A 45,064-nucleotide genomic window follows, 5' to 3' on the forward strand; every position below is an offset into this window, starting at 1 on the left:
ATTACCTTTAGCTGTAACAAACACATCTCTTAGCCTGCCTGTTGCTTCTGGAAATACATGTGACTGGGTGTATTTACCATTCACTAAATTAACACTGTAGAGCTTTTTATCGACCAGTGTAGTAATAAGTACGTGACGTTGCAGTGAAGGGAAGGCTGCATGCTTAGAGCCATAATACGCCATGCCTGATGGGGCGATTGATGGCGTCCAATCTACGCTTGGTTTAGCCATTCCGGGGTAGTCTCTAAACGGGGAAATACGTGCTTGTGAGTAATCGTCACCGTTTGTAATTACCGGCCACCCATAATTAGTTCCAGCTGTTAAATAGTTCAGCTCGTCACCGCCTGCGGGACCGTGTTCATGACTGACAATTTGCTGTGCATCGTAATCATACACTAAACCTTGTAAGTTCCGATGGCCGAGTGAATAAATGGCATGCGCGGTAGAGTTTTCATGTTTGATAAACGGATTATCGGTTGGAATAGTACCATTTAAATTAATTCGTAGCACTTTACCTAACTGGCTGGTTATAACTTGTGCTTGCTCGCGGTAGTCAAAACCGTCGCCACTTGAAAAAAGTAAAGTGCTATCGGGGAGAAAGAGGGCGCGGCCAGAGTAATGCTGAGGTGTACCCTTATCGGTGGCGACTTTATAAATAACTTTTGGTACCGAAAAGCGTGTACCATCAAACCTAGCTTTGGCAATAACGAGCCTGTTTGCTTCAAGACTGCCTTGGGCATACGTAAATATAAGCTCCTTGGATTCAGCAAAATTAGGCGTGAGTACTATGTCGAGTAAACCACCTTGGCCTGCAACATATAACCCTTCAAGAGGTAATTTTACTTTGCTTTGTTGGTTGTTTTTAATGATCACTACATGGCCATCACGCTCGGTTACTAACCACGTGCCATTTGGTAGTTGCACCATGCTCCACGGTGAGTTTAGCTGTGTAGCTAATGTTTGCGTTTTATATTGTTTTTGAGGTAATTCATTGTTTGCATTAACGTTAAACGCAAAGAGCACGCATAGTATAAAAAGTGAGATAGATTGTTTAAGGTGCAAGCCTTTGCTACTGTAAGAAAAATTATTTTGTTTAAGTTGAGATAACCATGTTGTTTTTAACACGTATACTCCCTTCATTTTTAGTTGCTTGGTTACTTACGTTTACGCTTGCTAGCTTGTTTCATAGCCAATACGTTGTCAATCAATTAGTTAATGTAGGTGTAGTGGTGGGGTTTGCCGATCGTGTTAATTTAACATTCGACGATTGGTTAGGTTTACTTCCTACGTACGGCGCTATTATTGCTGTTGCACTTATTGTTGCTTTTTTTGTAACCTGGTTTATTAATAAAAAATTAAAAGGTCATTATGCCGGGCTTTTTGTTATAGCGGGTATAGCTGCTTTTGCGACCGCGCTCATTGCTATTGAATCAATTATGAATATAACCATAATTGCTGGCGCGAGAGGTTGGGGATTTTACTTACAGTTGCTTGCTGGTGCGGTTGGAGGCTATACGTTTGCACAGCTGATAAAAGATGCTAAAAGTACTAAAAAAAATTAACTGTTTTGTTAATAAGCAACAGCCGCTATTTTTAGTAAACAGCGGCTTTTAAATATGATTTTTTGGCATTTAGTTAAAAATTAAACCGATAAGTTTGTAGCTACTTAAGCCAAAAATAAGTATTAAAACAGGAAGAGTAATCAAATTTAAAAAAATGGAGTTTGTAAATTGCCCCATCACTGATTTTTGATTCACCAACCACACTAAGTAAATAGTAATAACAGGCAGTAATAAACCGTTAGCTGCTTGCGCGAATATTATAACCGCGACAGGGTCTAGCCCAAGCGATGCTACGCCTGCACCAAACAATAAAATAATAATCGCCACGCTTTTAAAGTGAGTACTAGCCATGTTGTTTGACCAACCTAACATACCACATACCGCATAAGCGCCAGCAAGGGGCGCTGTAATGGCGCTTGTTAACCCTGCTGCAAACAAGCCAATAGCAAAAAAGTAATGGGCTGCATCACCTAACAGGGGCTCTAGTTGTACAGCCATGTTTGCTGCGCTGATTTGCCCTGCCTCTGTGCCATAAAATGCGACCGATGCGGTAGACAAAATAGCTAATGTGATCACACCGCCTAAGGTAATTGATAATCCGGTATCAACATTGGTTTGCTTTATTACTTTTTGTAAATCGCTTTTACTATCGTGCTTGGCTGCTAAAACGCCAGAGTGTAAAAATAAGTTATAAGGTACTATGGTGGTGCCAACGAGTGCTAGTACCGTTGTTATTGAACCTTCGGGCAAGCTAGGCATAAAGCCTGAAAATACATCATTTAGCGAAGGGGCAGCCATAATCAGTGTAGATATAAACACTAAGCTCATTAAAATCACTAATACTATTAATGCGTTTTCTATTACTTTGTGTTTGCCGCTATAAAGTAATACTGCACTTAAAAAAGCGATTAGAGGGGTCCATATTTGCGGGTTAACGTTTGGAAATATACCTATTAACCCCATACTCGCGCCGCTTAAATTGCCCGCTTCGTATGCTGCACTGCCAACACCAATAGCGCTGATAACCAAAAATATAGCTAACAATTTAAATAACGGTGTTTGAATATTAGCTCTCAGTGCCTGCGCTAAATCTTGCCCTGTGGCAACACCCAGTCGTGCAGCCATAGATTGCAGTAATATAGTAGCAATAACTGAAAATAGTAATGTCCATATAAGGGCAAAACCAAAATTGGCGCCTGCCACACTGGCAGTGGTGATTGTGCCTGGCCCAATAAAGGCTGCAGTGACGAGTAATCCTGGACCTAATCGCATAGTTTGACCTTAATAGTACTTTTGTATATTGCTATTTAAAGTTACACATAACGTTTTTAACGTGATGCATGTAATATTGCTGCCACTTATAGTAAGTGCCTTGTAGCGTTAGCCGCCCCTTGGCTATGCCTTTGTTTGATAACCATATGTTAAAAAAGGTCGCGTAGCATACCAACTTATATATAAATTTAAAGAGGTGATGGTGCGTTTTTACAAAAAAATTAACACATATGCATTAAAGCTTATTTATCTGTAAGCGCTGCCTACTTAGATTCTTATATAATACTTAATTTAAAAATTTTGCTTAAAAACATCTTTTATCTCGCTCGAAATACTCATAATTTTAACAAACTTCCGTATCGCTAGATTCTCATTCGTAACAAGATAATGTGTTGGTTTATTTTTGTACTGTTGAATTCGCAAAATGCAATAGTTGAATTGCATTTTGCAAATCAATTGAATAAAAAATAAAATTACCGAAATAGAATGTTTTTAACTTATTGTAATTTAATAGTTTGATTTTTAACCAGGTTGGCACTAATACTGCTCTTAAAGAATAAACCTAAAGTAAAACTTACGAAAAACACTGAGGTGGATTATGAAAAAATTAAATTTAGCAATCATTACATTAGCAGCTTCAACAATCAGCATTAGTTCTTCTTTTGCCAACGAGATTCGTGGCGATGTTGATGTTTCACTAATCATAGGTCAAGGCTGCGCTATAAATGGAGCTGCAGACACAGGCGCTGGGATTAATAAATTTGCATCTGTAGATTTTGGAGAGCAAAGCAACCTTGATTTATTTATTGATACTGAGTCAACAGGGGCTGCAGGTGCAGGCAGTATAGAGCTGACCTGTAATGCTGACCTTTCATATAGTGTGTCACTAGATGATGGTTCAAACCCTTTGACTGGTCAACGTCGTGTTGAATCTGGTGGAGCATTTGTTGATTATGAGCTCTATCAAGATGCTGCTCGGTCAGTACGTTGGGGTGAAGGCGCTGAATCACTAGCGCTATCCGGAACGGGGACTTCACAACCTCTTACCATTTATGGTCGTGTACTAGCAGGTCAAACCACACCAGCCGCAGGTACTTACTTAGATACCGTGCGTATGACTATTGCGTGGTAATTCAAAACTGCGCCACACAGCTCTGAAATATGTCGCAAAATTTCATCACTGTGAGGATAGAAGTATGACTACAAACATACTGCTCGTGCTGCTTGCTATCACACCAATGACCTTACTGGCGGCTCAATCTGAAGATACTAGCGAGATTAGTATTCAAATTGAGCAAGGATGTGTGTTGGACAATGGCAGTGGTGCAACTTCATTTGGAGTTATAAGTTTTGGCGAATACAGTAGCTTAGCTTACGGTGCACAAGCTACATCTAATGAAGGTAGTGGTTCTATTGGCTTTCGTTGTTCACCAAATCTAAGTTATCGAATCGAGCTAGGTAACGGATTAAATGCTACAGACAGTAGCAACAGAAAATTATTGAATAGTTCTACTGGGGAGTTAATCCCTTATCAACTTTATCAAGACGCTGGGCGGTCTCAAATTTGGGACGATGCAAATGCTGTTAGCGGAAATGCAAGTGGCTTATTTGAATGGTTACCTATCTTCGCATCAATATCGCCTCAACCAGTTACCCCTTCAGCGGGAATTTACAATGATAATATCGAAGTTGTACTCATTTTCTAAGGAGAAGCATCATGAAGAGCATTAGCCTAATTTTTTTACTCGGTGTAATTTTGTTGTTTAAACCTATAACGCTTCATGCGGGAGAGTTATTAATTTCACCTGTCAACATCGATATTCCTCCAGGCGAGAGAGCTGCCTTGTTAAAATTACAAAATAATAGCAATTCCCCTATGAAAATCCAAATTAGAGTACGCAATTGGGATAACGACAAAACAAAGCCAAAGCCTAAAGTTATTGTTAGCCCTGCATCTGTTAATATTTTTCCAGGAAAGCAACAAGTTGTGCGGATAGTAAATACAGGCCCGGTGAGTAATATAGATAAAGAACGTTTGTACCGTGTGTTTTTAGATGAAATTCCAGATGCCAGTAGCGCATCAGATCAGGGTCTGTTACTTCAATTACGCTACGCTTTACCGCTCTTTATAGGTGGACCTGATCTATCAGTATCTCGCACTAACAACCTTATTCAATTGAAAAGCATATGGAACCGCGCATTAAGTTATTCACACAATAGCCTTACTAATCAAATAACTTTTAAAAACCAAACTAATGGACATGCCAGAATCTCAAAATTACGCTTTGCTGACGAAAATGGTAAAGAAACATTTATTTTCAGTGGTTTACTTGGTTATACCCCTGCAAATAGTCAACATAGCTTCGACATCCCATCGGTTGCGCTAGCTAACACTTCAATTTTGTCTGCAGAAATAAATGGTGTTGATGTGGAGATTGAAGCATTTAGGAAATAGCCATGTATATATTAGTAAAATTAATGCTTGGTGTCGGCGCTTTCTACTCCTCAACCTCATCTGCTGAAACGCTATTTTTAGACGTGTATCTAAATGGTAAACCAGTGAGTGAGTTAGTACAGTTTGAAAACAAAAATAATCATTTTTGGAGTACTGATGATGTACTTGGGGATTCACTGCTTGCTGATTATGCGAGTGAATTGAAGGGTAAAGTCGATTATTGTGGTTTACAATCTATAAGCTGTAAATACAGTTATGAAAAACAACGATTATACCTCACGGCTGACGCAGATTTGTTTCCAGATCAAGTTATCACAAGCAAAAGAAAAAACACGCTTGCGATCACTAAATCTCGCGGAGCATTATTAAATTACGATATATATTATCGAAACTATGAATCAGGTTCTGCGACCACTGATATTTTGCAGCAATGGCGAGCATTTTCTGAATTGGGTATTTTCGAAACTACGGCAAATTTGCGTAAAGAGTGGAATAGTTCTAGTAACACCTCTGTTTCAGAGGGGATGACCCGTTACGATAGTTTTTGGCAATATAATGACGAAGAAAAAATGCGTTTTTGGCGAGTCGGAGACCTTCTTACGAGCGGTAGCCCTTTGGCCAGGCAGGTTCGAATGGGGGGATTAAAGTTATCTCGCCGGTTTGAGCTAAATCCACAATTTGTTAGTTACCCATACCCTGAGTTTGTTGGCAGTGCCGTATTACCCTCTGATGTTGAAGTTTTCGTCAATAACTACAAAATGTTTAGCGGTAATGTAGATCCTGGGAACTTCATTCTCGACAGCGAGCCTAGGGTAAATGGCTTTGCTAGTGCAAGTATTGTTACCACCGACATCAATGGCCAAGCAGTAACTCGCGACCTGCAATTTTACGTTGCCCCTGAACTATTGAAAAAAGGGATTTACGATTACGATTTAAACTTAGGTATGCTGAGAAAGAACTTCGGTATAAAGTCGTTTGATTACGATACAAATCTTACAGGTATAGCTGATATTCGCTATGGCTTAACAAACAATCTTACCATTTTCAGTCATACTGAACTTAATAAATATGTTTATAACTTAGGTATAGGCACTGACTTCACTTATGGTAATGCAGGGGTATTTTCATTTGCTCTAGCCCATGGTAAAGGTAAGGACAATAGCGGTTGGTTAGGCTCTGCAGGATATCGCTTTCAGGCAGATAACTGGGGGCTTTCGGCTAAAGTAAAGCAGCAGCAAGCAGGTTATAGCGATATTGGTACCAGCCAAGCTATCTCACCAATCAAGCGAGAAGCGCAAGTCAATACGGCATATTCATTCGCTAATGGAGTATCGTTGGGGATTGGTTATTTTGATATTGAAAAGTTTGATAATGAAAACCGACAACTACTGTCAGGTTTTTACAACCAGTCAATAGGAGAATCATCTCTGTCGGCCAATGTTAATTTGGACCTTAATACAAAAGATCTCAGTGTAGGTTTAAACCTATCCATTCCTTTTGGCCAACGTTTAAGAGCCAGTATCAATCACGTACAAAATAGACGGACTAAAAACCGAACCGTGGCTTCAGCTTCAATGTCACGTGTTGGGAATCGTGGTTTTAAAGGTGCTGTGAGTAATGTTATTGGTTCAAGTGATCTATCTGCAAATGGCAGTTGGCGTACCGATAAAGTAGAGCTGAGTTCAGGCTATTACAACCGTGGAGGATCAAGTGGTTATTGGGGGCAGTTGTCTGGTTCATTGGTGCTCTCTAAAAACCGCTTATTAATGGGGAATCGTGTTGCTGATACTTTTGCTGTTGTTTCAACTGGTGGAATTAAAGATGTACCGGTACTGGTAGAGAATCAGGTAGTAGGAAAGTCTGATGAAGAAGGGGTTTTGCTTGTGACAGGGCTTGCATCATATAACCCAGTCAATGTCAGTATCAGCACTAAAACTTTACCAATAGATACCAATGTAGTTAACGATAGAGTACAAATTATGGCAGCTGAAAATCATGGTATTGACATAGATTTTCAGCTTTATCAAACTAAAGCAGCTATTATTATCCTCAACGATGAGAGCGGTCGACCGATCCCGGTTGGCGCAACTGCTAGCTTAAATGAAGAGCAGGGCGATAACTTCGTAGGATGGGACGGCGAGCTGTATTTAGAAAAGCTCCAAGACAACAATACATTAATACTTACGTGGGATGATAAACAGTGTGTTTTAGAGTTCCCTTATATTAAGGAGAGTGAAGACGTGCCAGTTATTGGCCCTCTCACTTGCTCAGCTGAAGCATCGGACGCCATAGTACTACTTATTGATGCTAACGAGTTACCAATCCCTGCTGGCAGTTTAGCGATTATTAATGATCAAGCTGCTCCCTTTGTGGTCGGGCTTAATGGAGAACTTACCCTCAGTGGATTATTAGCACAAAATATAGTAACAGTTAACTGGGCGGGCCAAGAATGTTCAGCAGAGTTTAGTTATTACAAACAAAGTACCGATATTCCCGTTATTGGGCCAGTCAAATGTGAGAAAAAGACATTTATGGCGACTGTGATTGTAAAGGATAGTCGAGGTCAACCAATCCCTGCAGGAGCGAATGCAGTAATAAATGCGGAGCAATCGCATACCGTATCGCACAATGGAGAAATTTATCCACAAGCGCTACAAGACACAAACCAAATGGTATTAACGTGGAGCAACAAGCAATGTACTGTGTCCTTTAGTTATGACCAAGTCAATCATCAAAAAGCGATTATTGGGCCGCTGCAGTGCAAAGAAAGCTTATTACCAACAGCTGTGCAGCAGTCTGAAGCTATTGGGGACAAAGAAGCACGTAAAGCACCAAAAACTGAAACTAAGCGCAGTGTGGCTGAGCCTGTAGAGTTAGAAACAGAGGAATATACTGATGACTTGCCTTTAAAAGATACGCCTTTGAAGGACACATTATCAGTTAAAAAATCAATTACACCTTTACAAGGTAGTAATGATTTTAATAACTCTACAGAGCTAAAAAATAAGCAGCACAAAGATGACTTTTATTTAGACGAGCACTTTTCAAATAATGCTAAACCGTCGTTGACAACACAAGGTGATGGAACATCAAATATTTGTGCTGGTTTAATTGTTAAAAAACATTTTACCTCATCATATCTAGCTCAAAAGCCAACGACGGTGATGCCTAATCTGCAAAATGTTCAATCAATAAGCAAACAAACCATATCAATGGCATATCAAGAGTGTGAACATCATCGCAATAAGGTAACAGTTATTTGTCAGGTCAATAAGCAACTTAAGCAACAAAGCTTAGATGTAACAAATAAATCGAATAGATTAGTACGTATTTCGACCCGAGGAGAATCAGTATGAATACCATATCTAAACTTTGCTGTGGCGCTATAATGGTCATGACCTGTGAAACGGCATTAGCGGATTGCGTTGTTGGGGGAAATAGCAACCAAAACTTGGGTACCTTTAATTCAAACTCAATATCGACTGGGGTAGTTGAAACATCATTTAGTTCTGACTTTGCTTGTTCGGGTTTTGTTAACCTATTAGACTTTAGTGAAATTGATGCCACATTAGTTGCTGCTGATTTCCAACTAACTGCAACTAATGGCGATGCGATCCCTTACACCCTCTATACAGCAGCAGAGCGAACAGATCCATTTACCCTGAACGAAACCGTTAGCTTTGGTTCGTTTAACTTATTAGACTTGCTTGGTTTGTTTGGAGACGATGGTACGATTCCAATCTATTTATCAACAGGGACTTCGAATGTCGGTGTTGGGTCGTATAGCGATTCAATTACAATATTTTGGCAGTGGGATTATTGCTCTGGAATTGGTTTATCGGGTATATGTCTTGGAAGAGATGAAGGGTCTGCTAGTGTAGTTGTTAATGTTCAACTCGATGTTACTGCTAGTTGTAGCGTACAAACATCGGATGTTTCATTAGGCACCGTATCTTATTTAGGTGATTTACATAGTGCTATTTTGCCTTTTGATGTCAACTGTACAAAACAATTAAGTTATCAGTACTTTGTTGACGGTGGTGATAACTTTACTAATGGCAACCGTAATATGGTATTTGGCGGTGAAAGCATTGCTTATAAAATCTCTGCGACCGATGGTAATACTGCTATTGGTCCTGATGTAGGCGCCAGTGTAGCAGGGGTAGGCATTGGCAATAACCAAGCTTATCAATTTTTAGTTGAAACATTGGTAGAAGATAGGTTCCCATCACCTGGTTTATATGCTGATCGCGTGAGAGTTATTGTAGAGTTTTGATAAAAGGATAGCAGGTATAAATTACTAACTGATTGCAATGAATACGCAAACCATTTATAAATAAAAATTTCGCTAGGTTTGTATTGAGTTGCGATCTTTTTTATTATCTACTGACAAATAATCTTACTCCGCTGCCCTTACAAAGATATAAATTGATTGCTCTGAGTTACTAGTAATAAAAATACAGGCAGTGCGACAATTATAACGGAAAATATATAGACGACTGATAATTTGAAGGAATATTCAATTAATAATCAAGAAGTAAAAATAACAACCTTTAATTTATTTAACTACCTTGAGCCACCTAACGCCTATTATGAATTTGAACGCATATACACCGCTGAGCAATGGGTAAGAAAACAACGATGGATAACTGAATACATAAAGGAGCAGCAGCCCGATGTAATTGGTTTTCAGGAAATATTTAGCATTGAGTCGCTTAAAGAATTAATGCTAAACCAAGGTTACGAGCACTTTGCTGTAGTTGATAAACCCCATGTTATAGATGATTTTATTTTTAAGCACCCAGTCGTCGGCATCGCCTCTAAATACCCGATTGTTGATGTTATAGCTGTAGAGCATGATAAAGAACTTGCATGCTCACTTGGTTTAACAGAAGCATTTTTATTTAGCCGAAAGGTACTAAGAGCCACAATTACTTTACCGCATTTAGGGAACACTGATTGTTATGTTGTGCACTTTAAATCTAAGCGAGGCATGATTGAGACTGATGAGCACACTAAAGCACTTACGCCCGAGCAAAACATAATCGAAATATTAAAAGCGAATGTAGCAGGTGGCTGGGGCTCTACTATACAGCGCGGCAGCGAAGCGACTTTACTTATGATACAAATGATCACCCGACGAGAAGCAACTCAATACCCTATGGTATTAATGGGGGATTTTAACAACGACCTAACCGATGGTGTGCTTAGCCATTTACTGACAAATACACTCAGGTTTGCGCCCGCACTGGATGCCAAAGCCTACCTTGCTAAATATTGTTTGTATGACTCGTGGGCGTTATTTGAAAAATTAGCTATTTCGATAGATGATGCTGAACTAGCCAATACTAATATCAATACTAATACCAATAGTGATAATAATATTGCCAAACAAGCGCCTTTAACGCGTAAGCCAACGCATTACTTTGGTACAAGCAGCTCAGTGCTCGATTATATTTTGCTGTCTTGTGAGTTTGATTCAAGTTACGACGATAGTTTTTTTGAGGTCAGCGACCATACTACCTACGACAGGCATTTAATTAACCCAGAATACGAGCGAGATGACTTAACGACCGATCATGGTGTTGTGTGTATTACTTTAAGCCTCAGAACTTAAAAAACCGTTGTAAAAAGGCACATAATAATATGTATTTATTACAAAAGTGATTTTTAATTTATTACAAGGTGCTGAATAAATTGAATTTATATTTGGTATTCATTTTGCAAAAAGTATTGCAGCTTTAATTACTTAGTTTTAATAATAAAGGATTTAACAATGACGGAAGTTTCTTTATCTGCTTATTTAGGGTTTTATTTTTACTTAATTATGCTGGTGGTGCAGTGGGGGGTAGCAACATTTAGTAAAGCTAAAGAACCCGGTGCAGTGCCGGGTAAAATTAGTGACGATTTATCGCACGGTAGCTTTATATTTAGAGCGCATCGTACCTTTCAAAATACATTAGAAAACAGCGCTTTGTTTATTGGTACGGTGTTATTTGCATTTGTAATTAACTACCAAAGTGCTGCTTTTGCACTGTGTGTATGGGTGTATGTTGTTGCTCGTATAGTTCATATGGTGCTTTATTACGTTATAGCAACAGAGAAAAATCCAAGCCCACGTACTTATTTCTTTTTAATCAGTTTTATTGCCAACATTGTCATGTTGGTATTAATAGGTTTACGGTTAATTGCTTAATAAGTAAACCACGACGTTATAGCTAAAGTGCTATAACGTCGTGTTATATTTACAGCTACTCCACCCCAATAAACCCGCCGGTTTGATGTGCCCAAAGGCCTGCATATATTCCACCTTGAGCAATCAGTTCATCGTGCGAGCCTTGCTCAACTACGCCACCATTATCCAACACGATGAGTCTATCCATTTGAGCAATGGTAGACAGCCTGTGCGCAATAGCAATTACCGTTTTGCCTGTCATTAAATCATCCAGACTTGCTTGAATAGCCGCTTCAACTTCTGAGTCAAGTGCACTGGTTGCTTCGTCTAAAATAAGAATAGGGGCATTTTTAAGTAACACACGTGCAATGGCAATACGTTGGCGTTGACCGCCCGATAGCGTGACACCACGTTCTCCTACTTGTGCATTAAACCCTTTGTTGCCTTTTGAATCTTCTAAGTCATTAATAAACTCTAGGGCTTTAGCTTGCTTTGCTGCGTTTAACATTTCGGCTTCGGTGGCATCGGGGCGGCCATATAAAATATTGTCTTTTACTGAGCGGTGAAGTAGTGAGGTGTCTTGAGTTACCATAGCAATGTAACGACGAAGGCTTTCTTGACTTACGTCAGTAATATTTTGCCCATCAATTTTTATGCATCCAGAGTCGGTATCGTAAAAGCGAAGTAGTAGATTAACAAGCGTTGATTTACCCGCGCCAGAACGTCCAACTAACCCTATTTTTTCACCTGGTTTTATGTTGAGATTTAACCCGTTCATTACCGGTCCGCGGTGGGTTTCGTTAGCGGCTTTGCCATAATTAAAGTGGATATTTTGAAACTCAATGCTTCCTTGTGTTACTTCAAGGGTGTTTGCATTAGGTTTATCGTCTACTTTTATTGGGTTTGAAAGCGTTTTCATACCATCGGTGGCGGTGCCAATGTTTTCAAATAGGCTACTTATTTCCCACATGATCCATTGCGCCATGCCATTTAATCTAAGCGATAAACTCACTGCAACAGCTATGGCGCCAGTGCTAATTGCACTTAATGACCATAAATAAAGTGATAATGCGGCAACACTAAACACCAATAAGTAGTTTAGCGTATTAATTGCAAAGTTAAGGCTGGTTACTAAACGCATTTGTTTGTACACAGGTTGTAAAAATACATCCATGCTTTGTTTAGCATATTGCTCTTCCCGCTGGGTGTACGAAAAAAGTTTAATAGTTGAAATGTTTGTATAGCTATCAACAATACGGCCCGTCATTTCTGAGCGGGCGTCGGCTTGTGAACTGGCTATTTTTTTAAGTTTAGGAACAAAGTAAACCTGTATTGAAGCATACAACGCAAGCCATACAAGCAATGGGATCATTAAGCGCCAGTCAGCTTCAGCCACTAAAAACACCATTGCGCCAAAGTAAACCACTATGTACATAAGTACATCAAGCAACTTCATTACTGCTTCGCGAACCGCTAAAGACGTTTGCATGACTTTGGTGGCTATTCGTCCAGCAAATTCATTTTGGTAAAAACTCACACTTTGGCGAAGTAAATATCGATGCGCCGACCAACGAATTGACATAGGGTAATTGCCCAGTAAGGCCTGATGCAAGATGGCTGCATGAAAAAAAACCACTATGGGCAAAACGACTAACAGCATAATAGCCATTTTGATAAGTTCAGACTTTTGTTCTACAAACAGGGTTTGAGGTGTATGCGTACTTAGCCAATCTACTAATTGGCCCATATAACTAAATAACGAAACTTCTAAAATAGCCAAGAGCGCCGCACTTATCGACATAAGTACTAGTGAGAGTTCCATGCCCTTGGTGTAATGGCGGCAAAACGCAAATAAAGTAGAAGGCGGCTGAGTGGGTTTTTCCTCAGGAAATGCGTTGGTCATTCTTTCAAATAATCGATACATTTTAAAAACTTAAATAGCAAATAATATGGGGTATCATACCATTTAAGTATTTTTAAATGCAGTTTTGTGTTCACTAACCTGAACTCAGGTTAATCATTACTTAGGTAGGCTATTTTACCTAACAGGGTTCGAAAGGTTTATGCCTCGGCTCATATATAAGTCGTCGTATTTTAACCCACCGTTGCCATAGGGCTTTTTAGCCGGTCCGGTGTTTGCGTTTGCTAAAAAGTAAATAAGTGGTTGTTCGCGTTTCATTCTAAATTTTGCATTTTTATATACCAGTGTTTGAGTTGTAAACTCCCCACCTTGAACATACACATTATATTGTTGGCCTTGCATTTTTGTAGGCGCGTTATTAACCACATACCAAATGCTGTACCATTGATTTGTATTGAGTGGCTGTGCTGATTGAGCGGCTTTGTAGTTTTGTATATTGCTGTAGCCATTGTCTGTTTTAACCATTAACGTACCGTTGTTTTTAAACCCATTCGACTCGGCTTTATCTGTTACACGCAACGTGGGTTCAAACGCGTTGTAACCCTGCTTTTTTATTTCATTTGGTTGCAGATTACTTAATCCAAAAGCATGGTTATTAGGAAATGTTTCTACATTTATACGTGTAAAAAACGTGTAAGTTTCACCAACTTCTACTACTTTTGGCAGTTTGGTAAAGCTGAGTGCTTTTCGGTTGCCAAAAATACCTTCGGCGGCTGGTTTTTTTAACAAATAATGATTTGAGGATTCAGCCTCTTGCGATATTTTTGTCACTTGTGGGTAGGGTACGTATGGATTGGTTTGATTGTCTGTATCAGCTTTTTGCCATGTTAACGTTTGCGTTTCAAAATTATCGATCAACAACCATTGAGACGTGGAAGAGTGTTGGTGATTTTGACTACATGCCACTAACGAGGTTAACCCCATTAGTAGAAGACCGTTTTTATAGCGCATTGTTTGCTCTTTATGTAATTGGTATTGACAGCATAAACAGAAGTAAATTTATATTGGTAATAAGATTTAGTTGGGTGGTTTTAATTTGTTATTACCAAATTGCATTTACTTTATAACCAATAATAACCTAATTGTAAATCAAAATAATTTGACAGGATTAAATATAGGTAAAAATAATATAAGATTTGACGTGTTCGCAGTAAATTACTGAAACTTATTCATATTAAATAACTTTATAGTTAACATGCGTATGTATTTATTTTTAAGAAATTAATAAGGAAATATTATGTATTCAGGCGCTTGTTTGTGTGGAAAAGTAAACGTAAAAATTACAGGTAATATTACCAGTATTATTCACTGCCACTGCTCTTTGTGTAGAAAAAACAGCGGGACGGCATTTGCTACAAATGGTTTTGTAAATGCAGATGAGTTTTTAATTACTCAAGGGCAAGACTCATTAAGTGGTTATTCGTTTAAACCTGGTAGAACACGGTATTTTTGCACCTGCTGCGGTTCGCCTATTTATAGCGCAAACAGCAGTGATATTAGCCGTATTCGTATTCGGTTAGGTTTACTGGATACAGATATTACAGAAAAACCGTTATCTCATAATTTTGTTACTTCAAAAGCGAATTGGGAGCAGTTAGAAACCAGTTTGCCTTGCTATGAAAAGCATGAGCCAGGTCGCTAATTACTGCGATTCAATGTGATAAATATGGTTAATATCTTTATATAAATTGGGTGCAAGGTGCTCAAAAACTGCAGAATTTTGAATTTCATCAACGCTAATGTGTTTTAACGAACTGGGGCTTAAAACAATAACTATATTTTTATACTCATTAAATTCAACAAGCGCGATTGCTTTAAAGTACTTTCTTAACATGGCCAGTAACAGGTGTAACTCTTGAGCTGTTTTAGGGTTTATGTTGAGTGTTATTTGGCTATTTGAATGACAACAGTGCGTCATATTTTGCCAAAAAAGAGCATTATTTAAAAAGGGCTGGTGATGCTCTCCACTGAATATGTCGATGGTGATCACATCGTATTTAATTTCACATTGCTGAATAAATTGCTCAGCTGATTGTATAAATACAGAGTGTGTTTTTGGCAATTTAAAATGTGTATGTGCAATTTCAACCACATCAGGGTTAATTTCAATGGTATTAAAAGTATGTAGATTTTTTATAAGTTGTTTTTTATTAAGCAAGTAGTATATAGCGCGCTCTACTCCCGCCGTTCCCAGTCCTAAATTTAGCATTTTGAGATTGGTTACTGACTTTAATAAAAAAAGTAGCATGCTTTGATTAACAGGTACTAAGACGCGCTCTGGACTACTTTGGCTCATTACACCCTGAATAACAGCATCTTGCTCACGTTTTTCATCAAGTGTTAACCAACGGTATTGCGAGTTTTCATAAACATAGATAGGACCTAGCGCCGTTTGCTTAAACTGCACAAGGTTACATTTTAGCGTTTCATTTTTTAACTGGCGCATACTTTTACTATTTTAAATGATGACTAAATTGGAATTCTGATTAAGTGATTTACTAACTTATCAAATCATGATGATAATTAAACTTTCCAAGCCTAGGACCTTTAATAAAAACAAGGCGAACTTACAGGCAATAGTTGCTCGAAATTGATTTATTATCCAGAGTCTTCGTTTATTAGTTTGGCACGAAAATAAAAAGTTTACTTAAGTTATTCGGTTTTAAGTTTATTGATTTGCTTAACCGTGTAGTATTTTGGTTTAAATTAAATCATTTAATACATTCAAGGAAAGAAAAATGGGATTAATTTTAGGCCCTGTATTGGTAGTTTGGCTCGCTATTTTTATTTATTCAACTCGACTTGGTTATTTGCTTATTCACAAAAATATGGCTTTAGAGGTCACGCTCATTACTTTGACAGTGGCTTTAGTTGGTGCTATTGCCTTTGTATTTTATGGTTACAAACAATTTATAAATGAAACGTCATTATGGGCATTTGAGATACCTAGCTACTTTGTTTTCAACAAATTTGCAATATTTAGTGTTGGTTTGGCTTTATGTATAAAATTTTTTATTACTAGCTCACAAAATAGCGTAGGGCTGGCCTGTGTTGTTTTTGTAATTTTGTTTGTGTTTTCAGCTTCGGTATTATTAAGTGTGGGTTTGCATGACCGTTTTATAAGTTATAACAATATCCAACTTACTCATTAATTCAAGGATAGAAGATGAGATCGTTTATTTGCGCTGTACATTTTGTGTGTGCTCAGTGGCTGAAAAAAGTGGATCCAAAAAACACGCATACGGGTTACAAAGCGAGTGTACTCATCGGTATGGTCTTATCTGTTTATATAGGGATATTTGCTCTTATTTTTTGTTTTGACTATGCAAAAATACTGACAGATTCATTAAGACATAATTTAATAGTATCTAGTGCACTTTATTTAGCGCTTATTATAGGGGGGATGAATTTAGTAATTGGTAACGCCTCTGATTATAAAGTCAGAGTTCGCAAAAGGGTGAACAAAAAAGTTATTAAACATTATACCTTAGGGCTAAAGCTGTGGATATTTGGTTTGATCCCTTACTTTATAATCATGGCAACTATTTTTATATTGAACTCGAATTAGAACCCTTCTTTACTGCGCTTTAGCGTACTTATTTTCGTATTTACCTCAAATCAATTGCGATATACAAATACATAGGTAATTGTGAACCAATAACAATAAGGAGCGACATATATGCTTAAACCATCAATAAAATTATTAAAGGTAAGCGCGCTTGCGCTTGCTTGCTCAGTATCGAGCGGAGCTAGTGCGGCTGAGGTGCAATACAAAGACCAACAGAAATTACATGATATTGCTGCAAACGTATCAGCTGAGCGAATTGGTAGTGATATTCAAACGCTGGTGGACTTTGGTACACGTCATACACTTTCAGAAACTAAATCTGACACGCGAGGTATTGGCGCCGCACGACGTTGGATTAAAGCCGAGTTTGAAAAAATATCAGCGCAATGTGGTGGTTGCCTAGAAATTATTGAGGTATCGGACACTATATCTGGTGAAAAACGTATCCCTAACCCAGTTGAGGTAGTCAATATTGTTGCTATTCAACGTGGAAGCACAGAGCCAAATCGTATGGTGATGATGTCGGGTGATATAGATTCACGTGTCAGCGATGTCATGGACTTTACTAGTGACTCACCGGGTGCAAATGATAATGCATCTGGGGTCGCTGGAGTTATTGAAGCAGCTCGGGTATTGAGTAAATATAAATTTAATGGCTCTGTAGTTTACGCCGCGTTATCGGGAGAAGAGCAGGGGTTATTTGGTGGTAAAATTTTAACAGCGTACGCTCAAAAGAATAACTGGCAAGTACATGGTGTTTTAAATAATGACATGATAGGCAATATTACGGGCATAAACGGTGTGACCGATAATACGACTGCACGTATTTTTTCAGAAGGTACACGTGTTGTTGAAACAAAAGCGCAAGCTCGTACTCGCCGGTTTACAGGTGGTGAGGTTGATTCTGCGAGTAGAAATCTAGCGCGTTATATTGATACCGTTGCAGATAGATATATACCCAACCTAGACACAATGCTTGTTTACAGATTAGACAGGTTTGCACGAGGCGGACACCATAGACCATTTAATGATGCCGGGTTTGCAGCGGTGCGTATAATGGAAACCAATGAGCATTATGATCGCCAACACCAAGACTTACGCACAGAAAATGGCATTACATACGGAGATACAATTGACGGTGTTGATTTTGATTATGCAGCAAAATTAACATCACTTAACGCAGTGACTATGGCATCTATGGCATGGGCTCCATCCCCTCCAAAAGACGTTAAAATTACAGGCGCGGTTAAAGCCAGTACTTCCTTTTCGTGGCGAAAAAGTAATGATGATACCGTTGCCGGTTACAAAATATACTGGCGTTACACAAGCGAACCGCAATGGCAGTTTAGTAAATACGTGGGTAATGTTTCTGATTTCACACTTGAAAACGTTGTAATAGATAATTACTACTTTGGCGTATCATCAGTAAGTCATGATGGTTTTGAGTCGCCAGTCGTATTTCCAGGTGATGTTGGTTCGTTTGACCATAATATAAAATAGCAATTTGTATAAAAACAAAGCAGTCAGAGTTTTTAAAGTGCAAGCAGCCTGTTTTATGCTTGCACCTTATTTACTAAGACCTTACAGTGTTTAAAAAGAAGTAATAAGGTCATTACAATGGAACAACAACAAAAACAATTAACACCTGAAGAGCAAGCTTTAGCCGAACAACAACGTGTTGCATGGCAACGTGGATGTTTTCAAACAGCACAAAAATATTTAGCAGAAAAAGGCATTATGCCTAAGTCGGTAGTTGAGCAAGACAGCCGTTTTTTAGCGCCTATTTGCGCTATGTGGAAATTTAAAGCGCAAAATGGAAAAACCTATTGGGTTGTTACAGGCCAATTACCAACAGATCATGCTGAAGTGGGGGCGGCATCAGATGCACGTGATGCTATGCGTTATTTTTCGCTGCAATGGCAGCTAAAAGCAGACCAGATAATGAGTACGGGCGCACGTGATAAAACACAGGCAGATTTTGCTAACTTATTAGTGAAAAGAGCGCATGGTCTATACGAGTTATACGATAACGATAAGCTTTGGGCTCACGAACCAAAATAATCAAAAAAGGGTAATCGATTGTCGATTACCCTTACAATTCAATTAATGAACTAACGTAAAAGGTGTTGTATCTGCACACCTAACTGGGCATTTAAGCCTTTGCCTAGGTATACCCGCTTCCATAAATACGTTGCCTTGCTTTATAAATCCATTACGTATAAAGCGTTCAACTTCGTGTAATACACAGTTAACGCTAATAGACTCAATGCCTTGCTCTGTAGCCAAATCAAAAATGTAATTGAGTAATGAGCAATATACCTTTCGGTTTCTGTGATCAGGCAGTACAGCTAAGCGACTAATTAAGCCGTCATCACATAATCGTGCAGTAGCTACAGGACAACGGGTATCGTCTGTTACAAGTACATGCAAAGCTAATTTATCGTAGTTATCAAATTCAACGCGTTTAGGTATGTGCAGCTCATAAACAAAAACGCGCTCCCTTATTTGTTGTAACTGATCTTTTTGTCGATCCCATTCAACTTTAGTTACTCGATAACCCACAATGGCCTCCTACTTGTTACTCTTGGTTTGTGTTAAACCAAATACCTTCATTAACAAGTGTAGTAAACATTTGAACAAAAACTAGGCTGTTTTTTGTTTTAACCATTTCGTTAGTCTTAAACTCAGTCTCGTCGGTCAGTAATTTTACTGCTGCTAAGTCCTCGAGAGGCAGTGTAAAATTTTCACCATTCACACTGACAAGAAGTTCATTATCACACAGCTGATAAATTGCACGTGTGCCACCTACTCGTTCAAAAATAGTTTCTGGCTCTGCCAATTCTTTTAGTATTTGCTCTTGGGTAAAAGCAGGCTCTACTGGTGCTAAGTCCATTTCATGCTTTGGTTGGCTTAAGGTTTTGCCAAGCCACTGCTTAAATAAATCGTTATTTTCTAGCATTGACGCCATAAGGTGTTTAACTTTTTCTACTTCAGCGTTGTTAAGTTCACCTTTAGAGGCTCTGCTTACTAAATTATGATCGGTGTAGCGCGTTTGACCACTTTCAGTATCAATAATATGATCGGCAAAGCTTGAAAGTAAATCTTGCTCATTTGGTGCTCTAAATCCCACAGAGTAATTAAGTGCATTTTCAACTGCGTAGCCTTCATGCGGGCAGCCTGGCGGTATATACAAAATATCACCGGTCTCTAAAATACAGTCTATGACTGCTTCAAAGGCTTCAACTTGTAATAGTTTTTTATTTTGAGCAAATTGCTTAAGCGTTGGGTCGGGTAGGCCTACTCGCCAATGACGTTTTCCTTCACCTTGAATAATGAAAACATCGTATTGATCTAAATGCGGGCCAACACCCCCATTAGGGGTAGAAAAGCTGATCATTAAATCATCAATGCGCCAGTTAGGAATAAATCTAAAGGGCTCTAGCAGCAAAGCTGCATCAGAATGCCAGTGATCAACTGCTTGTACTAATAACGTTGAATTTTGCTCTGTAAGGACTTCAAAGTCTTCAAAAGGTCCTTGATGAGTTTGCCAATCGTTGTTGTGATTAGTAACAATACGCGACTCAATAGAGTCTTCCATGGCTAAGCCAGCAAGTTCGTTTGCATCAAGTGGATCTTCAAAGTGACTAAACCCTTGTTTGATCAAAAGCGGCTTTTTTTGCCAAAAATGGGTTAAAAATTCTTGTTCAGATAAATCGTTTATTTTTAATTGATACATGCGTTTGCCTGCTAGAAATTGCTTTGTTTTTTATACAAAAAAAGCGAAAGGATAAACCTTTCGCTTTTTAATAGTCGCGTTTAATTATTAAACTAAATCGTCAATAAATTCAACCGCGCGGCCAATGTAATTAGCCGGTGTTAGTTTTTTCATTTCTACTTTGGCATCTTCTGGCAGGTCTAAGCCATCGATGAAGTCAGCCATTATTTCTTGATTTACGCGTTTACCACGGGTTAAATCTTTAAGTTTTTCGTATGGCTTTTCAATACCGTATTTGCGCATAACAGTTTGAATAGGCTCAGCAAGTAATTCCCAGTTTTGATCTAGCTCTTCAAGCAGACGTTGTTCGTTAACTTCAAGTTTACTAACACCTTTAAGGGTTGATTGATATGCAATAAGCGCATAACCCATACCCACACCAAGGTTACGTAACACAGTTGAATCTGTAAGGTCACGCTGCCAGCGAGAAACAGGCAGTTTTTGTGCAAGGTGTGCAAAAATTGCATTAGCTAAACCCAAGTTACCTTCTGAGTTTTCAAAATCAATAGGGTTAACTTTATGCGGCATTGTTGATGAGCCAATTTCGCCTGCAATTGTTTTTTGCTTAAAGTGGTTAAGGGCAATGTAACCCCAAACGTCACGATCAAAATCAAGCAAAATAGTATTAAAACGTGCAATTGCATCAAATAATTCTGCAATGTAATCATGCGGTTCAATTTGTGTAGTAAATGGGTTTAATGTTAAACCTAAGCTTGATACAAACTTATCTGCATGTGTATGCCAGTCGTAATCTGGGTATGCACTTAGGTGAGCATTGTAGTTACCTACAGCACCATTTACTTTACCTAGCATTTCAACTTGCGCAATTTGGTCGCGTTGACGCTTTAAACGCATGTATACGTTTGCAAACTCTTTACCCATAGTTGATGGTGTAGCAGGTTGTCCGTGTGTACGAGTCATCATTGGCACTGATTTATACTCAATCGCTTTTTCTTTAATGGCGTTAAGTAATTGGTCACAATATGGTAGCAATACGTTGTCACGGGCTTCAGTTAACATTAAACCATGTGATAGGTTATTAATATCTTCAGAGGTACATGCAAAGTGAATAAATTCGTTGATAGCATGAAGCTCTGCGTTATCAGCCACTTTTTCTTTTAGAAGGTATTCAACGGCTTTAACGTCGTGGTTAGTTGTACGTTCAATGTCTTTAACGCGCTGAGCGTCGGCTTCACTGAAGTTATCAACAATAGCGTTTAAAAGTGCATTTGCTTGTTCGCTAAATGCCGGTACTTCTTTAATGTCGCTTGCTGCAGCTAGCGCTTGCAACCAACGCACTTCAACAATTACGCGGTATTTAATTAAGCCAAATTCGCTGAAAATACTGCGTAGTTCAGTGGTTTTGCTGCCGTAGCGACCATCAACTGGCGAGATAGCCGTTAACGCTGAAAGCTCCATAATAACTCCTAAATATTTGTTTGAACGATAATTAAATTTTTGCTTTAGCAATGGCGATTATTTTTCTTTTTGCAAAGAAAAAGTGACGGCGTTTACCGCCCATTTGTCGCCACAATACTGCACTTCTGATCCCGGCAAGTAGTAATGCGCGGATTTTATTTTGAGTGAGTTGCTGTTTTAATAACTCGGGTTTACCATAAACCTGTATTCGGTGCCCAAGGGGGCTTAGCACCGACGAGTATATATCTGCCAAACCGGCAACAACGGTGTCATCGGTTATGGCAAAATGGTCTAAACGACGATGAATATCATCAATACGTTTACCTAATTCGTTTAAGCTTTTGTCGTTTGCGCTAAGTGCTCGCTCAAGCTGCATTAAGCCACCAACATATTTTACAATCTCAACATCTTTCTGAGCGCCCGCAGAGAGTTGTTCCATCAAGGTTTTGTAGCCATCTCGTAAATTATGAGTACCTTGGTATACATCTTCTGGTGATGCTGGTGATGTTTGAACAATACTAGAAAGCAGTATGTCTAAATCGTGCTCATTATTACTGCCATATTGCGCGATTTTTTGTACTTGTTTAGCGGCTTGGCACATAGCGGCAAGCGCCATAACTTGGTGTTCATTCATTACTTGATCACCGAGTCAATAATACCGCCGCCTAAGCAAACTTCTTGCGCATAAAATACCGCAGACTGACCTGGTGTAACCGCTTTTTGAGGTTCATCAAATAACACACGGGCCATACCGTCATCCCCAACAAGCAAAGTACAGTTTATATCTTCTTGGCGGTAACGTGTTTTAACGGTGCAACGTGTCGTTCCTTTTGGACCTGTACGGTCTACCCAGTGGAGTTGGTTAGCATTTAAACCATTACTATATAGGCGTGGGTGGTCTTTACCCTGACCCACAATAAGTACGTTACGCTCAACATCTTTGTCTACAACGTACCAAGGCTCGCCAGAACCTTCTTTCATACCACCAATTAGCAAGCCCTTTCGTTGGCCAAGTGTGTGGTACATTAAGCCTTCGTGCTCGCCGACGTTATTACCTTCTGTGTCTTCAATAACACCTGGTTGAGCAGGTAAAAACTTTTGTAAAAAGTCTTTAAATTTACGTTCGCCAATAAAACAAATACCGGTGCTGTCTTTTTTATCATGAGTAATTAAATCTTGCTCTTCAGCAATACGGCGAACTTCTGGCTTGGCGATATCGCCCACAGGGAAAAGTGTTTGAGCGATGTGTTCGTGACTTAAGGTGTACAAAAAGTAGCTTTGATCTTTGTTGTTATCTAAACCACGACACATTACATATTTGTCGTCCCGAAGCTCACGACGCACATAATGGCCTGTTGCAATAAAGTCCGCACCCAGTGCTTGTGCAGCAAATTCTAAGAAGGCTTTAAATTTGATTTCTTTGTTACACATTATATCGGGGTTAGGAGTACGGCCTGCTTTGTATTCTTCTAAAAAGTATTCAAATACGTTATCCCAATATTCAGCTGCAAAGTTTACTGTATGTAGCTCAATGCCTAGCTTGTCGCATACAGCTTGTGCATCTTTTAAGTCTTCTGCAGCGGCACAGTACTCGTCATTGTCGTCTTCTTCCCAGTTCTTCATAAACAGGCCTTCTACTTGGTAGCCCTGTTGTTGTAACAAATATGCAGATACAGAAGAATCAACACCGCCGGACATGCCAACGATGACTTTAATGTGACTATTTTCGCTCATGAATAATTTCGCTTATACAGATTACTGTTAACTTGGAAAGGTGGCGATTATAGCATGTATTTTGTTTCTGCTTAAAGAGACTAACAAGGCAAACCTAACAATTAGTGGGTATTTTATTAATATAATAAATAGCTAAGTTACCTAAGGCGCTAACACAATATTTTTTTGAGCAAATTTGATTCCAATTCAATGGTTAAAAACAAAATAAAATATGAGTCTCTTATTAAAATTTAATAATAAGTTCTTTTAAAGTGATTAGAGTATAGATACACTCATTAGTAATAAGGTTGGATGGGTGAACCCAATCAATGAGCTGTAAAATATAATCAATGGAATGAGTATATGAATCACGCATACAAAATTAATAAAATTAGATCGTTCGTAGAACAAAACAAACATCAAGTAAATCTCATTTCTAATAAGCTTTTAATCATAAATTTGTTAGATTTAAAAAAGTCAGCCTATAACCTTTTTTATGAATTAATAAAACTCAAACACGCCCAATCCCATCATCAAATTAGTGATTTGTTTAATTTAATTAAGCACACTACAGAAGTGCATAGTCTGGAAATGCAGCTTTTGGATAAATTAGAACATTGGTGGCTAGAATGGGATTTTGCTATACAAATGCACGAACAATTAAGTGCTGAAAGCAAAGAAATGCCGATGAGCTTTTTATCCCGCAGTACCTTAAACCCAATGCGAAAGCATGAGATAAGTCATTATGCTAAGTTATTTTCAGTGCTCCCTATGCCGGTGTGTAACGTGTGTAGTAAAACTGGTGATATCCTCAGAGTAAACCAACGGTTTGTAGATGTGTTTGGTTATACTGTTGAGGATGTGCCTAACCTTCATGCATGGTGGAAAAAGGCCTACCCAGATCCTCAATATAGGTTACAAGCTCAAAATCTATGGTCTGAAGCTTTGAAAAAAGCGAAGAGTAATAATGACGATATACCAGCCAATAACTACACTGTTGCACGAAGTGATGGCACACAAGTGGTTATGGAGGTGTCGGGGATAAATATTGGCGAAGAATTTTTAGCCGTATTTAAAGATGCAACCGAACGAATAGAGGCTGAGGATATTTTAAGGGATATGGCGTTTTTGGATTCATTAACCAAAATTGCTAATAGGCGTCGATTTGATGAAAAACTTGCCCATGAATTTGATAAAGCCAAGGAATGCGAAGGGGCAATATCCTTAATAATTATTGATGTTGATTTTTTTAAACAGTTTAACGACCGCTACGGTCATTTAGCAGGTGACTCTTGTTTATACGAAGTGGCTCAAACTATTGCATCGACTGTAAACCGTCCTGAGGATTTTGTTGCCAGATACGGTGGTGAAGAGTTTGTTGTGTTACTTCCTGATACGGATAGGGAAGGTGCACTATTTATTGCTGAGCAAATACAGAAGGCTGTTGAAAGCTTGGCAATTGTGCATGAAGAAACTTATAGCGGTTTATTGTCTGTCAGTATGGGTGTTAACTCAACAGCTAATTACGAAAACGATAAAGTAAGCTTTGTTAAAGGAGCCGATAGCGCACTGTATTATGCAAAAGACCAAGGCAGAAACTGTATTGCACTACACTCTCAAAGTTAAATTAATTATTTGTTGCCTACATGGGGTAGGCAAGGGCTTAGGCTGAACGCAGAAATTTTTGCTTTTTTTACTTATCCGTACATGGTTGCAACTCACAAAAATAACACAAGAGCAATTACATACCCCACGTCACTATGTAGGCTCTCTAGTCAGAGCAAACTTTAAAACACACCATCAACATGCCTTAATTTTTGATTAGTTATAAATAGTATCTAGGCTTAATGGCGGACGCGTTATCGCGTCATCAATGCATTTTTGAACGAGCGGGCTTCGTAGTGCTAAAGACTTAATCTGTTCAAGGTTGAACCAGTGGGCACTTATAATATCTTTATCAATTGGATTGAGTTGTTGGCTGGTGCCAGTCGCATCAAATAAAAAACAAAATCTTAAGTAATGAACACCGTTATCAGCGTATAAGTTATAAATGCCTAAAAGGCCTGTAGGGGTGAGTGACAAACCTGTCTCTTCATATAATTCGCGGCTTGCTGCTTGGGCTAGCGTTTCATTCTTTTCTAAATGGCCTGCTGGTTGATTGTAGCAAATGCGGCTAGTAAATTTATCGCGCTCTTTTACTAATAAGTATTCGTTATGTTTTTTTACGATGGCGGCTACTGTTACATTTGGCTTATGCATTAACGCTACCTTTAATGATTTTATATTCACCATTATTAATATCGTCTAAAGTGTAATTACCTATGCTGTAACGGATGAGCCTAAGAGTTGGGTGGCCAATATGAGCAGTCATTCGGCGAACTTGTCTATTTTTTCCTTCATTAATGGTAATACTGAGCCATGTGGTAGGAATAGACTTTCGTTCACGAACCGGCGGGGTACGTTGCCAAATATCAGGTTCATTAATTATTTTTACATTAGCAGGCAGTGTGAGCCCGTCTTTAAGTTCAACACCTTTACATAAAGCTTGTATTGATTGTGTAGAAGGTTCGCCTTCTACTTGGACCCAGTACGTTTTATTGGTTTTTTTATTAGGTGCTGTTAATGTATTTTGTAGTTTACCGCAGTTTGTTAGCAGTAATAGCCCCTCACTATCGCGGTCTAATCGTCCTGCAGCGTATACATCTTTAATAGGAATAAATTCAGCTAGCGTTTTTCTGTCTGCATCGTCGGTAAACTGGCAAAGTACATCGAAAGGCTTGTTAAAAAGTACAATTTTTTTGTCTTTAGCGTCTATTTGAGGTTTTATTTCTCTTTTGTTTGTAGGCTTTTTAATTGCACTTCTAGAATAGGTACGACCCGTATTGCGCTTATTTAAGGAGGCGGGTGTTTGCTTGTTACTTGATTTACTTCTCATTAAATACACCTAGCTGGTTTTGGTAATCCAGCAATTTTTGTCGCTTGTTTAGCCGGGCCCTTTGGGAACAACTTATAAAGATAAATACTATTGCCTTTATCTTCTCCGAGTGCTTTAGCCATTGCCTTTACAAGCATGCGGATGGCTGGGCTTGTGTTGTATTCAACATAAAATTCGCGGACGAAGTTAATCACCTCCCAGTGTTGTTCGCTAAGCGATATATTTTCTTGCTCTGCAATAAGGGGGGCTAGTTGCTTAGACCATTGTGTATGGTCAAGTAAGTAACCTTGCTTATCGGTTTCGATTATTTGTTCGTTAAATTCAAGCATGGATTACCAAGTAATTAATTGCGTAGAGGTTAAAGTAAGCGCTACAAACTCGTCGTAGCTAATGGGAGTTTCGTTGTGTGATAACTTAATTGCGCGAACGTGTGCGTCCTCTTCAAGTACTAAGAGAGCGTCTGAAAACTGTTTAAATTGTTTACTAGCAAAGCACGCGTCACCTAAAAGTAATACCCGGTCATCAAGGCTAATTAAGTTCTCTAATTGATTAGCTGAGTAATAATTTAAAGGTTTTGAAAAAATATGTAGCGTGCTCATAAGGTCACCACATGATGTTGTTTTTTAATAAGTGTTTGTTGTTCACTAAATGTCATTGTATGTGCGTCTATGAGTAAATCAGTTTTGCTTAAACCATAATCAAGAAGCGACTTTTCGCAAACATAGATGTTCTCTACGTCATAAATTTCAAGCGTTTTTATGTTTTTAAAAAAATCTTTTATACCTACTGTAGAAGGAGTTTGATGTTTTTTTAAAGCTAAAACAGCGGGGCCGCTAAACAACCAACTGATATTTTGATCGACAGCTGCAAAAATCAGCGTCATATCGAGCGCGTCGCGCAGGTTTAGATCATCAAATGGACTGCTTTGACTCATTACTAATACATTAATCATTTAAATTGCACCCATTTATCAGCGTCGCTTACTAGCATTGCAAACTCCGCTAAACCTGCCACAGAAAACACGCCTGTATTTGACGTATCTAGGCCTCTTTTTTCTGCAGCGGTTACACACAGCATAAGATTAATATTTTGACTTGATAGCTTCTGCCATAATGCGCCAATTTGAAGCTCATCAGAGGCTAAGTCAAAATGGGTTGATGCATGATAAACGCCTTGCTGGTACAAAAATATTGCGTCTATGGTGTGCCCTTGAGATAAACACGCATTAGCAAACTTAATTATACGTTGGCTGGTGTCGTGATCTGATGGTGGTGTGTGTAATGAAAGAACAAATCGTGCCAAAACAATTCCAATAAAAAAGCCCCAATAAAGGGGCTATTTTAACAGAACTATTTAATTAGTCATCACTTGCGCCAAGTAGGTGCAGTAATGAAGTAAATAGATTGTACACATTCAGATATAAAGATACTGTAGCGCGAATGTAGTTAGTTTCTCCGCCGTTAATAATGCGGCTTGTATCAAATAAAATTAAGCCAGACATAATTAATACAACAGCAGCGTTAAGCACCATAAACATTAAAGAGCTGCCGATGAATATGTTAACAATGCTCGCAACAATAACAACAATTAGGCCAACGGTTAAAAAGCCGCCCATAAAAGAGAAGTCTTTTTTGGTGTTAAGCGCATATGCAGATAGACCAAAGAAAATAAGTGCCGTCGAACCAAGTGCTTGCATAATCAGCATTGGGCCATTAGGCATGGCAGCGTAATGGTTTAACATTGGACCTAAACCGGCTCCCATTAAACCAGTGAAAGCAAATACCCAAAATACACCAGATGCGGTGTCAGCTTTTTTGTTTACAACAAATAGTAAACCAAACGAAACCAGTGTGAACACAATTCCCATAAAGTAAGGTAATTGTAGTGCCATTGAGATACCAGCCGTTACTGCACTAAATGCCAGTGTCATCGCTAGTAAAAAGTAGGTGTTTTTAAGTACCTTGTTTGTTTCAATGGTAGACATTACCGGTTTAGCGGTATTGTACGATTGATTAAACGCCATTGTAGAGCTCCTTTAAGTGAAACGTGTGTTTCGATAATTTAACTAAAATTAGATTACCAACTCTTATATGTTTGGGCAAACCTTTGTGGATCAATAGACATTAATTTTTTAATTAAAGTTCATTTAAGCACCAAAAAGAAAGTTTTTGTTTTATCTTTGAACAAATCAATTGTTTTTTAAGCACTTAAACAATTTTTTTTAAAAAAAGCTTCACAAAGCTAACGGGTTTCCCTATTATGCAGGCCGTGCGGAGAGATGGCAGAGTGGTCGAATGCACCGGTCTTGAAAACCGGCATAGGTTTGTAGCCTATCTAGGGTTCAAATCCCTATCTCTCCACCATTTATTACAATAATTATGAGTACACTCTTACTTGTAATTTATAGCACCTTTGGAGAGATGGCAGAGTGGTCGAATGCACCGGTCTTGAAAACCGGCATAGGTTTGTAGCCTATCTAGGGTTCAAATCCCTATCTCTCCACCATTATATTAAAGCCCGCTAAACAGCGGGCTTTTTTGTTTTTTTAGATTTAACTATTAATTGAAATCAGCATTCTTGTTTAATTAATTTTAAAATTAAACATAGAACTTATGTCATCAAATAATTCTTCTGTTTAACATCTGCAGATTGAATCACCTGTCTTGTTATTTAAAAGCAATAACTTTACCTTTATTAAAATTACCTCCCGAGAACGATAGTTCGTTCGTCGTTTAATGTGTTTTATTTTTGAGCGTAATTTACGACCATAGTCTCTGTTTCTAACTTTGGGTTCTTGGTGCATGCTTATTAGTAAAGTATATGTGTAATTAAGGACTATTAAATGAAACACCAATTAGCAAAAAGCGTTGCGCTTTCATTACTTTCTCCTGTTATTGTGGGTAGCTTATTAGGGGTCTACTATTCGGTAACCTTACAAGGTGAATTTGTCTCAATATTTTTCTCTTTATTAATGACGGCTATTTCTAATGCACATATTGTTGGGTTAACAATGGCTGCATTTGTTGTCCCTGGCTATTTATTAATGTTTAAGTATTCAAAAGTAAACTACTCAGGTGTTTTAACGCTTGGTTTAGTTGGTGGGGCTATTTTTAGTTTTCTACTGAGTGCCTCTACAGGCGAAATATTTTTAATTAATAGTGTTATGTCGGCAATAGCGGCAGGGCTGTTTTTATTTGGTCTTCGTAAAACTTCAAAATCATAATCGCGTCTTTATTAACCAAGGACGCTTTTAAACTACGGAAATTCCTTTTTTTTACCTGCAAAAGGTTCCAATTTTTCACCACAAAGAGTACCTTTAGCTACTGTATGTTTAATAAGAAGTAGTTTGGTATGCAAAAGCACGATTTTTACCAGTCATTAGTTAAACAAACTGAATCGCTGATTGCCGGTGAGTCGAATGTAATTGCTAATATGGCAAATATAAGCGCGCTGTTATTTACCTCTTTAGATGATGTAAATTGGGCGGGCTTTTACTTTATTGATTCGCCGTCAGAATTAGTGCTAGGCCCATTTCAGGGTAACCCAGCATGTATCCGTATTCCAGTTGGAAAGGGTGTATGTGGAACGGCTGCAGCTACGTTGCAAACACAACTAATTGAAGATGTTCATGCCTTCGATGGGCATATTGCCTGTGATGCAGCATCGAACTCTGAGATTGTTGTACCTATCATGAAACATGGTAAAATATTTGCAGTGCTAGATATTGATAGCCCTAGTATTTCTCGGTTTGATACTGATGACAAAGCGGGATTAGAAGCATTGGTTAAATGCTTTGAGGCTAGCTTGTAATGAAAGATTTGCTAAATGTTCAAGACTACCTATTTGCTTTACAAGATGTAGGCGACTGGGAAGGCGAAGAAGAACATGTAGCGGAAACGCTCAATGATTTGATTCACATTGCTTGGGACAAACTCCCAGACGATTTAGATTGTGAATCAATCGATGAAATAATAAATGGTATTTGGGAACACCTTCGAGGTGATATGGCTGTACTAGAAGCCGACTTCGAAGAACTGGTCGACTGGGTAATACACTATGTTGATTCGTCCCTTGATGAAAAGATGTGAAAAATAGGTTCTAAAATGGAAACCACAAACAAGCTAAAAGATATTAATGAAGTATTGGAATTCTTGTACCAAGAATTTTCACAATGTTTTAAACAAAAAGACGGTATCAAACCGCTTAAAGTCGGTATTTTTAAAGATATTGCTGAGCGTATTGAAGGGTCTGAAAAAGTAAGCAAGACTCAAGTTCGTCAAGCACTAAGAAAATACACGTCTAACTGGCGTTATTTAGAAGCTGTGACAAAGTCGGAGTTTCGTATTGACCTTGATGGTAATCAAGGTGAAAAAGTTGAGCAAGAGCATATTGACCATGCTCAAAAAGCATTAGAAGAAAGTCGTGCAAAAATGGCTAAGCGCAAAAAACAACAGCGTCCACGTCAAGACTCAGATTCTAAAAACTTTAAGAAAAAACCAGCACATGCAAGTAAAGGTGCAGATAAAAACGCATCGGCTAACAAAACAGCTAAAGCTGCATCTGCTAAACGTTCAGGTAAAATTGAACCTTTACCAGCGATAGAGGTCAAGGTTAATAACAAGGTTAAGGTTAAACTAGGCCAAGCACTTGTAAATGCAGTAATCACTGAGGTAAACAAAGACGACGTTCATGTTGAATTAGTGACTGGTATGCAAGTTAAAACCAAAGCAGACAGCTTATATACTATATAAGTTGTACATAAATTAAGGAGTTTGTATGAGTAAAAAGTTTACGCTCATTCCGGTAGTTGCAGCCCTGTTCTCAGGTTCATTATTTGCTGCTGTAGAGCCTGTCACAATTGATGATTTACCTCTACTCAAGCAAGAAAGTCAACATGGTACTGCCAGTAAACGCGTGGCAAGCTTATTTACTCGTTCACACTATATCCCGGTTCGATTTAACGATGAGCTCTCAAGTAGAGTGTATGATCGTTACATCGAATCCCTTGATTTTAATAAAAGCGTTTTTTTAGCCAGTGATATTGCATCGTTTGAGCAATATCGCGATAGCTTTGACAACGCTTTAACAACCGGCAAACTAGGCTTTACGTTTGATATATTTAATTTAAGCCTAAAGCGCCGTTTTGAACGTTACGAATATTCACTTTCTTTGCTAGAAAATGAAATGACGTTTGAGAAACCAGATGAATATTTTTTTGATCGTGAAGATGCAGCCTGGCCAACATCGCAAGCTGAGCTAGATGAAATTTGGCGTGAACGCGTTAAGTACGATGCACTACGTTTAAAAATGACAGGTAAAGATTGGGAAGGTATTAAAGAGGTTCTCACTAAGCGATACAAAAACGCAGAAAAACGTTTAGTTCAATCAAACTCAGAAGATGCCTTTCAAATTGTTTTAAATTCTTTAGCTCGCTCAATTGAGGCGCATACGTCTTACCTATCACCAAGACGTGCTGAACAATTTAAAATGGATATGGACTTAGAGCTTGAAGGGATTGGCGCAGTGCTAACTCCTGACGAAGATTACACCGTTATTCGCAGTCTTGTTCCCGGCGGTCCAGCGGATAAAACAGAACAAATTAAAGCCGATGACCGAATTATTGGTGTAGCACAAGAGGGTGAAGACTTTACTGACGTTATTGGTTGGCGTTTAGACGATGTTGTAGATTTAATTAAAGGGCCAAAGGGCACTAAAGTACGTTTACAATATTTAAAAGGGGCAGATGCTCACGGCACACCTAAAGTTGTCGAAATTACTCGTGATAAAATCCGACTTGAAGACAGAGCTGCCAAGTCAGAAGTGTTCGAAGCTAAATATTCTGATTTAACAAGCAAAATTGGGGTTATTGAAATCCCAGGTTTTTACAATAACCTATCTAAAGATGTCAAAGTTGAGTTAGCTAAATTAAAAGAGGCTAAAGTAGACGGTATTATTATTGACTTACGCCAAAATGGGGGGGGCTCCTTATATGAAGCTACTCAGCTTTCTGGTTTGTTTTTTGACCAAGGGCCTGTCGTACAAATACATACATTGAACAACAGAATTGAAGAACAAAGGGATCGTGATGGCGTTACTTATTACGACGGCCCTTTAACGGTTCTAGTTGACCGTTACAGTGCTTCTGCTTCTGAGATTTTTGCCGCTGCAATGCAAGATTATGGTCGCGCTGTTATTATTGGCGAACAAACGTTTGGTAAAGGCACTGTGCAGCAACATAAAGGTCTTGCAAGAGCATATGACCTTTATGATAACCCACTAGGTAGCGTGCAATACACCATAGCGAAGTTTTACCGTATAAATGGCGGCAGTACTCAGCATAAAGGTGTTATTCCTGATATTTCTTTTCCATCAGCGATAGACCCTGCTGAGTGGGGTGAAAGTAAGCAAGATAATGCATTACCATGGGATAGCATTGTAAAAGCAAAATATAAGAAGTTAGGAAACTTAACACCTGTTATTCCGTATCTTGAAAAACAACATAAAGATCGGATTAAATCTGAGCCAGAATTTGGTTATGTGTTTGACGATATTGCGTTTTACAATGAAGAAAAAGATCGTAAAACAATTTCTTTAGTTGAAGCTTCTCGCATTAAAGAAAAAGAAGAGGGTGAAGCGCGTGCATTAGTACGTACAAATGAACGCTTGAAACGATTAGGTAAAGACCCTGTTGAAAACCTAGATGATGTACCCGAAATTATTGATGAGCTTGACCCTTTCCTTGAAGAGGCAGCCTTAATAACTCAAGATTATATAAATTTTGGGCGTATAGCCAAAAAGTAAAACTGGTTTTACCACTATAAAAAAGGCGCTTATGCGCCTTTTTTGCTACCTATCACAGCCTAAATTGTTATACTCTCTAACTATTAAAAATTGAGCCAGCTTAATAATGCTCAGTTAATACGCACTAAGTGCTAAAAATAATAATTAAACACGCTGTATGTGTGTAGGAGTCTCAACCTTGAACCCATTGGATGATAAACCAGTCAAATCCGCCTCATTCCTTGATGCATTAATTCCCATTTCAGTTTTAATTTGTTTGTTAGGGGCCGCGGTTTATTTATTTGGCGACAATTCGTCATCTGGACCAAACCAAATTGCACTTTTATTTGCAACCTTTGCAGCTGCTCTCATTGGCCTAAAAAACGGCTATACTTGGAAAAAGCTTGAGCAAGCCATGATAGAAGGTATAACGCTGTCACTTGGCGCTATACTCATTTTATTAATGGTAGGCGCATTGATAGGTACTTGGTTGCTATCTGGCACAGTACCAACGTTAATTTATTATGGTTTGCAAGTAATTAACCCTAGTTGGTTTTATGCCGCAAGTTGTTTAATTTGTGGCATTGTAGCTATGAGTATTGGTAGCTCGTGGACCACAGCAGCTACAATTGGTGTTGCTTTGTTAGGTGTAGCCACTGGCCTTGGCTTAGAGCAGACGGTTACAGCTGGTGCTGTTATATCGGGTGCTTACTTTGGTGATAAACTAAGTCCACTCTCTGAAACAACTAACCTAGCACCCGCTGTGGTTGGGTCTGACTTATTTGAACATATTCAGCATATGCTATGGACAACAGTCCCTAGCTTTGTGATTGCACTCATTATATTTATATTTATGGGCTTTAATGCAACGGCATCTAATGAGGCGGGGCGCTTAGACGAAATTACGCTAATTTTGGAGCAAAATTTCAACATTGGTTTTGAAATGCTTATTCCTTTAATTGTACTTTTAGTGTTAGCAATTAAAAAAATGCCTGCTTTTCCTGCCATTTCTATTGGTGCTGTTGTTGGTGCTGTTTGGGCAATGTTATTTCAATCTGACCTAATTGGTTCTCAAATTGATACTTCCCAGGGCCAAGTGGTTGGGTATTTCAAATTGGTATGGACGACATTTTTTGACGGCTTTAGTATCGATACCGGTGATGACAAAATGGATTCACTGCTTAGCGGTGGCGGTATGGCGGGCATGTTGACAACTACCTGGTTAATTATGACTGCGTTAATGTTTGGCGCAATTATGGAAAAAACGGGCCTGTTGGATATTTTTGTAAAAAGTATTTTAAAAATAGCGAAAAGTACAGGCTCTTTAATTGCCTCTACAATTGCAACATGTATTGGCACCAACCTCATTGCAGCTGATCAGTATATCGCTATTGTGGTTCCTGGACGTATGTTTAAAGACGAATATAAAAAGCGTGGTTTGAAGCCAGTTAATTTATCTCGCACCTTAGAGGATGGCGGTACGATTACCAGCCCGCTTATTCCTTGGAATACTTGTGGTGCTTACATGCAAAGTGTACTTTTAATAAACCCTTTCGATTACGCGCTTTATGCTTTCTTCAACTTAATTAATCCCGTTTTAGCTGTTATATATGCTTACCTTGGTATTAAAATTTTACGTATTAAGCCGAAACAATCTGCCTAAATTTAGTAGCGCCTTTATTGATAAAGGCGCTACTTTGGAGTAAATATGATTAACTCAAAGACACCTCAAGCTCAATATCTCAAAGACTATAAAGCCCCTAATTTTTTAATTGATCATACAGACCTAACTTTTGATCTTCAGCCTACAGCTACAACGGTAACAAGTGTACTTACCTTAACACGTGTTAGTGACGATCAATCACCCCTAATACTTGATGGTATAGATTTACGGTTAATTTCCTTATCGATAGATGCGCTTGAGCTAACAGATTACAGCGTTATTGATGAACAGCTAGTCATTAATAACCTACCAGAGCATTGTAAATTACGTATTGTGACTGAGATATCTCCTGAGACGAATACGTCTTTAGAAGGTCTCTATTTGTCTGGTGGAGCATATTGTACACAGTGTGAGGCACAGGGATTTAGAAAGATAACTTACTACATGGATCGCCCTGATGTGTTGTCGACGTTTGATGTGACTATTGTTGCAGATTTAAAGTATACACATTTGTTGTCTAATGGTAACCAAGTTGATACCGGTAAGACATCCGATGGCCGTCATTTTTCTAAATGGCAAGACCCATTTAAAAAACCAAGCTATTTGTTTGCATTAGTTGCCGGTGATTTTGATGTATCAAAGGATACGTATACAACAAAAAGTGGTCGAAAAATTGATTTAGCTTTATTTGTAGACAAGGGTAATTTGTCTAAAACACCTCATGCGATGCAATCACTTAAAAAGTCTATGCAATGGGATGAAGAGCGTTTTAACCTAGAATATGATCTTGATATATATATGATTGTAGCCGTAGATTTTTTCAATATGGGTGCGATGGAAAATAAAGGCCTAAACATATTCAATAGTAAATGTGTTTTGGCAAATCAAGAAACAGCAACGGATAAAGATTACCATACTATTGAGTCTATAGTGGGTCATGAATACTTTCATAACTGGACTGGTAATCGTGTTACCTGCAGAGATTGGTTTCAGTTATCACTTAAAGAGGGGCTAACTGTATTCAGAGATCAAGAATTTAGTAGTGACCTAGGTTCGCGCGCGCTCAACCGCATTGATGCTGTAAAGGTAATGCGAACTCACCAGTTTAGTGAAGACGCAGGGCCTATGGCGCACCCTATACGGCCTGAAAAAGTTATTGAAATGAATAACTTTTATACTGTAACAGTATACGACAAGGGGGCTGAAGTAATAAGAATGATGCATACCTTGCTTGGTGAGGATAACTTCCAAAAAGGTATGGCCCTTTACTTTAAACGCCATGATGGCCAAGCTGTTACATGTGATGACTTTGTCAGTGCTATGAGTGACGCATCGGGTGTTAATTTAGAGCAATTTAAGCGTTGGTATAGCCAGGCAGGCACGCCTCGTTTAAATGCTATAGAGCATTACGATAGTGCTTCTAATGTATACACACTAACCATAGAACAAAATGCACCCGTTAATCAGCCAGATAACGCACCTTTGCATATCCCATTTGCAATTGAGTTGTTAGACGAATCAGGTAATAGCATCGATCTACAGTACAAAGGCTTAAAAATAAGTAATGTACTTAATGTTACTGATGCAAAGCAGCGTTATATTTTTGATAATGTGACGTGCAAACCCGTTGCCGTTTTATCAGAAGATTTTTCAGCACCGTGTATTTTGACTCAACAAACAACTGAGCTAGAGCTTTTGCATATCATGCGTTTTGCACGAAGTGATTTTTCACGTTGGGATGCACAACAACAATTGTTCATAAAAGCAGTAAAAACAGCAATTAACTCTGATATACAATTTCAATTGAGTGACGAAATAATTGAAGCCTTGCGTGTGTTGATCGTATCAAAACAAGGCGATTTAGCGTTAATTGCTGAGCTATTAAAACTTCCTAGCTTTGACACATTAGCTGCTGAATTTGAAATTATTCCTGTTGATGAAATTATTCGCGTTGTAGCACAGTTCGAAGTGCAAATTGCTACAAGCCTTAATGATGAGCTGACCGCATGTTTTGGTTCATTACATGACGATGGTAGCATAAGTGCTGAAGCGGTTGCTGTGCGCTCACTACAGCAAATATGCCTGCATTATCTTGCAAAGGTTCCAAGTAAACAAACAGATAAATTTATTAAACGTGCTGCTAGCTCATCAAATATGACCAATGTGTTGGGTTCGCTTAGCGCTGTGGTAAAAGCTTCTCATGAGCTTTGTGATGAATTACTGTCGCACTTTGATAGTCAGTGGCGACATGATGTACTTGTCATGGACAAATGGTTTGCGCTTCAAGCAATGCAAACTGGTGAAGACGCAATTATTAACATTAAGTCATTATACGAACACCCAAGTTTTGATTTTTCAAATCCTAATAGAGTGCGTGCTTTAGTCGGTAGCTTTAGTTACTTTAATACTCAGCAATTTCATCGTGTGGACGGGCAAGGGTATGAATTGCTAGGTGATTTACTTGTTAAGCTTAATGCAATAAATCCACAAAATGCGTCAAGAATGTTAACACCGTTTATGTCTTGGAAGCGTTATGATAAAACACGTTCAGCGCTTATGAAAACGCAATTGGAACGTATATCTAATTTAGATGGACTAAGTGACGACTTATTCGAGAAAGTTGAAAAAGCGCTTAATTAAATGCTTGAATATTACTTTAATTTAAGATTGAGCTATAACGACTGCATGGATTACTACCACGGTCGATATAGTTCTGTTCAAGTGGTTGAAGAGGGTGGGAAGTCAATTCGGTTTTCTGCCGATCATTTAAGACCGTTTGTTACAAGCTTGGGTGTAAGAGGGCGTTTTAGAATGTTACTCACCCCTGAAAATAAATTTATTCGTATTGAACAAGTGGCTTAGAGCGCTATTTTTATGTTATAAAACCATAAAAATATTGTCTTTTTGTTAATTTCAATTTGTTCTATTGTTAAATAACGTGTATAAATTATCTGGTATGACGTCTTACCAATACGTAAACGTCAGCTGACACACTATATATATGACAGATTGAATGCGACTATTTGTAATTTATACAATTCGCTTCTATCGTTACGATTACACTAAAAACAATAACTTGATCACACAATATGACCCGCGACAGGGGGGAACCACAATGATAAGAAGATCGCTTTTTGTTAAAAACAAAATCGCTATAGGTTTAGCAGCCGCTAGTTTAGCTTTAACTACAGCAAGTTCACAGGCTGTAACATTTGACGCCGGGGGCTTTGACATAACCTTCGATTCTACATTTTCGTACGGCCAGAGTATTCGTGTAGAAGATAGAGACTTTGGTTTAATAGGTAAAAGCAATAACCCCGCATTTAATTGGACAGGATACAATCCTGCTGTAAATACTATTTATTCTGCGCAAGATGTTTGGGCTCAGCCTGGCTCTTACTCTAATAATGGTGATGCTGGTGACCTTAATTTTGACAGCGGTGATTCGTTTTCAAAATTATTGAAAGGTACACATGATATTTCAATAAACAAAGACAACTACGGTCTATTCACTCGCTTCATGTATTTTTATGATTTTGCTCTAATGGATGGTGACTTTGCCTACGCAAATCCTACATCAGGCCAAAGCGTTGATCCTTGTGATGATAAAGACACTAAAAAACAAAGCTGTGCAGATATTCGCTTATTAGACGCGTTTTTTTGGGCTGACTTTGATTTAAACGAAGGCAAAAACCCATTATCAGTCCGACTTGGCCAACAAGTAGTTAACTGGGGTGAAAGTACACTTATATCTCATGGTATAAATGTGAACCCTGTAGATATTGATAGATTGAAAGCGCCAGGCGCAGAGCTCAAAGAAGCATTTATCCCAGTAGGCATGCTTTGGGCATCATTGGGCATTACAGATAACATTACCCTTGAGGGTTTTTACCAATACCAATGGCATGAGACTCGCTTGCCAGCTGCGGGAACTTACTTTTCTACCAATGACTTTGCAGCAGAAAATGGTTACCAACAAAACGTTCAGCTAGGCTTTACGTCTAACCCTGATATAGATGTTGCATTTTTAACTGAAAGTTTAAATAACTTAACTGCAACCTATGCTCAAGTAGCTGCGGCTCAGGGTATTGATCCTACAAGTGCAGAAGGCCAAGCTTTACTAGCTAATATGTACCTAGCGCACCCAACCAAGGTTGCACTTAAAGGTAAAGGTAGTAACGGTAAAACTGAACCAGATGATGGTGGTCAATATGGTTTACGATTAGGCATATTTTTACCCGAGTGGAATGACACTGAAATTGCGCTTTACCACGTAAATTACCACAGCCGTCGTCCGCTTATTTCAGGGCGTGTATCTAATTTTTCTCAAGCTGCCATTGCACAAGATTTAGCAATGATTTCTACAACAGAAATCACTGATGATAATGTTGCTGACTTAGTTGCATTTTCTAAAGCTGAGAATGAATACCCTGAAGATATAAAACTTTATGGTGTGAGCTTTAATACGACGATTGGCGAGACTGCGTTTGCAGGTGAATTTGCTTTTAGACAAGACGAGCCTCTGCAAATTGATGATGTAGAATTACTTTACACAGCAATGCCTGAACAGCTAGCCGTTGCTGGTATTCGTCCTGATTTTGCCGGTATTTCGCAAATGAGTATTGGTGATGCAATCAGTTCTGTAGGTCCAGGTGAAGTTGCAAAAGGTTATATTGAACGTGATACGTCACAAATTCAGTTTACTGCAACGCATTTATTTGGCCCGTCATTAGGAGCTGACAGTTGGGCTGTGGTAGGTGAAGTGGGCGCCGTTAAAATTCACGATATGCCAGATTACGATGAAATGCGTTTAAATGTGTCAGGTACTGGTCGAAGTGGTGTTATCACTGGCCCAGGTACAACAGATTACTCAACGTTGCATTTAGGTCTTTCAAATGGTCCTGAAGAAAAGTCGTTTGCCACTGGCTCATCTTGGGGTTATCGACTAATTGCGAAGGGTGACTATTTTAACCTTTACAACGGTATCAACTTTTCACCTCGTTTTGTATTTTCACATGACGTAAATGGTAATACACCTGATCCTATGTTCTTGTTCATTGAAGATCGTAAGTCACTAGGTGCTACTATGAACTTTAACTACCAAAATGCGTGGTCACTTGATGTAAGCTACAACTCATTTTGGGGCGGTGGTGGTGTAAATACCTTCTCAGACCGCGATTACGTTTCTTTTAACTTAAAATATTCTATTTAGGGGTAACATTATTATGCTTAAAAAACCTACCCTCATTGCAGCAGCTTTTGCTAGCTTGTTTGCAAGTAATGCTGCTTTAGCAAAACTATCAGCTGAAGAAGTTGCACGTTTAGGTCAAGACCTAACTCCTATGGGCGCTGAGAAAGCGGGTAACGCTGACGGCTCTATTCCTGCGTGGAATAACGGCATTACTGCTGCTCCAGCAGGTTACGAAGCGGGTATGCATCACCTTGACCCTTTCTCAAGTGACAAAGTACTTTTTACAATTGACAAAACAAACATCGATAAATACAAGGCAAACCTGAGCCCGGGTCAGATTGCTTTATTTGAGGCTTACCCTGACACGTTTAAAATGCCAGTGTATGAAACACGCCGATCAGCGTCTTACCCTCAATTTGTTTATGATGCAACCAAAGAGTTTGCACCTACTGCTGAATTGATTGAAGGCGGTAATGGGATTAAGAACACAGCCATTGGCATTCCATTTCCAATTCCTAAAACAGGTTTAGAAGCAATTTGGAACCATTTACTTCGCTTTAGAGGTGAGTCAATTGAGCGTTTTGGTGGTCAAGCAGCACCTACAGCATCAGGTTCTTACAACTATGTTGGTTTTGATGAACAACTACTTGTTAAATACTCTGATCCAAGTGCGACACCTGCTGAGCTTCAAGACTCAAACATTTTGTTTAAATTTAAACAAAGCGTTACTCAGCCAGCTCGCCTTGCAGGTACAGCCTTATTGGTACATGAAACGATGGACCAAATATTAACGCCTCGCCAAGCATGGACATATAACTCTGGCCAACGCCGTGTTCGTCGTGCACCAAATGTCGCCTATGATGCACCGGGTACAGCAGCAGATAGCTTACGTACTACTGATGACTTTGACATGTTTAATGGCTCGCCAAATCGCTATAATTGGACACTCAAAGGTAAGCAAGAACTTTATGTTCCATATAATAGCTACAAACTTCACAGTGACAAGCTTGAGTACGATGATATTTTAAAACCAGGTCATATAAATCCTGAGCACACACGTTATGAAAAACACCGTGTTTGGGTAGTAGAGGCTAACCTTAAAGATGATACTCGTCACATTTATAAAAAACGTGTGTTTTATATAGATGAAGATAGCTGGCAGGTAACGGTGACTGATATTTATGATAACCGTGACCAACTTTACCGTGTAGCAATGGCCTATGGTCTTAACTACTATGAAGTACCTACTCAGTGGAGTACTTTAGAGGTTTATCATGATTTGAATTCACGTCGTTACTTAGCTATTGGTTTAGATAATCAAGAAAAAATGTACGATTTCTCAAAATCATTTAATGATAACGAGTTTACATCTAGCGCATTACGCCGCGCAGGTAGATAAGTTAAAAGTAGGCACCTAGTCGCAAGTTAGGTGCCTTTTTCCTTTCTCATCGCGTTTGTCTTTCAACGCAAAAAACTTTCCTCGTTTACAAAGACAAACACTCCTTTCAGTTCAAGGCGATTAAAATTTATGAAGTATTTGGTATGTGCCAGCCTGATTATAAGCAGTGCAAGTTTTGCTCAAGATACACCAAAAAACGCAATTAGTGCGCCTAATGCACAAAAAACACTATTAACAGATATTATCAATACAGGTAATGAATTAGTTGCTGTAGGTAAGCATGGCACAGTAATAAAAAGTGTAAATGGCGAAACTTGGCAACAAGCAAAATTAGTACCTACGCAAGTATTGTTGACCGCTGTCGATTTTAGTGATGAAAACAACGGTTGGGCATGTGGGCATGATGCCACAATTATTAACACCGTTGATGGGGGGAATAATTGGCAATTACAACAGGTTAAGCCTTCTTTAGATAAGCCATGTTTAGACATTTTATTTAAAGATCAATTAGAAGGTTTTGCAGTGGGTGCGTATGGCATGTTTTACCATACGACCGATGGTGGAAAACAATGGGAAAAGCGATTTTTAGATTCTTTGTTGTTCAGTGAAGACAGAGAGTACTTAAATGACTTAAAAGAAAATGATCCCGAGGGTTACGAAGCAGAAACAGCATCAATTTTGCCACATTTTAATCGAATTGAAAAAACCGAAGATGGCTTAATGCTTGTTGGTGAGATGGGTTTATTAGCTCGAAGCACGGATAACGGCAACACGTGGCAGCGTCTTGAAGAAATATACCCAGGCTCTTTCTTCGCATTTAATTCAGATAATAACCAAGAGGTGGTTGCTGGGCTTAGAGGTAATGTATACAGCAAGCAGCGCGATGAAAAAGAATGGCTTCACCTTGAGAGCAGTAAAGCCGCTACTATAAATAGCATTATTAATTACAATGACGAGCAGTGGTTAATGTTAGCAAACAGTGGGGTGATTTTTCACTTACAAGATGGGTTGTTAAATTATGAGCAACTTGCCGACGGTAAAGCGATACTTGATGGTGTAATTAAAAATAATAAATTGGTAATGGCTACTGAAGATGGCATTAAAGTGAAGGAGTTGACCCCTTAATGCATACTATTTTAGATTTTATAGAAAAAGCGATATTCAGACATCGCTTGGTTGTGCTTATAAGTTTTGCAATTATTACTTGTTTACTTATTTTCAAAGCTACGCATATTCAACTTGATGCTTCATTTAATAAAAATATCCCCCTAAATCACGAATACATGAAAGTGTATACCAAGCATGAGAAGCAGTTTGGTGGTGCGAATAGCATTTTAATTTCTGTGTGTGATGACAGTGGTAATATATTCAATCCAGAATTTTTTACTCAATTAAAAGCAGTTCATGATCAGCTTTACTTTATACCGGGTGTAAACAGGCCACTTGTAAACTCTATATTTGCTCCTAGTGCCCGATTTGTAGAAGTAGTTGAAGACGGTTTTGCAGGTGGTCCAATTATTCCTGCAAACTTTAAAGCAAACGAACGTGGTTTAGCCGTTGTAAAAGAAAATATAGAAAAAGCAAAAGTTGTTGGTCGTATGATTGCCAGCGACTATTCGTGTGCAATGGTAACAGCTCAGTTATTAGAAACTGATCCACAAACACAAGAAAAACTTGATACCTTAGCCTTTGCAGAAAAGCTCGAAACAGAGTTAAGAGATCCTTTGAGCACTGATAAGGTGAGTATTCATATTATTGGCTTTGCAAAAATGGCCGGTGATATTGCAGAAGGGGCTAAAGGCGTTGTGTTATTTTTTGCAATTGCCATTGCCTTTACTTTTATTATGGTTTGGTTGTTTTGCGGTAGTTTAAAGCTCACAATTTTACCTATAGCATGCTCGATTATTGCAGTTGCATGGCAGTTGGGCTTACTTTCAAGCCTTGGCTTTGGGCTTGATCCAATGTCGATATTAGTCCCATTTTTAGTATTTGCTATTGGTGTAAGCCATGGTGTGCAAATGATTAATGCCATTGGTAAAAAAGTAAGCGAGGGAAAAAGTACTCGTATTTGTTGCCAATCGAGTTTTAGAGCGCTTTTGATTCCCGGTGGTATTGCGCTTCTATCAGACACCGTTGGTTTTTTAACTCTGTTGACGATTGATATAGGTATCATCCGAGAGCTTGCAATTACTGCTAGCTTAGGTGTTGCAGTAATTATTTTTACAAATCTAATTTTGTTGCCTGTTTGGGCATCATACATGCAGTTTGAAAATAGTATTCATATTCAATCAGGTGATGCTAATAAACCAAATATGCTTGATAAAATTAGGGATTTATTGGTAAAAGCAACTGATCCTAAAGTAGCTAAACTCATTATTGGCTTTACGCTTGTTTTATTTGCTTTAGGTTACTGGCAAGCGGATAAAATGCGTATTGGTGATTTACATGCGGGTGCGCCGTCACTTCATCAAGATGCACGTTATAACCAGGATACTTTTTTAATATCGGACAAATATACAATTTCATCAGATATTTTAAAGGTAATAGTTGAAGCTTACCCAGCAGCATGTACAGAGCATGATGTAATGGAACGTATTAGCCGTTTTCAATATAAAGTTGAAAATGTTGACGGTGTTCAATCTGCAGTTAGTTTAAGCTCGGTTGCTCAGTCTGTTAATGCGGGCTACAACGAAGGTAATTTAAAATGGCAGAGTTTGCCTCGTAATTCAGCTACATTAGTGCAATCTACTTCTCGGGTGGAAACGAGTACCGGTTTACTAAACGGTGATTGTTCTGTTATGCCTGTCATTATCTTTTTAGATGATCATAAAGCGCAAACTATTGATCGTGTTATTGCTAGCGTAAAACAGTTCGCAAATGAGGAAGGGACAGATAAACTTGCATTTAAATTAGCATCTGGCCCAGTTGGTGTTATGGCCGCTACGAATGAATCTGTTTCAGAAGCTCAAATACCGATGATGCTTTATGTATACGGTGCTGTAATTGCATTGTGTCTATTAAGTTTTAGAAGTGTCAAAGCGACCATTGCTGTTGTGCTACCACTTTATATTGTATCAACACTTGCACAAGCGTTAATGGTGCAGCTAGAAATTGGCTTAACAGTTTCAACACTACCTGTTATTGCTTTGGGTGTGGGTATTGGTGTGGATTACGGTATTTATATATTATCGTCAATGATGGGGCAACTTAAACAAAATGTGCCGTTGTCGATTGCC

Annotated in this window: 43 protein-coding genes and 2 tRNA genes; 28 read left to right on the forward strand and 17 right to left on the reverse strand. The window is 38.6% G+C overall.

What is annotated here, in order from left to right:
* On the reverse strand, positions 1-1,125 hold a 1,125-nt coding region (locus ATS71_RS14760), incomplete at its 3' end, for a PQQ-dependent sugar dehydrogenase (RefSeq protein WP_235591505.1).
* On the opposite strand from ATS71_RS14760, the gene ATS71_RS14765 reads away from it, so the two are divergent.
* The gene (locus ATS71_RS14765) at positions 1,110-1,562 is read left to right on the forward strand and encodes a hypothetical protein (protein ID WP_058405510.1); all 453 of its coding nucleotides are present in this window, start codon (positions 1,110-1,112) and stop codon (positions 1,560-1,562) included. The two genes, ATS71_RS14760 and ATS71_RS14765, sit on opposite strands and share 16 nt — an antisense overlap.
* Before the next feature lie 69 nt (positions 1,563-1,631).
* On the opposite strand, the gene ATS71_RS14770 is transcribed toward ATS71_RS14765, so the two are convergent.
* The gene (locus ATS71_RS14770) at positions 1,632-2,834 is read right to left on the reverse strand and encodes an Nramp family divalent metal transporter (protein WP_058405511.1); all 1,203 of its coding nucleotides are present in this window, start codon (positions 2,832-2,834) and stop codon (positions 1,632-1,634) included.
* Between the two features lie 598 nt (positions 2,835-3,432).
* Here ATS71_RS14770 and ATS71_RS14775 point away from each other — a divergent pair.
* The 7 genes from ATS71_RS14775 (at position 3,433) to ATS71_RS14805 (ending at position 11,485) form a co-directional block, all read left to right on the forward strand.
* Positions 3,433-3,966 carry a Csu type fimbrial protein gene (locus tag ATS71_RS14775; RefSeq protein WP_058405512.1) on the forward strand — a complete coding sequence of 178 codons (534 nt, stop codon included), beginning with the start codon at positions 3,433-3,435 and terminating at the stop codon, positions 3,964-3,966.
* 64 nt (positions 3,967-4,030) lie between these two features.
* Positions 4,031-4,540: a Csu type fimbrial protein gene (locus tag ATS71_RS14780; protein WP_058405513.1), complete on the forward strand. Its 510-nt coding sequence runs from the start codon at positions 4,031-4,033 to the stop codon at positions 4,538-4,540.
* An 11-nt stretch (positions 4,541-4,551) separates the two neighbouring features.
* The gene (locus ATS71_RS14785; RefSeq protein ID WP_058405514.1) at positions 4,552-5,289 is read left to right on the forward strand and encodes a fimbrial biogenesis chaperone; all 738 of its coding nucleotides are present in this window, start codon (positions 4,552-4,554) and stop codon (positions 5,287-5,289) included.
* A gap of 2 nt (positions 5,290-5,291) precedes the next feature.
* Positions 5,292-8,645: a FimD/PapC C-terminal domain-containing protein gene (locus tag ATS71_RS14790; RefSeq protein ID WP_058405515.1), complete on the forward strand. Its 3,354-nt coding sequence runs from the start codon at positions 5,292-5,294 to the stop codon at positions 8,643-8,645.
* Positions 8,642-9,565: a spore coat protein U domain-containing protein gene (locus ATS71_RS14795; protein WP_058405516.1), complete on the forward strand. Its 924-nt coding sequence runs from the start codon at positions 8,642-8,644 to the stop codon at positions 9,563-9,565. Before ATS71_RS14790 ends, ATS71_RS14795 begins: the two co-directional genes overlap by 4 nt.
* 231 nt (positions 9,566-9,796) lie before the next feature.
* A complete protein-coding gene (locus tag ATS71_RS14800; protein ID WP_235591506.1) occupies positions 9,797-10,906 on the forward strand; it encodes an endonuclease/exonuclease/phosphatase family protein in 1,110 nt (369 codons plus the stop codon).
* Between the two features lie 159 nt (positions 10,907-11,065).
* Positions 11,066-11,485, forward strand: a complete 420-nt coding sequence (locus ATS71_RS14805) for an MAPEG family protein (protein WP_058405517.1) — start codon at positions 11,066-11,068, stop codon at positions 11,483-11,485.
* Between the two features lie 55 nt (positions 11,486-11,540).
* Here ATS71_RS14805 and ATS71_RS14810 read toward each other — a convergent pair whose 3' ends face one another.
* Complete coding sequence (locus ATS71_RS14810; protein WP_058405518.1) at positions 11,541-13,388, reverse strand: ABC transporter ATP-binding protein; 1,848 nt, start codon at positions 13,386-13,388, stop codon at positions 11,541-11,543.
* A 114-nt stretch (positions 13,389-13,502) separates the two neighbouring features.
* Positions 13,503-14,336, reverse strand: coding sequence for a hypothetical protein (locus ATS71_RS14815; protein WP_058405519.1), 834 nt, complete (start codon positions 14,334-14,336; stop codon positions 13,503-13,505).
* A gap of 286 nt (positions 14,337-14,622) precedes the next feature.
* Between ATS71_RS14815 and ATS71_RS14820 the strand changes: the two genes are divergently transcribed.
* A complete protein-coding gene (locus tag ATS71_RS14820) occupies positions 14,623-15,027 on the forward strand; it encodes a GFA family protein (RefSeq protein ID WP_058405520.1) in 405 nt (134 codons plus the stop codon).
* On the opposite strand, the gene ATS71_RS14825 is transcribed toward ATS71_RS14820, so the two are convergent.
* On the reverse strand, positions 15,028-15,831 hold the full coding sequence (locus tag ATS71_RS14825) for a hypothetical protein (protein WP_058405521.1): 804 nt from the start codon (positions 15,829-15,831) through the stop codon (positions 15,028-15,030). It abuts the gene before it with no gap.
* 292 nt (positions 15,832-16,123) lie between these two features.
* On the opposite strand from ATS71_RS14825, the gene ATS71_RS14830 reads away from it, so the two are divergent.
* From ATS71_RS14830 to ATS71_RS14845, 4 genes are all read left to right on the forward strand, one after another.
* The gene (locus tag ATS71_RS14830) at positions 16,124-16,537 is read left to right on the forward strand and encodes a hypothetical protein (RefSeq protein ID WP_058405522.1); all 414 of its coding nucleotides are present in this window, start codon (positions 16,124-16,126) and stop codon (positions 16,535-16,537) included.
* Between the two features lie 14 nt (positions 16,538-16,551).
* Positions 16,552-16,953 (forward strand): hypothetical protein, encoded by a 402-nt coding sequence (locus ATS71_RS14835; protein WP_058405523.1) that lies wholly within the window; start codon positions 16,552-16,554, stop codon positions 16,951-16,953.
* 111 nt (positions 16,954-17,064) lie between these two features.
* On the forward strand, positions 17,065-18,453 hold the full coding sequence (locus tag ATS71_RS14840) for a M28 family metallopeptidase (protein WP_058405524.1): 1,389 nt from the start codon (positions 17,065-17,067) through the stop codon (positions 18,451-18,453).
* Positions 18,454-18,570: 117 nt separating this feature from the next.
* A complete protein-coding gene (locus ATS71_RS14845; RefSeq protein WP_058405525.1) occupies positions 18,571-19,014 on the forward strand; it encodes a DUF4826 family protein in 444 nt (147 codons plus the stop codon).
* 42 nt (positions 19,015-19,056) lie between these two features.
* On the opposite strand, the gene ATS71_RS14850 is transcribed toward ATS71_RS14845, so the two are convergent.
* From ATS71_RS14850 to mnmA, 5 genes are all read right to left on the reverse strand, one after another.
* Entirely contained in the window at positions 19,057-19,515 is a 459-nt protein-coding gene (locus ATS71_RS14850; RefSeq protein ID WP_058405526.1) for a GNAT family N-acetyltransferase, read from the reverse strand.
* A gap of 16 nt (positions 19,516-19,531) precedes the next feature.
* On the reverse strand, positions 19,532-20,689 hold the full coding sequence (locus tag ATS71_RS14855) for a cupin domain-containing protein (RefSeq protein WP_058405527.1): 1,158 nt from the start codon (positions 20,687-20,689) through the stop codon (positions 19,532-19,534).
* A gap of 87 nt (positions 20,690-20,776) precedes the next feature.
* On the reverse strand, positions 20,777-22,147 hold the full coding sequence (gene purB / locus ATS71_RS14860; RefSeq protein WP_058405528.1) for an adenylosuccinate lyase: 1,371 nt from the start codon (positions 22,145-22,147) through the stop codon (positions 20,777-20,779).
* Positions 22,148-22,178: 31 nt separating this feature from the next.
* Positions 22,179-22,781, reverse strand: a complete 603-nt coding sequence (gene hflD, locus ATS71_RS14865) for a high frequency lysogenization protein HflD (protein ID WP_006792838.1) — start codon at positions 22,779-22,781, stop codon at positions 22,179-22,181.
* A complete protein-coding gene (gene mnmA, locus ATS71_RS14870; RefSeq protein WP_058405529.1) occupies positions 22,781-23,881 on the reverse strand; it encodes a tRNA 2-thiouridine(34) synthase MnmA in 1,101 nt (366 codons plus the stop codon). The genes hflD and mnmA overlap by 1 nt, the downstream gene beginning before the upstream one ends.
* 342 nt (positions 23,882-24,223) lie before the next feature.
* Here mnmA and ATS71_RS14875 point away from each other — a divergent pair, with 342 nt between their 5' ends.
* On the forward strand, positions 24,224-25,486 hold the full coding sequence (locus ATS71_RS14875; RefSeq protein ID WP_058405530.1) for a GGDEF domain-containing protein: 1,263 nt from the start codon (positions 24,224-24,226) through the stop codon (positions 25,484-25,486).
* A gap of 195 nt (positions 25,487-25,681) precedes the next feature.
* On the opposite strand, the gene ATS71_RS14880 is transcribed toward ATS71_RS14875, so the two are convergent.
* The 7 genes from ATS71_RS14880 to ATS71_RS14910 are packed head-to-tail and all read right to left on the reverse strand — an operon-like array spanning position 25,682 to position 28,818.
* Positions 25,682-26,119 (reverse strand): NUDIX domain-containing protein, encoded by a 438-nt coding sequence (locus tag ATS71_RS14880; RefSeq protein ID WP_058405531.1) that lies wholly within the window; start codon positions 26,117-26,119, stop codon positions 25,682-25,684.
* Positions 26,112-26,795, reverse strand: a complete 684-nt coding sequence (locus tag ATS71_RS14885) for a pseudouridine synthase (RefSeq protein ID WP_058405532.1) — start codon at positions 26,793-26,795, stop codon at positions 26,112-26,114. The genes ATS71_RS14880 and ATS71_RS14885 overlap by 8 nt, the downstream gene beginning before the upstream one ends.
* Positions 26,795-27,124 (reverse strand): TusE/DsrC/DsvC family sulfur relay protein, encoded by a 330-nt coding sequence (locus ATS71_RS14890; protein WP_058405533.1) that lies wholly within the window; start codon positions 27,122-27,124, stop codon positions 26,795-26,797. Before ATS71_RS14890 ends, ATS71_RS14885 begins: the two co-directional genes overlap by 1 nt.
* A 3-nt stretch (positions 27,125-27,127) precedes the next feature.
* Positions 27,128-27,394, reverse strand: coding sequence for a DsrH/TusB family sulfur metabolism protein (locus ATS71_RS14895; protein ID WP_058405534.1), 267 nt, complete (start codon positions 27,392-27,394; stop codon positions 27,128-27,130).
* Positions 27,391-27,747: a sulfurtransferase complex subunit TusC gene (gene tusC, locus ATS71_RS14900; protein WP_058405535.1), complete on the reverse strand. Its 357-nt coding sequence runs from the start codon at positions 27,745-27,747 to the stop codon at positions 27,391-27,393. The genes ATS71_RS14895 and tusC overlap by 4 nt, the downstream gene beginning before the upstream one ends.
* The gene (gene tusD / locus ATS71_RS14905) at positions 27,744-28,097 is read right to left on the reverse strand and encodes a sulfurtransferase complex subunit TusD (RefSeq protein WP_058405536.1); all 354 of its coding nucleotides are present in this window, start codon (positions 28,095-28,097) and stop codon (positions 27,744-27,746) included. The genes tusC and tusD overlap by 4 nt, the downstream gene beginning before the upstream one ends.
* A gap of 55 nt (positions 28,098-28,152) precedes the next feature.
* Complete coding sequence (locus tag ATS71_RS14910; protein WP_006792828.1) at positions 28,153-28,818, reverse strand: Bax inhibitor-1/YccA family protein; 666 nt, start codon at positions 28,816-28,818, stop codon at positions 28,153-28,155.
* Positions 28,819-29,067: 249 nt separating this feature from the next.
* Here ATS71_RS14910 and ATS71_RS14915 point away from each other — a divergent pair.
* The 14 genes from ATS71_RS14915 to ATS71_RS14980 form a co-directional block, all read left to right on the forward strand.
* A tRNA-Ser gene (locus ATS71_RS14915) sits at positions 29,068-29,158 on the forward strand.
* Between the two features lie 51 nt (positions 29,159-29,209).
* Positions 29,210-29,300, forward strand: a tRNA-Ser gene (locus ATS71_RS14920).
* Positions 29,301-29,637: 337 nt separating this feature from the next.
* Positions 29,638-30,018, forward strand: coding sequence for a hypothetical protein (locus ATS71_RS14925; RefSeq protein WP_058405537.1), 381 nt, complete (start codon positions 29,638-29,640; stop codon positions 30,016-30,018).
* 128 nt (positions 30,019-30,146) lie between these two features.
* Positions 30,147-30,605: a GAF domain-containing protein gene (locus tag ATS71_RS14930; protein WP_010556413.1), complete on the forward strand. Its 459-nt coding sequence runs from the start codon at positions 30,147-30,149 to the stop codon at positions 30,603-30,605.
* On the forward strand, positions 30,605-30,883 hold the full coding sequence (locus ATS71_RS14935; protein WP_058405538.1) for a hypothetical protein: 279 nt from the start codon (positions 30,605-30,607) through the stop codon (positions 30,881-30,883). Before ATS71_RS14930 ends, ATS71_RS14935 begins: the two co-directional genes overlap by 1 nt.
* A gap of 15 nt (positions 30,884-30,898) precedes the next feature.
* Positions 30,899-31,546: an RNA chaperone ProQ gene (gene proQ / locus ATS71_RS14940; protein WP_058405539.1), complete on the forward strand. Its 648-nt coding sequence runs from the start codon at positions 30,899-30,901 to the stop codon at positions 31,544-31,546.
* Positions 31,547-31,571: 25 nt separating this feature from the next.
* Complete coding sequence (gene prc / locus ATS71_RS14945) at positions 31,572-33,596, forward strand: carboxy terminal-processing peptidase (RefSeq protein WP_058405540.1); 2,025 nt, start codon at positions 31,572-31,574, stop codon at positions 33,594-33,596.
* A 178-nt stretch (positions 33,597-33,774) separates the two neighbouring features.
* Positions 33,775-35,238, forward strand: a complete 1,464-nt coding sequence (gene nhaC / locus ATS71_RS14950; RefSeq protein WP_171034606.1) for a Na+/H+ antiporter NhaC — start codon at positions 33,775-33,777, stop codon at positions 35,236-35,238.
* A 45-nt stretch (positions 35,239-35,283) separates the two neighbouring features.
* Positions 35,284-37,878, forward strand: coding sequence for an aminopeptidase N (pepN, locus tag ATS71_RS14955; protein ID WP_058405542.1), 2,595 nt, complete (start codon positions 35,284-35,286; stop codon positions 37,876-37,878).
* Positions 37,879-38,100 carry a DUF2835 domain-containing protein gene (locus ATS71_RS14960; protein WP_058405543.1) on the forward strand — a complete coding sequence of 74 codons (222 nt, stop codon included), beginning with the start codon at positions 37,879-37,881 and terminating at the stop codon, positions 38,098-38,100.
* A 253-nt stretch (positions 38,101-38,353) separates the two neighbouring features.
* Positions 38,354-40,450: a DUF1302 domain-containing protein gene (locus ATS71_RS14965; RefSeq protein WP_058405544.1), complete on the forward strand. Its 2,097-nt coding sequence runs from the start codon at positions 38,354-38,356 to the stop codon at positions 40,448-40,450.
* Between the two features lie 13 nt (positions 40,451-40,463).
* Positions 40,464-41,828 (forward strand): DUF1329 domain-containing protein, encoded by a 1,365-nt coding sequence (locus ATS71_RS14970; RefSeq protein WP_058405545.1) that lies wholly within the window; start codon positions 40,464-40,466, stop codon positions 41,826-41,828.
* A gap of 129 nt (positions 41,829-41,957) precedes the next feature.
* A complete protein-coding gene (locus ATS71_RS14975; RefSeq protein WP_058405546.1) occupies positions 41,958-42,953 on the forward strand; it encodes a WD40/YVTN/BNR-like repeat-containing protein in 996 nt (331 codons plus the stop codon).
* Positions 42,953-45,064, forward strand: a 2,112-nt coding sequence (locus ATS71_RS14980; RefSeq protein WP_058405547.1) for an efflux RND transporter permease subunit, incomplete at its 3' end; no start/stop codon positions are given. The genes ATS71_RS14975 and ATS71_RS14980, both read left to right, overlap by 1 nt.

This window comes from Pseudoalteromonas sp. H71 (assembly GCF_001468485.1).
Lineage (GTDB): Bacteria > Pseudomonadota > Gammaproteobacteria > Enterobacterales > Alteromonadaceae > Pseudoalteromonas.

Excerpts from the sequence above, each read along its gene's own strand:
- ATS71_RS14840 (WP_058405524.1), top strand. The coding sequence starts at position 17,065 with ATGCTTAAACCATCAATAAAATTATTAAAGGTAAGCGCGCTTGCGCTT.
- ATS71_RS14780 (WP_058405513.1), top strand. The coding sequence starts at position 4,031 with ATGACTACAAACATACTGCTCGTGCTGCTTGCTATCACACCAATGACC.
- ATS71_RS14845 (WP_058405525.1), top strand. The coding sequence starts at position 18,571 with ATGGAACAACAACAAAAACAATTAACACCTGAAGAGCAAGCTTTAGCC.
- ATS71_RS14890 (WP_058405533.1), bottom strand. The coding sequence starts at position 27,124 with ATGCTTGAATTTAACGAACAAATAATCGAAACCGATAAGCAAGGTTAC.
- mnmA (WP_058405529.1), bottom strand. The coding sequence starts at position 23,881 with ATGAGCGAAAATAGTCACATTAAAGTCATCGTTGGCATGTCCGGCGGT.
- ATS71_RS14830 (WP_058405522.1), top strand. The coding sequence starts at position 16,124 with ATGGGATTAATTTTAGGCCCTGTATTGGTAGTTTGGCTCGCTATTTTT.
- ATS71_RS14835 (WP_058405523.1), top strand. The coding sequence starts at position 16,552 with ATGAGATCGTTTATTTGCGCTGTACATTTTGTGTGTGCTCAGTGGCTG.
- ATS71_RS14975 (WP_058405546.1), top strand. The coding sequence starts at position 41,958 with ATGAAGTATTTGGTATGTGCCAGCCTGATTATAAGCAGTGCAAGTTTT.
- ATS71_RS14775 (WP_058405512.1), top strand. The coding sequence starts at position 3,433 with ATGAAAAAATTAAATTTAGCAATCATTACATTAGCAGCTTCAACAATC.
- ATS71_RS14895 (WP_058405534.1), bottom strand. The coding sequence starts at position 27,394 with ATGAGCACGCTACATATTTTTTCAAAACCTTTAAATTATTACTCAGCT.
- ATS71_RS14965 (WP_058405544.1), top strand. The coding sequence starts at position 38,354 with ATGATAAGAAGATCGCTTTTTGTTAAAAACAAAATCGCTATAGGTTTA.
- ATS71_RS14910 (WP_006792828.1), bottom strand. The coding sequence starts at position 28,818 with ATGGCGTTTAATCAATCGTACAATACCGCTAAACCGGTAATGTCTACC.
- ATS71_RS14795 (WP_058405516.1), top strand. The coding sequence starts at position 8,642 with ATGAATACCATATCTAAACTTTGCTGTGGCGCTATAATGGTCATGACC.
- ATS71_RS14805 (WP_058405517.1), top strand. The coding sequence starts at position 11,066 with ATGACGGAAGTTTCTTTATCTGCTTATTTAGGGTTTTATTTTTACTTA.
- proQ (WP_058405539.1), top strand. The coding sequence starts at position 30,899 with ATGGAAACCACAAACAAGCTAAAAGATATTAATGAAGTATTGGAATTC.
- ATS71_RS14855 (WP_058405527.1), bottom strand. The coding sequence starts at position 20,689 with ATGTATCAATTAAAAATAAACGATTTATCTGAACAAGAATTTTTAACC.
- ATS71_RS14935 (WP_058405538.1), top strand. The coding sequence starts at position 30,605 with ATGAAAGATTTGCTAAATGTTCAAGACTACCTATTTGCTTTACAAGAT.
- hflD (WP_006792838.1), bottom strand. The coding sequence starts at position 22,781 with ATGAATGAACACCAAGTTATGGCGCTTGCCGCTATGTGCCAAGCCGCT.
- ATS71_RS14770 (WP_058405511.1), bottom strand. The coding sequence starts at position 2,834 with ATGCGATTAGGTCCAGGATTACTCGTCACTGCAGCCTTTATTGGGCCA.
- ATS71_RS14885 (WP_058405532.1), bottom strand. The coding sequence starts at position 26,795 with ATGAGAAGTAAATCAAGTAACAAGCAAACACCCGCCTCCTTAAATAAG.
- ATS71_RS14810 (WP_058405518.1), bottom strand. The coding sequence starts at position 13,388 with ATGTATCGATTATTTGAAAGAATGACCAACGCATTTCCTGAGGAAAAA.
- ATS71_RS14785 (WP_058405514.1), top strand. The coding sequence starts at position 4,552 with ATGAAGAGCATTAGCCTAATTTTTTTACTCGGTGTAATTTTGTTGTTT.
- ATS71_RS14820 (WP_058405520.1), top strand. The coding sequence starts at position 14,623 with ATGTATTCAGGCGCTTGTTTGTGTGGAAAAGTAAACGTAAAAATTACA.
- ATS71_RS14930 (WP_010556413.1), top strand. The coding sequence starts at position 30,147 with ATGCAAAAGCACGATTTTTACCAGTCATTAGTTAAACAAACTGAATCG.
- purB (WP_058405528.1), bottom strand. The coding sequence starts at position 22,147 with ATGGAGCTTTCAGCGTTAACGGCTATCTCGCCAGTTGATGGTCGCTAC.
- ATS71_RS14825 (WP_058405521.1), bottom strand. The coding sequence starts at position 15,831 with ATGCGCCAGTTAAAAAATGAAACGCTAAAATGTAACCTTGTGCAGTTT.
- ATS71_RS14790 (WP_058405515.1), top strand. The coding sequence starts at position 5,292 with ATGTATATATTAGTAAAATTAATGCTTGGTGTCGGCGCTTTCTACTCC.
- prc (WP_058405540.1), top strand. The coding sequence starts at position 31,572 with ATGAGTAAAAAGTTTACGCTCATTCCGGTAGTTGCAGCCCTGTTCTCA.
- ATS71_RS14875 (WP_058405530.1), top strand. The coding sequence starts at position 24,224 with ATGAATCACGCATACAAAATTAATAAAATTAGATCGTTCGTAGAACAA.
- ATS71_RS14970 (WP_058405545.1), top strand. The coding sequence starts at position 40,464 with ATGCTTAAAAAACCTACCCTCATTGCAGCAGCTTTTGCTAGCTTGTTT.
- pepN (WP_058405542.1), top strand. The coding sequence starts at position 35,284 with ATGATTAACTCAAAGACACCTCAAGCTCAATATCTCAAAGACTATAAA.
- ATS71_RS14815 (WP_058405519.1), bottom strand. The coding sequence starts at position 14,336 with ATGCGCTATAAAAACGGTCTTCTACTAATGGGGTTAACCTCGTTAGTG.
- tusC (WP_058405535.1), bottom strand. The coding sequence starts at position 27,747 with ATGATTAATGTATTAGTAATGAGTCAAAGCAGTCCATTTGATGATCTA.
- ATS71_RS14925 (WP_058405537.1), top strand. The coding sequence starts at position 29,638 with ATGAAACACCAATTAGCAAAAAGCGTTGCGCTTTCATTACTTTCTCCT.
- ATS71_RS14880 (WP_058405531.1), bottom strand. The coding sequence starts at position 26,119 with ATGCATAAGCCAAATGTAACAGTAGCCGCCATCGTAAAAAAACATAAC.
- ATS71_RS14960 (WP_058405543.1), top strand. The coding sequence starts at position 37,879 with ATGCTTGAATATTACTTTAATTTAAGATTGAGCTATAACGACTGCATG.
- ATS71_RS14765 (WP_058405510.1), top strand. The coding sequence starts at position 1,110 with ATGTTGTTTTTAACACGTATACTCCCTTCATTTTTAGTTGCTTGGTTA.